General features: G+C 65.3%; 39 protein-coding genes and 3 pseudogenes. 27 read left to right on the top strand and 15 right to left on the bottom strand.

Annotated elements, in window-relative coordinates; all coding sequences use genetic code 11:
- The coding region (locus AOQ71_RS35255; RefSeq protein ID WP_057757136.1) for a flavin-dependent oxidoreductase at window positions 1-1,047 on the top strand (1,047 nt) is incomplete at its 5' end.
- 57 nt (window positions 1,048-1,104) lie between these two features.
- Here the strand turns inward: AOQ71_RS35255 and AOQ71_RS35250 are convergent.
- Together AOQ71_RS35250 and mutY are read right to left on the bottom strand one after the other, a co-directional pair.
- Window positions 1,105-1,524, bottom strand: a complete 420-nt coding sequence (locus tag AOQ71_RS35250; RefSeq protein WP_057757134.1) for a PaaI family thioesterase — start codon at window positions 1,522-1,524, stop codon at window positions 1,105-1,107.
- A 52-nt stretch (window positions 1,525-1,576) separates the two neighbouring features.
- The gene (gene mutY, locus AOQ71_RS35245; RefSeq protein ID WP_057757132.1) at window positions 1,577-2,695 is read right to left on the bottom strand and encodes an A/G-specific adenine glycosylase; all 1,119 of its coding nucleotides are present in this window, start codon (window positions 2,693-2,695) and stop codon (window positions 1,577-1,579) included.
- 122 nt (window positions 2,696-2,817) lie between these two features.
- On the opposite strand from mutY, the gene AOQ71_RS35240 reads away from it, so the two are divergent.
- From AOQ71_RS35240 to AOQ71_RS35200, 9 genes are all read left to right on the top strand, one after another.
- Window positions 2,818-3,309 (top strand): DUF721 domain-containing protein, encoded by a 492-nt coding sequence (locus AOQ71_RS35240; protein WP_057757130.1) that lies wholly within the window; start codon window positions 2,818-2,820, stop codon window positions 3,307-3,309.
- A gap of 135 nt (window positions 3,310-3,444) precedes the next feature.
- On the top strand, window positions 3,445-4,116 hold the full coding sequence (locus tag AOQ71_RS35235; protein ID WP_057757129.1) for a DsbA family protein: 672 nt from the start codon (window positions 3,445-3,447) through the stop codon (window positions 4,114-4,116).
- Between the two features lie 216 nt (window positions 4,117-4,332).
- A complete protein-coding gene (locus AOQ71_RS35230) occupies window positions 4,333-7,797 on the top strand; it encodes a chromosome segregation SMC family protein (protein WP_057757127.1) in 3,465 nt (1,154 codons plus the stop codon).
- Window positions 7,798-7,906: 109 nt separating this feature from the next.
- The gene (locus AOQ71_RS35225) at window positions 7,907-8,884 is read left to right on the top strand and encodes a small ribosomal subunit Rsm22 family protein (RefSeq protein ID WP_057757125.1); all 978 of its coding nucleotides are present in this window, start codon (window positions 7,907-7,909) and stop codon (window positions 8,882-8,884) included.
- A 139-nt stretch (window positions 8,885-9,023) separates the two neighbouring features.
- Window positions 9,024-9,584 (top strand): LemA family protein, encoded by a 561-nt coding sequence (locus tag AOQ71_RS35220; RefSeq protein WP_057757123.1) that lies wholly within the window; start codon window positions 9,024-9,026, stop codon window positions 9,582-9,584.
- A gap of 140 nt (window positions 9,585-9,724) precedes the next feature.
- Window positions 9,725-10,993, top strand: a complete 1,269-nt coding sequence (locus AOQ71_RS35215) for a M48 family metallopeptidase (RefSeq protein WP_057757120.1) — start codon at window positions 9,725-9,727, stop codon at window positions 10,991-10,993.
- Window positions 10,994-11,189: 196 nt separating this feature from the next.
- Window positions 11,190-11,942: a P-loop NTPase family protein gene (locus AOQ71_RS35210; RefSeq protein WP_057757117.1), complete on the top strand. Its 753-nt coding sequence runs from the start codon at window positions 11,190-11,192 to the stop codon at window positions 11,940-11,942.
- Window positions 11,943-12,002: 60 nt separating this feature from the next.
- On the top strand, window positions 12,003-12,671 hold the full coding sequence (locus AOQ71_RS35205) for a hypothetical protein (protein ID WP_057757115.1): 669 nt from the start codon (window positions 12,003-12,005) through the stop codon (window positions 12,669-12,671).
- Window positions 12,672-12,789: 118 nt separating this feature from the next.
- Entirely contained in the window at window positions 12,790-13,122 is a 333-nt protein-coding gene (locus AOQ71_RS35200; RefSeq protein WP_057757113.1) for a GIY-YIG nuclease family protein, read from the top strand.
- A gap of 6 nt (window positions 13,123-13,128) precedes the next feature.
- On the opposite strand, the gene AOQ71_RS35195 is transcribed toward AOQ71_RS35200, so the two are convergent.
- From AOQ71_RS35195 to petA, 5 genes are all read right to left on the bottom strand, one after another.
- On the bottom strand, window positions 13,129-13,668 hold the full coding sequence (locus tag AOQ71_RS35195; protein WP_011085277.1) for an adenine phosphoribosyltransferase: 540 nt from the start codon (window positions 13,666-13,668) through the stop codon (window positions 13,129-13,131).
- Between the two features lie 9 nt (window positions 13,669-13,677).
- Window positions 13,678-15,843: an anthranilate synthase component I gene (locus tag AOQ71_RS35190; protein WP_057757111.1), complete on the bottom strand. Its 2,166-nt coding sequence runs from the start codon at window positions 15,841-15,843 to the stop codon at window positions 13,678-13,680.
- Between the two features lie 385 nt (window positions 15,844-16,228).
- A complete protein-coding gene (locus AOQ71_RS35185) occupies window positions 16,229-16,903 on the bottom strand; it encodes a dienelactone hydrolase family protein (protein WP_057757109.1) in 675 nt (224 codons plus the stop codon).
- 231 nt (window positions 16,904-17,134) lie between these two features.
- Window positions 17,135-19,207 carry a cytochrome b/c1 gene (gene fbcH, locus AOQ71_RS35180; protein WP_057757107.1) on the bottom strand — a complete coding sequence of 691 codons (2,073 nt, stop codon included), beginning with the start codon at window positions 19,205-19,207 and terminating at the stop codon, window positions 17,135-17,137.
- Window positions 19,208-19,269: 62 nt separating this feature from the next.
- A complete protein-coding gene (gene petA / locus AOQ71_RS35175; protein WP_057757105.1) occupies window positions 19,270-19,800 on the bottom strand; it encodes a ubiquinol-cytochrome c reductase iron-sulfur subunit in 531 nt (176 codons plus the stop codon).
- A 279-nt stretch (window positions 19,801-20,079) separates the two neighbouring features.
- Between petA and AOQ71_RS35170 the strand changes: the two genes are divergently transcribed.
- The 7 genes and pseudogenes from AOQ71_RS35170 (at window position 20,080) to AOQ71_RS35145 (ending at window position 23,768) form a co-directional block, all read left to right on the top strand.
- The gene (locus AOQ71_RS35170) at window positions 20,080-20,544 is read left to right on the top strand and encodes a tRNA (cytidine(34)-2'-O)-methyltransferase (protein ID WP_057757103.1); all 465 of its coding nucleotides are present in this window, start codon (window positions 20,080-20,082) and stop codon (window positions 20,542-20,544) included.
- Window positions 20,545-20,557: 13 nt separating this feature from the next.
- Window positions 20,558-20,832: pseudogene (locus AOQ71_RS49120) on the top strand (radical SAM family protein); the annotation flags it as partial.
- A gap of 1 nt (window position 20,833) precedes the next feature.
- Window positions 20,834-21,191: pseudogene (locus AOQ71_RS49115) on the top strand (7-carboxy-7-deazaguanine synthase QueE); the annotation flags it as partial.
- A 14-nt stretch (window positions 21,192-21,205) separates the two neighbouring features.
- Window positions 21,206-21,571, top strand: a complete 366-nt coding sequence (locus AOQ71_RS35160; protein ID WP_057757100.1) for a 6-pyruvoyl trahydropterin synthase family protein — start codon at window positions 21,206-21,208, stop codon at window positions 21,569-21,571.
- Between the two features lie 112 nt (window positions 21,572-21,683).
- Window positions 21,684-22,571: an oxygen-dependent coproporphyrinogen oxidase gene (gene hemF / locus AOQ71_RS35155; protein WP_205668293.1), complete on the top strand. Its 888-nt coding sequence runs from the start codon at window positions 21,684-21,686 to the stop codon at window positions 22,569-22,571.
- Window positions 22,562-23,314, top strand: coding sequence for an HAD family hydrolase (locus AOQ71_RS35150; protein WP_083514727.1), 753 nt, complete (start codon window positions 22,562-22,564; stop codon window positions 23,312-23,314). The genes hemF and AOQ71_RS35150 overlap by 10 nt, the downstream gene beginning before the upstream one ends.
- A gap of 250 nt (window positions 23,315-23,564) precedes the next feature.
- The gene (locus AOQ71_RS35145) at window positions 23,565-23,768 is read left to right on the top strand and encodes a YodC family protein (RefSeq protein WP_057757098.1); all 204 of its coding nucleotides are present in this window, start codon (window positions 23,565-23,567) and stop codon (window positions 23,766-23,768) included.
- Between the two features lie 96 nt (window positions 23,769-23,864).
- Here AOQ71_RS35145 and AOQ71_RS50065 read toward each other — a convergent pair whose 3' ends face one another.
- Window positions 23,865-26,333 (bottom strand): ATP-binding protein, encoded by a 2,469-nt coding sequence (locus AOQ71_RS50065; RefSeq protein WP_157083771.1) that lies wholly within the window; start codon window positions 26,331-26,333, stop codon window positions 23,865-23,867.
- A 326-nt stretch (window positions 26,334-26,659) separates the two neighbouring features.
- Here AOQ71_RS50065 and AOQ71_RS45660 point away from each other — a divergent pair, with 326 nt between their 5' ends.
- On the top strand, window positions 26,660-26,932 hold the full coding sequence (locus AOQ71_RS45660; RefSeq protein WP_157083770.1) for a hypothetical protein: 273 nt from the start codon (window positions 26,660-26,662) through the stop codon (window positions 26,930-26,932).
- Between the two features lie 300 nt (window positions 26,933-27,232).
- Here the strand turns inward: AOQ71_RS45660 and AOQ71_RS35135 are convergent, their stop codons facing one another.
- Both AOQ71_RS35135 and AOQ71_RS35130 read right to left on the bottom strand, forming a co-directional pair.
- Window positions 27,233-27,880, bottom strand: coding sequence for a glutathione S-transferase family protein (locus tag AOQ71_RS35135; RefSeq protein WP_057757252.1), 648 nt, complete (start codon window positions 27,878-27,880; stop codon window positions 27,233-27,235).
- A gap of 13 nt (window positions 27,881-27,893) precedes the next feature.
- Window positions 27,894-28,424 (bottom strand): GNAT family N-acetyltransferase, encoded by a 531-nt coding sequence (locus AOQ71_RS35130; RefSeq protein WP_057757094.1) that lies wholly within the window; start codon window positions 28,422-28,424, stop codon window positions 27,894-27,896.
- Window positions 28,425-28,623: 199 nt separating this feature from the next.
- Here AOQ71_RS35130 and AOQ71_RS42130 point away from each other — a divergent pair, with 199 nt between their 5' ends.
- The 5 genes from AOQ71_RS42130 to AOQ71_RS46470 all read left to right on the top strand — a co-directional run bounded on the left by AOQ71_RS42130 (window position 28,624) and on the right by AOQ71_RS46470 (window position 31,754).
- Window positions 28,624-29,172 (top strand): hypothetical protein, encoded by a 549-nt coding sequence (locus AOQ71_RS42130; protein WP_063958332.1) that lies wholly within the window; start codon window positions 28,624-28,626, stop codon window positions 29,170-29,172.
- 167 nt (window positions 29,173-29,339) lie between these two features.
- On the top strand, window positions 29,340-30,026 hold the full coding sequence (locus tag AOQ71_RS35120) for a helix-turn-helix transcriptional regulator (protein WP_057757089.1): 687 nt from the start codon (window positions 29,340-29,342) through the stop codon (window positions 30,024-30,026).
- 69 nt (window positions 30,027-30,095) lie between these two features.
- Entirely contained in the window at window positions 30,096-30,464 is a 369-nt protein-coding gene (locus tag AOQ71_RS35115) for a VOC family protein (protein ID WP_057757086.1), read from the top strand.
- Window positions 30,465-30,655: 191 nt separating this feature from the next.
- On the top strand, window positions 30,656-31,306 hold the full coding sequence (locus AOQ71_RS35110; protein WP_057757084.1) for a hypothetical protein: 651 nt from the start codon (window positions 30,656-30,658) through the stop codon (window positions 31,304-31,306).
- 286 nt (window positions 31,307-31,592) lie between these two features.
- The gene (locus tag AOQ71_RS46470) at window positions 31,593-31,754 is read left to right on the top strand and encodes a hypothetical protein (RefSeq protein ID WP_167354013.1); all 162 of its coding nucleotides are present in this window, start codon (window positions 31,593-31,595) and stop codon (window positions 31,752-31,754) included.
- A 73-nt stretch (window positions 31,755-31,827) separates the two neighbouring features.
- On the opposite strand, the gene AOQ71_RS35105 is transcribed toward AOQ71_RS46470, so the two are convergent.
- From AOQ71_RS35105 to AOQ71_RS35085, 5 genes are all read right to left on the bottom strand, one after another.
- Complete coding sequence (locus tag AOQ71_RS35105; protein WP_057757082.1) at window positions 31,828-32,598, bottom strand: sulfite exporter TauE/SafE family protein; 771 nt, start codon at window positions 32,596-32,598, stop codon at window positions 31,828-31,830.
- Entirely contained in the window at window positions 32,595-33,848 is a 1,254-nt protein-coding gene (locus tag AOQ71_RS35100; protein WP_057757079.1) for a CCA tRNA nucleotidyltransferase, read from the bottom strand. The genes AOQ71_RS35105 and AOQ71_RS35100 overlap by 4 nt, the downstream gene beginning before the upstream one ends.
- A 10-nt stretch (window positions 33,849-33,858) precedes the next feature.
- Window positions 33,859-34,122, bottom strand: a complete 264-nt coding sequence (locus AOQ71_RS35095) for a DUF6111 family protein (protein ID WP_057757077.1) — start codon at window positions 34,120-34,122, stop codon at window positions 33,859-33,861.
- On the bottom strand, window positions 34,119-34,754 hold the full coding sequence (locus tag AOQ71_RS35090) for a CoA pyrophosphatase (RefSeq protein WP_430648673.1): 636 nt from the start codon (window positions 34,752-34,754) through the stop codon (window positions 34,119-34,121). The genes AOQ71_RS35095 and AOQ71_RS35090 overlap by 4 nt, the downstream gene beginning before the upstream one ends.
- A 70-nt stretch (window positions 34,755-34,824) precedes the next feature.
- The coding region (locus tag AOQ71_RS35085; RefSeq protein WP_430648672.1) for a DUF1285 domain-containing protein at window positions 34,825-35,393 on the bottom strand (569 nt) is incomplete at its 3' end.
- Window positions 35,394-35,682: 289 nt separating this feature from the next.
- Here AOQ71_RS35085 and AOQ71_RS35080 point away from each other — a divergent pair.
- The 4 genes and pseudogenes from AOQ71_RS35080 to AOQ71_RS49100 all read left to right on the top strand — a co-directional run.
- Window positions 35,683-36,681 carry an AAA family ATPase gene (locus AOQ71_RS35080; protein ID WP_057757072.1) on the top strand — a complete coding sequence of 333 codons (999 nt, stop codon included), beginning with the start codon at window positions 35,683-35,685 and terminating at the stop codon, window positions 36,679-36,681.
- Window positions 36,681-37,625 carry a DUF58 domain-containing protein gene (locus AOQ71_RS35075; protein WP_057757070.1) on the top strand — a complete coding sequence of 315 codons (945 nt, stop codon included), beginning with the start codon at window positions 36,681-36,683 and terminating at the stop codon, window positions 37,623-37,625. The genes AOQ71_RS35080 and AOQ71_RS35075 overlap by 1 nt, the downstream gene beginning before the upstream one ends.
- Window positions 37,622-40,435: a DUF4159 domain-containing protein gene (locus AOQ71_RS35070; RefSeq protein WP_057757068.1), complete on the top strand. Its 2,814-nt coding sequence runs from the start codon at window positions 37,622-37,624 to the stop codon at window positions 40,433-40,435. The genes AOQ71_RS35075 and AOQ71_RS35070 overlap by 4 nt, the downstream gene beginning before the upstream one ends.
- A gap of 148 nt (window positions 40,436-40,583) precedes the next feature.
- Window positions 40,584-41,659: pseudogene (locus AOQ71_RS49100) on the top strand (hypothetical protein); the annotation flags it as partial.

Raw genomic sequence — 41,659 nt, 5'->3', positions numbered from 1 at the left:
GGCAAGCCGATCTGGAGCGAGCCGCGCGGGCTGGAAGCCGGCTACAAATGGCCGCAATTCTCGATCCATCGTGGCACGCTGCAGCAGATCCTGCTCGATGCCGCAATCGAGCGGCTCGGCCGCGAGAACCTTTTGACCAGCCATCATCTGACCGGCTGGACCGAGACGGCCAGCGGCGTGCGTGCCGACTTCATCGACAAGGCGACCGGCAAGGCCGCAGGCACATATGAAGGCGCGATCCTGATCGCCGCCGACGGCATCCATTCCGCCGCGCGCGAAAAGCTCTATCCGAACGAAGGCCCACCGATCTGGAACGGCCGCATTCTCTGGCGCGGCGTCACCCCTTCGAAAGCCTTCCTCACCGGCCGCACCATGATCATGGCCGGCCACGAGATCCTGAAATTCGTCTGCTATCCGATCTCGAAGGAGCCGGACGCCGCAGGCAACCACCTGATCAATTGGGTCGCCGAGCGGCACATGCCGCCGACCTATCAATGGCGCCGCGAGGACTATAACCGCACCGCGCGGCTGGACGAGTTCCTGCCCTGGTTCGAGAGCTGGACATTCGACTGGCTCGACGTGCCCGGCCTGATCAGGAATTGTCCGCACGCCTACGAGTATCCGCTGGTCGACCGCGATCCGGTCTCGCAATGGACCTTCGGCAAGGTGACGCTGATGGGCGATGCCGCGCATCCGATGTACCCGATCGGCTCGAACGGCGCCTCGCAGGCGATCCTGGATGCCCGCACCATCACCCGCGAGATCCTGGCGCATGGCCCGACGACCGCAGCTCTGCTCGCCTATGAGGCCGAGCGGCGGCCTGCGACCACCGATCTCGTGCTGCTCAACCGCAAGAACGGCCCCGAGCAGGTGATGCAGCTCGTCGAAGAACGCGCGCCTGACGGCTACAAGGTCGTCACCGACGTGCTGTCACAAAAAGAGCTGGAAGACATCGCCGCGAACTACAAGCGCGTGGCGGGCTTCCAGGTCGAGGCGCTGAACGCCAAGCCGCCGATCGTGAGCAAGGACGTGCGCGCGCGGGTGTGAGCAAGCCCGGGCATGACGACCCGGAAATTTGGCGGAGGCGAATCGCACGCACTCGCCTCACTTCACCACCCTTGCCGCCTCCAGCAATCGCTCGCTCGCGCTGGCCGTCGCCAGCACCGTGCCATCCTCCGCCATCAACTTGGCCTCGACGAACGCGATGGTCCTGCCGAGCTGCGTCACCCTGGCTTCGCCGATGATCGGGCCAGGCTTTGCGGGCGCGAGGAAATTCACGGTCATGCTGATGGTGGTGGTGTAGAGGCGGCCCTCGCTCATCACGAGGACCGCGGGTCCCATCGTGTCGTCGAGCATTGCCGAGAGCATGCCGCCTTGAATGAATCCAGCAGGGTTGCAGAACTCAGGCCTGCCTTCGAAGCCGAGCTTGATCCAACCCTCGTCGGGACGAGCATCGAGCAGGCGCCACCCCAATAGCTCGGCACAAGGCGGCCTCTTGAAGTTGTCGAGCGCGGTCTTGACCATTGGCAGCCTCCATATTGCATGCTGATAGCGCAGCGCTGCTGCCAGCGTGCTGTCAGGAAGCTGGCCCCGATGAAAGGTCCAGCGCGTGCGCGATCACCTTGCGCATGACGTTGGGTAGCGCCTCGTCCGCCAGCGTCGCGATCGGCACCCAACGCATGCCCGCTGGTGCCCGGGTGCGGGCTTCGGCCTTCGCGGTGTAGACCACGAGTTCCAGCGGAAAATGCGTGAAGACGTGGCTGACCACGCCGACCTTGCGCTGCCAGCGCGACAGCCCTTTCAACTCAGGCGCCTGCCGCTTCGCCGCTGCGTCTTCCTGTCCGGCGAGCCAGTTCGAGCCCGGCACCTCGGTCATGCCGCCGAGCAGGCCCTTTTCGGGCCTCGAGCGGACCAGCAGCTCATCGCCACGCGTGATGACGAAGGCAGCGCCGCGCCGCAGCGTCCCGCTCTTCTTCGGCGCCTTGCGCGGAAAGGTGTCCTGCGTGCCCTGCGCGCGCGCCACACAATCCTCGTTCAATGGGCATAGTGAACAGGCCGGTTTCTTCGGCGTGCAGATCGAGGCGCCCAGATCCATCAGGGCCTGGGCACTGTCGCCGGCACGTGCGTTGGCCAGCAGCGTCGCTGCCATCCGCTGGATCAGCGGCTTGGCCTGCGGCAGCTCCTCCTCGACCGCATACAGGCGCGACACCACGCGCTCGATATTGCCGTCGACAGGCATGGTGTGGCGGTCGAACGCGATCGCCGCAATCGCCGCCGCCGTGTAGGGCCCAATCCCCGGCAACGCGCGCAGCCCCTCCTCGGTATCGGGGAACACACCGCCATGCTCGCGCGTCACCGCGACCGCGCAGGCATGGAGATTGCGCGCGCGCGAATAATAGCCGAGCCCGGCCCACATCCGCAGCACGTCATCAAGCGAGGCGGTTCCCAAGGCCGTGACGTCAGGCCAGCGCGCGACGAATTTCTCGAAATAGGGCCCGACCGCCTTCACCGTGGTCTGCTGCAGCATGATCTCCGAGAGCCAAACGCGGTAGGGATCCGAGGTCTCGCCGGGCGCGGCGCGCCAGGGCAGCCTGCGGCGGTGGCGGTCGTACCAGGCGAGCAACGCGACGGGGCGCGACACGGTCTCTGACGGTCTCGGTTCCGATGTCGCCATCCGGGCGGGTTTGGTGCTCATACTCTCACAGTAGCGACAACGCACCGGCCTCTCCACGTCATGCCCGCGCTCGTCGCGGGCATCCACGTCTTTCTTCGCTGCGGGGAGTCTGCCGGCCGCACGCCGGAGTGCTATAAGGCCCCATGGCAAAATTCCCTCCCAAACCCGGCCCCATCAGCGCCAAGCCGCTCGGGATCCTGCTCAACGACGTCTTTGCCGAGGCCTATGCCAAGCAGGGATTTGCGGCGCGCGAGCTGGTGACGCGGTGGGCGCAGATCGCGGGACCCGAGATCGCGGCCCATGCCGAGCCGCTTAAGATGCAGTGGCCGCGGCCCGTGGAGGGCCAACCGCAGGAGCCGGCGACGCTGGTGCTGCGGGTCGAGGGGCCGATGGCGCTGGAAATCCAGCACTCGGCCGACGTGATCCTGGAACGGGTGAACCGCTTCCTGGGCTGGAGCGCGGTCGGCAAGCTCGCCTTCCGCCAGGCCCCCCTGTCGCGACCCCGGGTCCGCAAGCGACCCGGCCCGCCGGACCCCAAGGTCGTCGCCAAGGTGGCGGAGAGCCTGGGCGACATCGAGGACGAGGAATTGAAGACGGCGCTGGCGCGGCTCGGAGCCGCCATCAAGCGAAATTGAGCCTCATTCCCGGGCTATTCTGGACCCGTTGCTGCCGCTCGCCATTGCCTCAAACCACGTTTCAAGCTAGCGACAGGCCGCCCGGGAACCTCGATACGCACCTCGGGCAAGACCACGCCAATTCGGGAGCCGACCTTGATCATCACCCGCCGCGCCTTCACCACGATGCTGTCGCTGACCGGTCTTGCCGCGCTCGCCGGGCTCCCGCCGCTGCGGTTCATCTCCGAAGCCTTGATCCCTGAAGCCATGGCCCAGGACGCCGCTGCTGTGGCCAAGCCCGTATCGCTGCCCGACATGGCGCTCGGCCCGAAGGACGCCGCTGTGACCATCACCGAATTCGCCTCGATGACCTGCCCACACTGCGCGGCCTTCAACGAGCAGGTGTTCCCCAAGATCAAGTCGGAGTACATCGACACCGGCAAGATCCGCTACGTCTTCCGCGAGTTCCCGCTCGACATCAAGGCCGCTGCGGGCTCGATGCTGTCGCGCTGCATCGCCAATGGCGACGCCGCGAAATACTTCGCCGTCACCGACATGCTGTTCCGCCAGCAGAACGACTGGGTGGCGAAGAACACCACGGAGACCCTGACGCGGATCGGCAAGCAGGCCGGCCTCACCCAGCAGCAGGTGGAAGCTTGCCTGAAGGACCAGGCGCTGCTCGACAAGATCGCCGCCGACCAGAAATACGCCAGCGACGTTCTGAAGGTGGATTCGACGCCGACCTTCTTCATCAACGGCGAGAAGATCAAGGGCGAGGCTTCGTTCGAGGAGTTCGCCAAGAAGATCAATCCGCTGCTGAAGAGCTGATTCGCTCGTCAAGATCCTGATTCGCATCTCGAAAGCCGTATCTTTCCCGGCATAAATCCCTTGGGAAAAGCGGCTTTCGCTGGTTGCCCTCGCGGCGCACCGCGGCCATTGTCCGCCGCATGAGGCGCCCCGCGCGACTCGCCCAGACAGCGACATTGCCTTCCATGGTATTGTCCGGGCAGGGGGATTCGCGCCTGCCAACAGAGATGCGTGCTTATGAAAATCACCCGCCTGCGCCTTCACGGCTTCAAGTCTTTCGTTGAGCCCACGGACTTCGTCATCGAGCCTGGCCTCACCGGCGTGGTCGGACCCAACGGTTGCGGCAAGTCGAACCTCGTCGAGGCGCTGCGCTGGGCGATGGGTGAAACCTCCTACAAGAGCTTGCGCGCCGCCGACATGGACGCGGTGATCTTCGCCGGTTCCGGCAACCGTCCGGCGCGCAACCACGCCGAAGTGACGATGACGATCGACAATGCCGATCGCACCGCGCCGGCGGCGATGAACGACAGCCAGATTCTCGAAATCTCCCGCCGCATCGAGCGCGAGGCGGGCTCGGTCTATCGCATCAACGGCCGCGACGTGCGCGCCCGCGACGTGCAGATCCTGTTCGCAGATGCCGCCACCGGCGCTCGCTCGCCGGCCCTCGTCCACCAGGGCAAGATCGGCGAGATCATCCAGGCCAAGCCCGAGCAGCGCCGCCGCGTGCTGGAAGACGCCGCGGGCGTTGCCGGTCTGCACGCCCGCCGCCACGAAGCCGAGCTGCGGCTGAAGGCAGCCGAGACCAACCTTACCCGCGTCGAGGACGTGATCGGCCAGCTCGCAGGGCAAATGGAAGGCCTGAAGAAGCAGGCCCGCCAGGCGGTGCGCTATCGCGAGGTCGCGGCCAAGGTCCGCAAGGCGGAAGCGACGCTATTCCATCTACGCTGGATCGGCGCCCATGCCGACGTCAACGAATCCGGCCAGACGCATGACCTTGCCGTGCGCGAGATGGCCGAGCGCACCCAGCATCAGGCCGAGGCCGCGCGGATCCAGGCGATCCGCGCCGCCGAAATGCCGGCGCTGCGCGATGCCGAGGCGCGCGCCGCCGCAGGCCTGCACCGCCTGACCAATGCCCGCGAGCAGCTCGACCGCGAGGAAGAGCGCGCCAAGGAGCGCGTCGCCGAACTCGAGCGTCGTCTCGCCCAGTTCGAAGGCGATATTTCCCGCGCTCAGCAACAAACCATGGATGCCGACGTCGCGCTGCAGCGGCTCGACACCGAAGACGCCGAGCTGAAGGAAGAAATCAAGTCACGCGTCGAGAAGCGTTCCGGCGTCGACGAGCGTGTCGCCGAAGCCGAGGCGGTGCTGACCGAGACCGAGCAGCAGTTCGCCGAGCTCACCACCGCGCTCGCCGACCTCACCGCCAAGCGCAACCAGCTCGAGGCCAACGTCCGCACCCACCGCGACAAGCTCGCCCGGCTCGACCAGGAAATCGCGAATGTTGCAGCCGAGGAGCAGAAGCTCGCTGCGGAGACCGGCGGCTTCGGCGACCTCGACGAGCTGACCGCCGCGGTCGAGAGCGCCGAGCAGACGCTGGCGGCTTCGGAAGCTGCAGCTCAAGCGAGCGAAGCCGCGCATGTCGCCGCACGCCAGACGCTGGAAGCCTCGCGCTCGCCGCTGGTCGAAGCCGACAAGCGCGTGCAGCGGCTCGACACCGAGGCGCGCACGATCTCGAAAATCGTCAACGGCGAGACCAAGAATCTGTGGCCGCCGATCATCGACGGCATCACCGTCGACAAGGGCTTTGAAAAGGCGATCGGCGCCGCGCTCGGCGACGATCTCGATGCGCCGATCGATCCCTCGGCGCCGATGCGCTGGACCAATGTCGGCGTCACGGACGGCGATCCGGAGCTGCCCGAGGGCGTCACCCCGCTGGCGAGCCATGTGCAGGCGCCGGCCGAGCTGACGCGGCGCCTGGCGCAGATCGGCGTGGTGCCGCGCGAGCGCGGGGCCGAGCTGGTCGCCCAGCTCAAGACCGGCCAGCGACTGGTCTCGCCCGAGGGCGATGTCTGGCGCTGGGATGGTTTTGTCGCCGCCGCGCACGCCCCGACTGGCGCGGCACGGCGCCTCGCCGAGCGCGCCCGCCTCGTCGACATCGAGAATGAGCTGGAGCAGGCCCGCATCGACGCGCAGATCAAGCGCCAGGCGCTGGAGAATGCCGAGTCCGAGCTTCAGATGGCGGCGAGCACCGAAGGCGCCAGCCGCGAAGCCATGCGTGCCGCGCAGCGCGAGCTGAACGTCGCGCGCGAGCGCCATGCCGCCGCCGAGCGCGAGATCAGCCGCCATGCCGCGCGCAAGGCGACGCTGTCGGAAGCGCATAGCCGTCTCGCCGCCGACCGCGCCGAGGCCGAGGCTGCCTACGAATACGCCGAAGCCGGCATCAGCGAGCTGCCGTCGAGCGAGGACACCGAGACGCGTCTCGCCGCCGTGCGGAGCGACATCGAAAACCATCGCCGCATCGCCGCCCAGGTCCGTGCCGAGGCGCAGGCCCTGGCGCGCGAGGCTGAGCTCGCCGACCGCCGCGTCCAGGCGATCCTCGCCGAACGCACCGAGTGGCAGAACCGCAAGGAAAGCGCGGCCTCCCATATCGACACCATCCAGGCCCGTATCGCCGAACTCACGATCGAGCGCAGCGAACTCGAAAACGCGCCGGCCGTGTTCGCCGAGAAGCGCAGCGCTCTGATCACCGAGATCGAATACGCCGAGAACGACCGCCGCATGGCCGCCGACGCGCTCGCCACCGCCGAGACCGCGATGGCCGAGACCGATCGCGTTGCCAAGCTGACGCTTGAAGCTTTGTCGAGCGCCCGCGAGGCCTCCGCCCGCGCCGAGGAGCGCATGGAAGGCGCGCGGCGCCGGCTCGAGGACATCGAGCGAGAGATCCGCGACATGCTGGAGGTCGAGCCGCAGGCCGTCGCCGGCCTTGCCGAGATCGAGCCCGGCGCCGAGCTGCCGCCGCTGCACGACATCGAGGAAGACCTCGAAAAGATGCGCCGCGACCGCGAGCGCCTCGGCGCCGTCAATTTGCGCGCGGAGGAAGAGCTGCGCGAGGTCGAGACCCAGCACACGGGCCTCGTTACCGAACGCGACGATTTGGTCGAAGCCATCAAGCGACTGCGCCAGGGCATCCAGAGCCTCAACAAGGAGGCGCGCGAGCGGCTTCTGACCTCGTTCGAGGTCGTCAACAACCACTTCAAGCGCTTGTTCGTCGAGCTGTTCGGCGGCGGCGAGGCCGCGCTGCATCTGATCGAGAGCGACGATCCGCTGGAGGCCGGTCTCGAAATCATCGCCAAGCCGCCGGGCAAGAAGCCGCAGACGCTGTCGCTGCTGTCGGGCGGCGAGCAGGCGCTGACCGCAATGGCGCTGATCTTCGCGGTATTCCTCACCAACCCGTCCCCGATCTGCGTGCTGGACGAAGTCGACGCGCCGCTCGACGACCACAACGTCGAACGGTACTGCAACCTCCTGCACGAGATGACCGGCTCGACCGACACGCGCTTCATCATCATCACGCACAACCCGATCACGATGGCGCGGATGAACCGCCTGTTCGGCGTCACCATGGCCGAGCGCGGCGTCTCCCAGCTGGTCTCGGTGAGCCTCGCCGAAGCCGTGGACATTCTCGACCAGAACGTGGCGTGACGATTTTGCGTCATTCCGGGGCTCGCGCAGCGAGAACCCGGAATCTCGCGCGACAATCTCGAACTTCCGGGTTCGCGCTTCGCGCGCCCCGGAATGACGGTGGGACAACATGATCTCGCCCAACCTCCCCGCCGAACTGAAGGCCGCGCTCGACGCCAGGCTTCAGGGCTTTTCCCGCACCGACGCCGCGCAGCGATCGCAAAAGATCTCGACCACCTATCGGGCCGGCGGCGGGTCCGGCACGATCAAGTCGGAGGCCGATGCACTTGCCTATGCGCTGGCGCGGATGCCGGCCACCTACGCGGCCGTCGCTGCGAGCCTGAGCGCGCTGGCTGAGATCGCGCCCGACTTCGCACCAGAAACGCTGCTCGATGTTGGCGCAGGTCCTGGCACCGCGAGTTGGGCCGCCGCGGAAGCGTTTCCGTCCCTGCAGGACTTCACCCTGCTCGACGCCAACGCTACGCTCAGCCGGCTCGCGCTCGAGCTCGCTCGCGACAGCGCGCGCCTCGCCGATTGCCGCTATTTGCCCGGCGAGGCCGCCACCAACCTCGCCGAGGTTGCGCAGGCCGATCTCGTGGTCGCGAGCTACATCGTCGGCGAGCTCAGCGAGGGCGACCAGCGCAAGCTCGCGGAGACGATGTGGGCCAAAGCGCGCCACGCGCTGGTCGTGATCGAGCCCGGCACGCCTGCCGGCTACGACCGCATCCTCGCGCTGCGCGCGCAGTTGATCGCGCAAGGCGCTTTCGTCGCCGCGCCCTGCCCGCACGAAAAACCGTGCCCGCTCATCGCACCCGACTGGTGCCATTTCAACCAGCGCCTGCCGCGCTCCCAGGCGCACCGCCAGATCAAGGGCGCCGAGGTGCCGTTCGAGGACGAACGCTTCATCTATGTCGCATTGACCCGCACGCCGCCGGCAATCCGCGCCGCACGCGTGCTGGCGCCGCCTGAGGTCGGCAAGGTCGAGGTCACAGCAAAGCTTTGCACCGGGGACGGTGTCGACCTCGCGAAGGTCCCGCGGCGCGACAAAGCGGCCTACGCGAGTGCCCGCCGCTGGCGCTGGGGCGAGGCCGTTATTGCCGAAAGTTAACCTCGTTCAGGGCTTTCTCCTTGAACTTGGATGGTTCCTGTTCCGACCAAGCCTTACCTTCCCTCTGCGCCGGGGCTCTCGCCCTGCGCCAATTTGGTCTACCCTAGCGCCCGCCTTCTTCCCTCTTCAGGAGTCCTCCATGTCGACCGGCTGGATCGTTCTCGGCGTCATCGTCGTCTTCGTGTTCCTGGCGTTCAGCGCCTACAACCGGCTGGTGGCGCTGGGCCAGCGCGTCGGCCAGGCCTTTGCCGATGTCGACGTGCAGCTCAAGCAGCGTCATGATTTGATCCCGAACCTGGTCGAGACGGTGAAGGGCTATGCCTCGCACGAGCGCGGCACGCTCGACGACGTCATCAAGGCGCGCAATTCGGCGATGTCGGCGCAGGGGCCGGCGCAGGTGTCCGCGGCCGAAAACCAGCTCTCCGGCGCGCTCGGCCGGCTGATCGCGCTGTCGGAGGCCTACCCGGACCTCAAGGCCAACGCCAATTTCCAGCAGCTCGCGAGCGAGCTCTCCGACCTCGAAAACAAGATCGCCGCGAGCCGGCGCTTCTTCAACAACGCGGTCCAGGAGTACAACACCGGCATCCAGCAGATGCCCGCCGCTTTGTTCGCCGGCATGTTCGGTTTCACCAAGAAGGACTTCTTCGATCTCGGCACCAGCCGCACCGAGGTCGAGGCCGCCCCTCAGGTGAAGTTCTGATTGCAGCATGATCCTCACCTTCGTCGTTCCGGGGCGCGTCGAAGACGCGAACCCGGAACCTCGACCGCGACACTAAGCTCTGGTTTCCGGGTTCACGCCGTTGGCGTGCCCCGGAATGACCGAAGCTAACGGAAGCAGTCATGGCCGCGTATGGTCTCTACACGCACATCGCCTCGAACAAATTTCGTTCGATGCTGCTGCTCGCCGGCCTGTTCGCGCTGGTCTATGTGCTGGTCTTTGCCGGCGCGCTGGTCGCCGAGGTCGTCACCAACGGCAACGGCACCGTCGCCTATTATCTGAACCGGGGCTTCCACGACCTCATTGTCGCCTTCCCCTTTGCGACGGCCGCGGCGATTGCCTGGATCGCCATCGCCTATTTCTTCCACCAGTCGATGATCGACGCGGTCACCGGCGGCCGCGACGTCACCAGGCAGGAGGAGCCGCGGCTCTACAATCTCCTGGAAAATCTCTGCATCTCGCGCGGCATCACCATGCCGAAGCTGAAGATCATGGATTCTCCGGCGCTGAACGCGTTCGCGACCGGCCTCAATCCGCGGCAATATGCCGTCACCGTCACCACGGGTCTGCTGAAGGCGCTGAACGACCAGGAGATCGAGGCGGTGCTCGGCCACGAGCTGACCCACATCAAGAACGGCGACGTGCAGCTGATGGTGGTCGCCGTGATCATCGCCGGCGTGGTCGGCTTCTTCGGCGAATTGTTCTTCCGCCTGTTCACCAATTTAAGCTGGAGCTCCGGTGGCGGATCTTGGTCGTCGGGCTCCTCCTCGTCGTCCCGCTCGTCCTCGTCGTCGAGCGACAACAAGAATTCCGGCGGCGGCGCAATCATCGTCATCATCATCGCGGTCGTGCTGATCGTGGTGGCCTGGCTGGTGTCGCAGGTGGTCAAGCTCGCACTGTCGCGCTCGCGCGAATATCTCGCCGATGCCGGCTCGGTCGAGCTGACGAAAAACCCTGATGCCATGATCTCGGCGCTGCGCAAGATCGAAGGCCGTGGCGAATTACCGGGCGCGACCTCCGCGGTGATGGAGCTGTGCCTGGACAATCCGCGCGAAGGCTTTGCCGATCTGTTCGCGACTCACCCCTCGGTGCAGTCCCGCGTCGACGCGCTGGTCAAGTTTGCCGGCGGCCATGATCCGGGTCCGCTGCCGCCGCCCGCTGACGAGACCGAGCAGCCCGAGACCGACGCTCCCGAGGCACAGGCCGATCCGCAGAGTGCCCCTCCTCCGATCCCGCATGGCCCGTGGAACGATGCAGCCAACGCGCCCGGTCCGCCGCCTGTGCCCGCGCCGAGCTCCGCCGGAACCGCTGCAGCCGATCCGCTCGGCCCTCCGGGCAATCCCATGGGTAATTCTATGGGCAATCCCATGGGTCCCTGGGGCCGCCATTGAGTGAGCAATTCGTCACGCCTTGCAGCCGGATTCCCGGCCCTTGGGAAAAACTCCAGGAATTGCAGCTGGCCTGCGCCAGAGATTTGAATTCTCCCTTGTTTCTGCCATGTTCGCGCCCAACAGCAGACTCGGGACATTGATTTGGGGCCCGGCCGATTGCGACCTCGCGATCGGGGGCGCGCGTTAGGGGACAGCAATGGCAAAGCCGGCGGTAGTTGTGGTGGGCGCGGACAAGGGCGGGGTCGGCAAGACCACGGTATCGCGCACCTTGCTCGATTATTTCTCAGCCAACAACGTGCCGACGCGCGCCTTCGATACGGAGTCGCCGCGGGGAACGCTGAAGCGCTTCCACCCCGAGATCACCGAGATCGTCGACATGACGACGACGGCCGACCAGATGAAGATCTTCGACACGCTCAACGCTGTCAGCCCTTCGGTCACCGTCATCGACGTTCGCGCCGGCCTGCTCTCGCCTGCGCTGGCCTCACTGCGCGACATCGGCTTCCTCGACGCCGCCAAGGCCGGGCAGATCACCTTTGCCGTGTTCCACATTCTCGGACCTTCGATCGCCTCGCTGGAGGAGATCGCTGAGACCGCCGGCTTCATGGGTGGTGCAAAATACTTCCTGGTGAAGAACTTCATCAACGACACCCAGTTCTTCCAGTGGGACCAGGCGACCTATAATTCCTACTTCCACCGCATCAAGGACGCGACCGAGCTGACCATCCCGAAGCTCAACGAAATGGCCTATGAGCAGGTCGAGGTGTCCTCGGTCCCGTTCCTGAAATTCGTCGCCAACAAAGGCATCCACGACGAGGCCGCGAACTATTCATTCGTGCTGCGCGGCTATGTCCGGCACTGGCTGGCGAATGTCTGGAGCGAGTTCGACCGGATCCGCCTGACCGACATCGTCGGTTCGAAACCCGTCACCCGCAACAGCGAAAAATAGTTGCGCTAGCAGAGCTGATACGGCTGGATTGGGCGGTGAGTTCGCTCAGATAATAGCGTGATGCCCGCGACGCCGCTCTACATCATCTGCTCGCCCCGCCCGCAGGTCGGCAAGACGCTGCTGGCGCGGCTGTTGAGCGAATTTTTGCTGCTCAAGAACGGTAGTGTCGCGGCCTTCGACGTCAATCTGAAGGAGCCGTCGCTGCTCGACTACCTGCCGAAGGTGACCGAGACCGCCGACGTGATCGACACCTTCGGCAAGATGCAGCTGATGGACCGCGTCATCATCGACGACGGTCTTGCCAAGGTCATCGATCTCGGCTTCCACGCCTTCGACGAATTCTTCAAGATGACCGACGAGATCGGCCTGCTCAAGGAAGCGGCGCGCCGGCATGTCGCACCACAAATCCTGTTCGTCGCCGACACCGACCGCGTCTCGGCCCGTGCCCATGAGATGCTGCGCCAGCAGATCCCGCGGATGAACCTGATCACCGTCGACAACGAGTTCGTCATCCGCGGCGAGCTGCCGCCGGCGATGGAAGGCGGCCGGCTGTTCCGTCTTCCCGCGCTGCCCGGCTTCCTCAAGACCTATATCGACCGGCTGAGCTTCTCCTTCACCGGCTATCTGCGCCAGGAGAAGGATTCCTCGACCGAGCTGCACCAGTGGATCCGGCGCAACTACCTCGCCTTCCGCGAGCTCGAGCTCAGCCTGATCCTGCAGCGGTCGTGACGTCATTCCGGGGCGAGAAAAGGACGAGGCTCGTCCCTCAGATTATTTTATCCGGGTAATATTGACGTAGGAGGCATCGACCGCTACTGAGGCTGAGCATCCCTCAGCGAGGATCCCCGTGACCATCGACCGGAAAGCAGCCATCGCCGCCTACAAGGAGCGGAAGACCGTTGCGGGCATTTTCGTCGTCCGCTGTGCGGCCTCCAGCGAGGTCTGGGTCGGTCAGGCCCCGAACCTCGAGACCATCCAGAACCGCATCTGGTTCACGCTGCGCCAGGGCGGCCACCCCTGCCACAGCCTCCAGGCCGCCTGGAACGCGCATGGCGAGGCCGGCCTGGCGTTCAGCGAATGCGAGCGGCTGGAGGATGAACAGAGCGCTTACGTCAGGAACGCGCGGCTGAAGGAGCGCGCGCTGCACTGGCAGGCGGAGCTGAAGGCCGAGGCGATCTAAACCGCCTCAATGCCCCTCGAACGTCATCAGCGTGCGCACCGGCACGTCCATGGCGCGCAGCTTGGCGGCGCCGCCGAGCTCTGGCAGGTCGATGATGAAGCAGGCGGCGACGACATTGGCGCCGATCTGGCGGAGCAGCTTCACCGCGCCTTCTGCGGTGCCGCCGGTGGCAATGAGATCGTCGACCAGGATGACGCGCTCCCCGGGCTGGATGGCGTCGACATGCATCTCCATCTCGTCGATGCCGTATTCGAGCGAATAGGCGATGCGCACGGTGGTGTGCGGCAGCTTGCCCTTCTTGCGGATCGGCACAAAACCGGCCGAAAGCTGATGCGCCACGGCGCCGCCGATGATGAAACCGCGCGCCTCCATGCCGGCGACCTTGTCGATCTTGTTGCCGGCCCAGGGATTGACGAGCTCGTCGACCGCGCGGCGGAAGGCACGCGCATCCGCGAGCAAGGTCGTGATGTCGCGGAACATGATCCCCGGCTTGGGATAGTCGGGGATGGTGCGGACGCTCGCCTTCAAATCGTGGTCAAAGGTCATTGGTGCCTCTCAATTGACCGGCGCATCCAGCCGGAACGCATTCTCAACAATACGCAAGCCCACCTCGCCACCGAGCGACATCAGCGATTCCGGGTGGAATTGCACGCCGGCGACCGGCAGGGTCTTGTGCTCCAGCGCCATGGCGACGCCGTCCTCGGTGCTGGCGGTGACGGATAGGACATCCGGCATGCTGTCGCGCTCGACAAAGAGCGAATGATAGCGGCCGATGACGATCTCGTTCGGCAGATTGCGCATCAAGCGCCCGCCGCGCACCTGCACCCGCGAGGGCCTTCCGTGCGCCGGATGGGTGAGCTGGCCGAGCTCGCCGCCGAAATATTCGCCGATCGCCTGCACGCCGAGGCAGACGCCGAACACCGGCAGCTTGTTCTCCAGCGCCGCATCGATGGTCTTCTTGATCCCAAAGTCCTCCGGGCGACCGGGACCGGGCGACAATACCAGCAAATCCCACCTCTTCTGCTTGAGCATGTCGAGCGCATGCACATAGCGGACCACGGTGACCTCGGCGCCGACCTGGCGGAAGTAATCGGCGAGCATGTGTACAAAGCTGTCGTCGTGATCGATCAGCAGCACGCGCTTGCCCGAGCCGGTCGCGTCAGGCGCAAAGCTCGACAACGGCTTCGGCGGATCGCCGCGCAGCGCCTGGAACAAGGCTGCGGCTTTCACTTGGCATTCGCGGTCTTCCGCGGCCGGATCGGAATCGAACAGACAGGTGGCGCCAACGCGCACCTCGGCAAGACCATCCTTCATCCTGATGGTGCGGATGGTCAGACCGGTGTTGATGCTGCCGTCGAAGTTCACTGCACCGATCGCCCCCGCATACCAGCGCCGCGGCGAGCGCTCATGGTCCTCGACGAACTGCATCGCCCATAGTTTTGGCGCGCCTGTCACGGTGACAGCCCAGGCGTGGGTGAGGAAGGCATCAAGCGCGTCGAAGCCGGGACGCAACATGCCCTCGACATGATCGACGGTGTGGAACAGCTTGGAATAAGTCTCGATCTGACGGCGCGCCAAGACCTTGATCGTGCCGGGCACGCAGACGCGCGCCTTGTCGTTGCGGTCGACGTCGGTGCACATGTTGAGCTCGAACTCGTCCTTCTCCGAGTTCAGGAGCTGGCGGATCTGCTCGGCGTCACCGATGGCATCGGTACCGCGCGCGATCGTCCCTGATATCGGGCAGGTTTCGACCCGGCGTCCGTCGGAGCGCACGAACATTTCCGGCGAGGCCGAGACGAGGAATTCGCCCTCGCCGAGATTCATCAGCGCGCCATAGGGCGACGGGTTGATGACGCAGAGCCGCTGGAACACTTCGGCCGGCGAGCGTTCGCAGGGCTCGGCGAAGAGCTGGCCCGGCACGGCCTCGAACAGATCGCCGCGGGCGAAGGCCGCGCGCGCGGTCTCGACCGTCGCCTGATATTCGCCGGGCGCGTGATCGGCAAAGCCTTGACGATCGGTTTTCACATACGGGCTCTCGGCGGTCTCGCGCGGCAGGCCTTCGGTCGATTTGCCCTTCCAGGCGAAATCGTAGGAAAGCACGACGCCGCGCCCGGTGGCGCGGTCATAGGCGAGCAGGCGATCCGGGACATAGAGCACGATGTCGCGCTGGTCCTGCTCGCGCGGACGCTTCTGCACGAGGTCCTCGATCTGGAACACGAGGTCATAGGCGAAGGCGCCGAACAGGCCGAGCAGCCCGTCGTCATTGGCGAAGAAGGCCGCAATGATGTCGCGCACCAGCGACATCACGCTGGCGCGACGGGTGCGCTGGTCTTCCTCGACTGGCGCATCGCCCCGGATGATGTGACCGGCAAGGCGGGTCGATGATTTCTCGGAGATCACGACGCAAGGCTCGCGCAGGACATCTGCGAGGAACGCGACCAGCACCTCGCCACGCGCATTGAGCGCTTCGAGCTTGAAATTGACGCCAACGGTCTCGAGCTTGAGCGGCGGATCGGAGAAGCCGAGGTCAAAGCTCTCGTAGCGGCCCGGCACGGTCGTGCCCGAGGACAGCACCACGCCGCGGCGGCGGTCGAGCAGGCTGACGAGATCGTCAAGCCTGTTGGCGCCGCCGGTAAATTGTTCGGCCACACGCGTGATCGCAAGACCGCCGCGGGTGACGTAATCGCTTCTGGGCGGGAGGGCAAAGACTGTCCTGTTCATGTCGTCCTCTTACGAAACTTGCCGAGGGAACGCCACACAGGACAAACGATCAGGCCGCCGCGCTGTGCTGGCGACCTCAGACGATTTTGGGAGAATAATCGCACCGGCCACCTCTTAGGAGGTGCGCCACCAACGACGGGATGGGTGGGCTGCGGTGCTCATGGGGCGGATACTCACCATGGCGAGGGGGCGGCGTCAAGGGTGGGCGGGGTAGGAGCCATCAACGTCAATCTCCGCCCTCGTCCCGGCGAAGGCCGGGACCCATGGCCACCGAACTGACTTTGGCGAAGACTCGGAGTGACAGCTCACAGCAATCACAAAATCCCGGGGGTTATGGGTCCCGGCCTTCGCCGGGACGACACCGAAAATGTGGGGCGACCGACGCCTACCCCAGATGCTTCCGGAAAAACTCCGTCGCCCGTCCCCAGGCGAGCTCGGCGGCTTCGCGGTCGTGCACGGCCTGGCGCTGCTCGTTGACGAAGGCGTGCTCGGCGTCATAGCGGAACAGCTCGAGCGACTTGCCGGCGGCCTTCATCGCCTTCTCGAAGCCACTGACCAGCTCCGGCGTGCACCAATCGTCCTTGTTGGCGAAATGGGCCTGGAGCGGGATCTTGACGTCGGCGGGCTTGGCCGCCTGCTCCGGCGGGATGCCATAGAACACGACGCCGGCCGCAAGCTCGGGCACATGCACCGCACCGATGATGGTGACGGCGCCGCCGAGGCAGAAGCCGGTCAGCCCGACCTTGGCGCCGTTGCGCGACAGATATTGCGCGGCGCCGCGCACGGTCTGCGTGGTCGCGTCCATGAAGTCGAGCGAGTTCATCTCCTTGTTGGCCGAATCCGTGTCGTGATACGGCACCACCTTGCCCTTGTAGAGATCGGGGGCCAGCGCATCGAAGCCGGCGAGTGCAAAGCGATCGCACAGGCCCTTGATCTGGTCCGACAGGCCCCACCATTCCTGGATCACGACCACGCCCGGCGCATTGCCGCGCGCGGCGTTGGCGAGATAGCCCGAGGCGTCCTTGCCGTCCGGGCGCTTGAAGGTGATGGCGGTTCCCATGGTGTCCTCCGAGGCGTTTCTAGGGGAGAGGTTGGCGGCATTTTGGCGGGTAAGCGGGCGCGAGGCAATCCACACTCTCGTCATTCCGTGGCGCGCGATAGCGCGCGCCCGGAATCCATCGGGCCTCAGAGTGGGTGGATGAATGGATTCCAGGCTCGATGCTCGCCCGGAATGACGACAACAAAAAAGCCCCCTTGCGGGGGCTTTCTCGTTCCGTCTCGCGCGCGCCGCTCAATGCGAGTCGGCCCAGACCTTCTTCTTGGTGAAGTACATCAGGAACGCGAAGATGATCAGGAAGATGAAGACCTGGAAGCCGAGGCGCTTGCGTGCCTCCATGTGCGGCTCTGCGGTCCACATCAGGAATGTGGTGACGTCCTTGGCGTATTGCGCGACCGTCGTCGGCGAGCCGTCGTCGAAGGTCACCTGGCCGTCGCTGAGCGGCTTCGGCATCTTGATGGCGTGGCCCGGGAAGTATTTGTTGTAGTACGAGCCTTCCGGGATGGTCACGCCTTCAGGGACCTTGTCCTCGAAGCCTTGCAGCACGGCGGCGACATAATCCGGGCCCTGCTCCTGGTACTGGCTGAAGAAGTCGATCAGGAACATCGGGAAGCCGCGACCGTAGGAACGCGCCTTGGTGATCAGCGACAAGTCGGGAGGCGCCGCCCCGCCGTTCGCCGCGCGAGCCGCCTGCTCGTTCGGGAATGGCGAGGGGAAGTAGTCGGCCGCCCGGCCTGGGCGCTCGAACATCTCGCCCTGGTCGTTCGGGCCGTCCTTGATCTTGTACTCGGACGCGAACGCCGCCACCTGCGCCGCCGAATAGCCGGGGCCGCCGGGATCGCCGAGATTACGGAACGCGATCAGGGACAGGCCGTGGCAGTTGGAGCAGACTTCCTTATAGACCTTCAAACCGCGCTGGAGCGCACCGCGGTCATACTTGCCGAAAGGGCCGGCGAACGACCAGCTGTTGCCCGGCGGCTTGGTGCCGCCTTCCTCGGCGCGGGCCTTGTCGACCGACGCGGCGAACAGCGCGCCTGACAGGGCGAGCACGATCGCGGTCGAGACCATTGGCGTCGACTTGCCGCCGGTCTTGGCGAGGATCGCTTCCGAGATCGAGTTCGGCACCGGCCGCGGCTTCTCGATTTTTGACAACAGCGGCAGCACGATCAGGAAGTAGGCGAAGTAGCAGACCGTCAGAACCCGGCCGGCGATCACGTAGATGCCTTCCGGCGGCTGCGCGCCGAGATAGCCGAGCAGGATGCAGACCGCGACGAAGATCCAGAAGAACTGCTTGGCCAGCGGGCGGTACTTCGACGAACGCGTCCTGGCGCTGTCAAGCCAGGGCAGGAAGCACAGGATGATGATCGCCGAGAACATCGCGATGACGCCCGCGAGCTTGTTCGGGATCGAGCGCAGGATCGCGTAGAACGGCAGGTAATACCATTCCGGCACGATGTGCGGCGGCGTCACGCCCGGGTTCGCCGGAATGTAGTTGTCGGCATCGCCGAGATAGTTCGGCATGTAGAAGATGAACCAGGCGTAGAGCAGCAGGAAGCAGGCGACGCCGAAGCCATCCTTGATGGTCGCATGCGGCGTGAACGGCACCGTGTCCTTTTCGGTCTTCGGCTCGACGCCATCAGGATTGTTCTGGCCGGCGACATGCAGCGCCCAGACGTGGAGCACGACGACGCCCGCGATCAGGAACGGCAGCAGATAGTGCAACGAGAAGAAGCGGTTCAGCGTCGGGTTGCCGACCGAATAGCCGCCCCACAGCAGCGTCACGATGCTCTCGCCGAAATAGGGGATGGCGGAGAACAAATTGGTGATGACCGTGGCGCCCCAGAAGCTCATCTGGCCCCAGGGAAGCACGTAGCCCATGAAGCCTGTTGCCATCATCAAGAGGTAAATGATGACGCCGAGAATCCAGAGCACCTCGCGCGGCTCCTTGTAGGAACCGTAATAGAGGCCGCGCAGCATGTGGACGTAGACCGCGAAGAAGAACATCGAGGCGCCGCAGGCATGCATGTTGCGCAGCAGCCAGCCGTAGTTGACGTCACGAACGATCAACTCGACCGACTTGAAGGCGAGATCGGCATGCGGCGTATAGTGCATCGCCAGGATCACACCGGTCAGGATCTGCATCCCCAGCATGAAGGAGAGGATGGCGCCGAAGGTCCACCAGTAGTTCAGGTTGCGCGGGGTGGGATAGACGACGAAGGAGGAATGGACGAGACCCAATATCGGCAGGCGCCGCTCGATCCATTGCAGGGCCGGATTGCTCGGCTGGTAGTCGGATGGTCCGCTCATGATGCGATCCTGAGGAAATATTACGACGTGACGGTTCGAGGCTTCGGACGCAGGTCCGAAGCTCAGCCGATCTGGATTTTGGTGTCGGAAACGAAAGTGTACGGCGGCACGGCCAGGTTCGCGGGCGCGGGCCCCTGGCGGATGCGGCCGGACGAATCGTACTGCGAACCATGGCAGGGGCAGAAGAACCCGTCGTAATTGCCTTCATGGGCGATCGGGATGCAGCCGAGATGGGTGCAGATGCCGATCACGACCAGCCACTGGTCATGGCCGGATTTGACCCGGGCCTCGTCGGATTGCGGATCGGGCAGGCTCGCCACGTTGACGGCGCGCGCCTCGTCAATCTGCTTCTTGGTGCGATGGCTGATGTAGATCGGCTTGCCGCGCCAGAACACCTTGATGTCCTGCCCCTCGGCAACCGGGCTCAGATCGACCTCGATCGGCGCACCCGCGGCGATGGTCGAGGCGTCCGGATTCATCTGGGAAATAAAGGGCCAGAGCGCGGCCGCGCCCCCTACTGCGGCAGCTGCCCCCGTTGCAACGAATAAGAAATCACGGCGTGTCGGATGGTCCGCCGAAGACGCTGTCGTCACGATTCCAACCCTTTCTTCTTATGCTGCCGGTGGAACCGCTCCAGGAGCCCCCAAGGTCCCCGGAACAGCGCTGCCGGCGCCCGCGGCCCCCCGCGGCGGCAGAACTTGGCTTGTCCTCGCCAAAACAAGGCGAAAACAGCAGTCCAGAATCGTTCTATTGGCACCCTTGCAAGGCGAGCGCAAGCCCGCTAACGGCGCGGGAGCGTGCAATGCACGAATTCCCGCGCTAGCGATGTTTTATTGAGACAATTCCGCCCCGCCCGAAGCCCTGTAACGCCCATGCAGATCGCACTTTTCCAGCCCGACATTCCCCAGAACACTGGCACGATTCTCCGCCTGTGCGCCTGCCTCGGCATCTCCGCCCATATCATCGAACCGGCCGGCTTCCCGGTCTCCGACCGGCATTTCCGCCGAGCGGGAATGGATTACCTCGACCATGTCAGTATCACCAAGCATGACTCCTGGACCAAGTTCGAGGAATGGCGGATGGCACAAAGCTACCGCCTGCTGCTGTTCACCACCAAAGGCGCCACCGACTACCGCGATTTCCGTTACCACACGTCGGACATCCTGCTATTCGGGCGCGAGAGCGCCGGCGTGACCGACGCGGTGGTCGAGGCCGCGGATGCGCGACTGGTGATCCCGATCACCGAAGGGTTGCGGTCGCTCAATGTCGCCATGAGCGCGGCGATGGCCGCAGGCGAAGCGCTCCGGCAGGTCCGGAACCCGCACGAATTGATATGACGAGGAGAGGCCAGTGAGCTACGCGGTCAAGGAAATCTTCCTGACCCTGCAAGGCGAAGGCGCCCATGCCGGGCGCGCGTCGGTGTTCTGCCGTTTTGCCGGCTGCAACCTCTGGAGCGGCCGCGAGGCGGACCGCAGCCAGGCCATATGCCAGTTCTGCGACACGGATTTCGTCGGCACCGACGGCACGCTCGGCGGCCGCTACGCCACGGCCGCGGAACTCGCCGATATCATCGCCGGGCAATGGACCGGGCCGGCCACCAACCGCTATGTGGTGCTGACCGGCGGNCGAGCCGCTGCTCCAGGTCGACGACGCCCTGGTCGCGGCGCTCCATGCCAAAGGCTTCGAGATCGGCGTCGAGACCAACGGCACGGTCGAAGCCCCTGCAGGCCTCGACTGGATTTGCGTCAGCCCCAAGGGTGGTAGCGAACTCGTGCTCAAGCGCGGCCATGAGTTGAAGCTGGTCTATCCGCAGGCCCTCGCGGCGCCCGAAGCATTCGAGGGCCTCGCCTTCGATCGCTTCTCGCTGCAACCAATGGACGGGCCCGAGGTCGCCGAGAACACCGCGCGCGCGATCGATTATTGCCTGCGCCATCCGCAATGGCGGCTGAGCGTGCAGACGCATAAATCGCTCGGCATCAGATAGGACTGAACGGACAGATGTGGGAATTGACGAAACAGTTCCGCTTCGAGGCGGCACATACGCTGAAGGGGACGACCTTTGGTGAAGCGAGCGAAGAGATCCACGGCCACTCCTTCCGCGCCGAGGTGACGGTGCGCGGCACGCCGGATCCTGCGACCGGCATGGTGGTCGATCTCGGCCTGCTCCAGCGCGCGATCGAAGAGGTGCGCTTGATGCTCGACCACAAGTTCCTCAACAAGATCGAGGCGCTCGGCACACCGACGCTGGAAAACCTCTCGCGCTTCGTCTGGGAGCGGCTCGCCCACATCGGCAAGCTGACCCGCGTCAGCATCCACCGCGACAGTTGCAACGAAAGCTGCACCTATTACGGTCCGCAGACATGATATCTCGTAGGGCGGGCAAAGCGGAGCATGCCCACCAATCGAGACGAGGGTGAGAGATGGTGGGCACGGCGCAAGGGCGCCTTTGCCCACCTACGAGAGCGGTGGAATGGAGATGGACGTTTCGATAATCGAAGACCGCAAGGCCCGCGCCCGCGCCTGGTTCGAGCGCTTGCGCGACGACATCTGCGACAGTTTCGAGCGGCTCGAGGACGACGCGCCGCACAGCCTCTATCCCGGCGCGGCCGGCCGCTTCAATCGTACGCCCTGGCAGCGCACTGACCACAGCGGGGCCAAGGGTGGCGGCGGCGTGATGTCGATGATGCATGGCCGGCTGTTCGAGAAGGTCGGCGTGCACTGCTCGACCGTGCATGGCGAGTTCGCACCCGAGTTTCGTGCGCAGATTCCGGGCGCGGCGGAAGATCCGCGGTTCTGGGCATCCGGCATCTCGCTGATCGCGCATATGCGCAATCCGCACGTGCCGGCCGTGCACATGAACACGCGCTTCGTCGTCACCACCAAGGCGTGGTTCGGCGGCGGCGCCGATCTCACACCGGTGCTGAATCGCAGGCGCACGCAGGAGGATGCGGACACCCTCGCCTTCCACGCCGCGATGAAGCAGGCCTGCGACCAGCCGGGCGGCGTTGCCGATTACGACAAGTACAAGAAGTGGTGCGACGAGTATTTCTATCTGCCGCACCGGAAAGAGGCGCGCGGGGTCGGCGGCATCTTCTACGACTGGCACGACAGCGGCGACTGGGACGCCGACCTCGCGTTCACGCAGGATGTCGGCCGCGCCTTCCTCAAGATCTACCCTGACATCGTCAGGCGCAATTTCGCGACCAGCTGGACCGCTGAAGACCGCGAGGAGCAGTTGATCCGTCGTGGGCGGTATGTCGAATTCAACCTGCTCTACGACCGCGGCACCATCTTCGGGCTCAAGACCGGCGGCAATGTGGAGTCGATCTTGTCGTCGCTGCCGCCGGAGGTGAAATGGCCATGACCACGACAAACAGCGTGATCAAACCGCTGCCCCGCGCCATGCTGATCGACATGGATGACACCATCCTGTCGGCCTATGGCCGGCCCGAGATCGCCTGGAACACGATCGCGGAGGAATTCGCCGACGAGCTCGCGCCGCTGCCGCCGCCGCAGGTCGCCACCGCCGTGCTGGCCTATGCACGGCAGTTCTGGTCGACCGCGGGAGCAGAGTGGCGCATGAAGCTCGGCGAGGCCCGCCGGCTGACGGTGCGCGGCGGTTTTGCCGCGCTCGCCGCGAGCGGCCATCGGGCGCTCTCGGACGATCTCGCCGATCGCCTCGCCGACCGCTTCACAACCTATCGCGAGGAAGCGATCTTCGTCTTCCCCGGTGCGCATGATGCGATCGACGCCTTCAAGGCCCACGGCGTCAAGCTCGCGCTGGTCACCAATGGCGCTGCCGACATGCAGCGCGCCAAGGTCGAGCGCTTCGAGCTGACCCATCGCTTCGATCACATCCAGATCGAGGGCGAGCATGGTTTCGGCAAGCCCGAGGAGCGCGCCTATCTGCATGCGATGGAGGCGCTCGGCGTCACCGCCGAGGACACATGGATGATCGGCGACAATCTGGAATGGGAAGTCGTCACCCCGCAGCGCCTCGGCATCTATGCGATCTGGCTCGACGCGCATGGCGAGGGCCTGCCGGAGGGCTCGACCGTCAAGCCCGACCGCATCATCCGCTCGCTGACCGAGCTGGTGCCGGGCTAGGTTTTCGAAAACAACCCCATGCACAGTAGGCGGCTGCTGCAGAATCAATGCTTGCCGCACAACGCAACGCGACTGCGGATTTTACGAAAATTTGTTGCTCCGTCGGGCAAAACAGGCGTATGATGCCATCGTGGGATATTGCGATCGACGCGCCTCTCGGTTCGCGAGCGCACTGCGCACCCCCGCCTGTGGTCGGGCTGTCATGACAAATTGCTAGCCTCGCATCAGTGTCAAGCGAAAGGACCAGGCCATGGAATTGAAACCCGGCGATGTCGTGATGCTGAGATCGGGCGGCCAGCCGCTGACGGTGGCAGAGGTCAAGGGTGAGGACGTGCTGTGCCTCTGGATGGGCATGGAAGGCGATCTCTTCCGCGAGACGCTGCCGCTCGCCACCCTCGTCCAGGTGGAAGAAGACGACGAGGACGAGGAAGAAGACGACGAGGACGACGAGTAGGCGCATCTCACCGGGATTGATGAGCTGCTCGCTCGGACAGGAGCGCCTGCCGGCGATCATCACCCCCGATTATGAGAGCGATCCAGGCGGCCCCCGTCACGTGGCGGTGTCACCATGGGGCGTGCGCCTGGCGAGTGCCGTGCGTACCATTCGGCCAAGATCTGACCTGCGATACGGCTTCGCCAGCAGGAGGACGCCCGGATCGAGGCGCCCGTGATGCACGATGGCGTTGTCGGTATATCCGGAGGTGAAGAGCACCTTGAGGCCGGGCCGCCGCCTCACGGCCTCGTCGGCCAGATCACGCCCGTTCATGATTCCCGGCATAATGACGTCGGTGAACAGCAGGTCGACGGCATCGCCCCGATCGATACAGGCCAGCGCTTCCTCAGCGTTGCTCGCAAGGATCGCGGTATAGCCCAGGCTCCGCAGCTGCGCGCCAACGTAATCGCGTACCAATGCTTCGTCCTCGACCACCAGAATGGTTTCAGTTCCGCCCTCGATCGGCGTCGCCGGTTGGGTGCGCAACTGCGCTTCATCGTGCTCCCCTGCCGGCGGCAGATAGATCCTGACCGTCGTTCCAGATCCTTCCTCGCTGTAGATCTTGATGTGGCCGTTCGACTGTTTGACGAAGCCGTAGACCATGCTGAGGCCGAGGCCGGATCCCTTGCCGGAATGCTTGGTCGTGAAGAACGGATCGAACACCTTGTCGCGGATCGCTGCTGGGATGCCTTGCCCGGTGTCGCTGACGGCGATCATCACGTAAGGTCCCGGACGAACGTCGCCGTTTGCCCTCGCATAGTCCTCGTCAAGGTGGACGTTCTCGGTCTCCAGCATGAGCTTGCCGCCGGCCGGCATCGCATCGCGCGCATTGACGGCAAGGTTGACGAGAGAGTTGCTCAGTTGGCTCGGATCGACCAGGGCAGGCCACACATCGTCCGCCAACATCGAATCGATCTCGACGTTGTCGCCGAGCATCGGCTGCAACAGCCGGGCCGCATCGATGACCAGCGCATTGACGTCCGTTCGTCGCGGCTGCAACGGCTGCAGACGGGAGAAGGCGAGCAGCCGATGGGTCAGGTCCGCGCCGTGCGTCGCGGCCTCGTCGATCATTTTCGCGACCGCGGAAAGCTCTGGATTGCCGGCAACGCCGTCCTTCAGAATCTCGATGGTGCCAAGAATGACGGTGAGCATGTTGTTGAAGTCGTGCGCCACCCCACCTGTGAGCTGGCCGACGGCTTCCATTTTCTGGGCCTGCACCAGTTTCCGTTCCAGCTCGGCCTTGCTCTCCAGCTCGTACTGGGCCTGCATGAAGCTCGATCGCATCCTTTCGAGCGAGCGGGCCAGCGCATCGATCTCGTCGACCGACGATGCCACGTTGATCGGTCGAGAAAATTCCATGAGCCCGATGCGCGCACTTTCGGCCGACAAGAGCTCGATCGGCCGCGCGATGCGCGTACTGAACCATATCGCGGCAAACGAGGCGATCAGCATGCAGCCGACGACAAGCGCTGCGCCAATCGCCAGCCTATCCGTGCCCACCCATCCGAAATCCGCCGAGGGCGCGAGCGTTGCAATCCAGAAGGTTTGACCTGCGGGGCGCACCGGATGGAACGATGCGAACCAGATGTTTCCGCTTTCTTCGACCTGGAAGATCTCGTTGGGAGGACGTCCGCGATCCCGCCAGGCCCGGTATGACGCCGTCAGCGGCAGCACTCCGAGCGCGTCGACAGGCTTCAGCAATGCCTTCCTGACGGTCTCGCTGGTCCATCGCGGGTCGCGCGGCAGACCCAGCGCCTCGCCGGCGTCGGTCAAAATCGCCACCAGTCCGGAATTGGTGAAGCGGACCTGCTGCGTAAAGTTCGTGATTTCGCGAAGCCACACATCGCTGGCGATGGCGGTGCGGTGGCCGTCCGGAGCGGTCCACCGCACCACCGCCGACAGGCCCGGCTCACCCGAAGAGACGAACTGATAGGGCGCCGTCCAATGGATATCGTCGTCCCTTGGCATCGCTGCCGCGGCCAGAAACCACGGACGCTGTCTGGCATCGTAGTCGGTCTTTCGCAGCTCGTCGCCGACCACCCGGTCGCTCTCGTCGTAGGTGATGAAGCGCCCGACGCCGCCACGCACGTCCGGATCGGTGAGGCGGTTGAACCAGCGCCCGTTGCCTTCCGACGAGATCAGGACCTCGCGACCGTCGTCGCGCGCGATTGCGAACGAGGTGATCCCGCTGGTCCCTTTCAGGATCGGGCGAAGCAGAGCGTTCGAGGCGTCGAGACGATCGACATCGATCAGTCCCTTGATTCCCCATTCGCGTTCGAGGCGAGCGATCGCCTCGACCCTGACGAATATGCTCTCGAAATCGGCGGTCACCTGTACGGCGGCACGGCCGCTCTCCGAGGCGGCGAGCTGCTTCACCAGCGGCCGATAGAGCAAGAAGTAGATGCCGATGGCGCAGATCAGCAACGCCACAGAGACGAGCGCAACGCCTCCGAACACCAAGCCGCGCCGAATCGACCACTTGCGATCCATACGGCCCAGGTCGGCAACTTGTTCGGGCTGCAGCAAGCGATGTCCCCGATCAGAATCTTGATCACCTGCACTCTAGGGATTGATGGCTTCTTGTGGAACCAAGGAATGCAATCAAACTGCCGGCTTTTCCGCCAAGATGGCTCGCACCCGCGTCAAGGGGCCGACTTTGCGGGCGGTAGCCGGGTCTGCTCCAAGCAGGCAACCGGCACATAGGCGAACATCTGATGGTGTCGCCAGGCATCTTTGCCAAATCGCACGACGGCCCCGTGGTCCCGGGAAAGTGACCCATCGTGAAGCCGTGATCTGTTGGCCCTTTGCCGTCGCGCGCCAGCTAAGGAGGCAGCGACATCTGGAGAAAAACGATGCGTTCGATTTTGGCTTTGAGCCTTTTGATCGCCCTGTGCGGCGCTGCCAATGCAGCGACGGTACATCACCCCCATCGGAATGCTGCTGTGCGCTCCCAGCAGGGCGCACCGGCTTCCGCTTCGAGCTTTGCCTACGCGCCAGCTGAGCCGCCGGCTCAATTCCGATCCGGCCACTCTTCCTGTGACCAGCCCGAACCGTATTTCGGCGCCTGTCAGGGCTATGCGCCCGGCGAAAAAGAGCGGTTTCTGCACAGCCTGTACGGGCCGTGACCATTTCGACAGCGCATGGCGTGGATTGAGCTCGTGGCTTGTAGGATGAGTTGGAGCATCAGTCGCCATTCTGTTGGCCCTCGTGCTGTACATCGCCCATATTTACGATCGATCGCCCGTTCCGGCCTTCCTCGAGCTCGCCGCCGTCGCAATCATGGCCGCTTTGCTTGTCCTGCGCCGCGCGTTGCTACCCTGTTTAGCGCGTGGCGAATGGGTTGAGCCAAGCCGGAGCGCGACCAAACATGCGTTCGCATGTCGCCTTCGGATCAGACCCGGCGCAACTTCGCGCGGCCGCCGTCACTATTGTGGTGCTTGGGGCAATCGCGGCATCGTGGCCAGGAGCGCGGCTCTCCGGGAGAGCGCCGACCACCAACGACCGAGCCTGGTGTGCTTCTGCAGGAGTGCCAGCCCTTCCGGGGCCAACACAAAGTAGCCGATCATCGGCGCGAGGTGGATGTCGGCCAACGACAAATCCTCACCGGTGAGGTATTGCCCCTGGCCAGCCATTGTCTCCAGCGCCGCAAGGACCTTTGGCGCTGCTTCCAGGCCGCGTTCAACCTCGCTCTCGTCGACCGGTCGCCTCATGGCGGGCCGGAAAACCCTGTGCGAAAAGACCTGTCTCACCAGGGGCCAATAAGCGTAGCTATCCACGATCGACATGATCTGACTGCAGCGCGCGCGTGCTCTCGGCTCGGTCGGCTGGAGCTTCGGACCATCAAAGGCCTCGTCGACGTATCGCGTGATGGCGCCCGTCTCGTAAACGGCGAAGCCGTCGTGAATCAGCGCGGGCACGCGCTTGAACGGATGGATGGCAAGATAGCTTGCTGGCACATTTTCGGAGAACGGATCGACTTCGAGCCAATTGTACACCACGCCCTTTTCATGGAGAGCCAGCCGAGCGATCCAGGAATATACGCTGTACTGGTAGCCGTAGAGTTCGACGGTCATTTGCCCTGTCATCTTACCCCTTCTTCCACGTTCCAAAGTGAACATTCCCCTGCCGCTTAGTAGAGGCGGGCTCGCGGTCGCGAGGAATGATGTACAGGAGCTGCGGCAGAATGGTTTCCGGCGAGAAGTAGAACGGCCCTTCGCCGATCCTGATGGCCCCCATGCGCGTGTAAAACCCTTCCGCGGAAGGTTCGGCGTTGATCATCAGGGCGCCGGCCTTCATCCCGAGCGTGCTCGTTACGGCTGCCTCGAACAGAGCCCGACCGATTCCGCGTTTCCAACACGGTGGATCGACATACAGGCCGTGAAGCAGAGCGATGCCTTGAAGTCCCGGCAATGCCCAGACCACGCCAATGGCTTTGCCGGCATCTTCCGCGACCTGGACATGTCCCGAATTGATCAAGGGCACCGTGATCGTCAGCGCCGGCATCACACGATCGATGAACGCTTCGTCGTGCCCTGCATGCATCGTCGCGCGGACGCAGAGGCGCGTGAGCTCACGCTGCTCGTCCAGCCTGGCCGCTCGAATTCCGTAGACGTTCATTGCACCTCCGCCGCTCTCCAGCCGACCCTCTATTAGACTCTGCAATCTCTGCCGCGGTTGCCGCCGGCCTCATCCTGCCGCCAGATCTTGCGACACATCCTCATGCGGTTCTGCACAGCGCGAATAGCTGGTACCGGAATATTGTGATACAACCCCTGGCTGTCGGGAAAGCATTTCCGACTATTTTCTGGAGGTACCCATGCGATCGTCGTTTGGCTTCGCCGTGCCGTCCGTCGTGCTTACTTTGTCAACTGTCTTGCTGTGCAGCACATCAGGCACGGCACTGTCGCAACCCACACCAAACTCCTTGCTGCCCGCCGTTTCGGTCGAAGCACCGAAGCCCAGACCGACCGTTGCGCCACGGCAGGGGCCAGCGACCGTGACCTCTCACCACCGCGCCAGCGGCTCATCATCCGCTCAAGATCCGGCGTTCGCGCCGGGCACACCATTGGCGAGGCTTGCCAAGCTGGAGCGATCCGCCGGCAGCTGCAACGGTGGCTGCGAAACCAGCTATCGAGTCGGCAACGCGCCCTGGGTCGGATGCAGCTTGAGTGGCGGCTCTGAGCCTTACACCAGTCATTTCTCGGCAACGTGCCGAGACACGCTGACCTACAATACCTACGCCCAGTGCGTCGAAACCAAGGCCTTCCTCGGCGCATCGCCTCGAGAGACCAGGTGGCTTTGCACCAGCCTGCTGGCCGGAGGCAAGCTGGCCGGCGAAAGGCAGGTCGCCGAAAGCCGCCGCTAGTCCACGCCGCCGTCAGGAGCGCCGTCCGGAATGCCGGGCGGTCGCTTCCTGTTTACCCCCGCCGCATCCCGCCGGCTGATATTTGCCGCAGCCCTCGGCGATCTCGGATGACGCCCCGGATGTTCGATGCTGACAGGATCTGACAGCAGCGCGTGATATCAGCCGACATGTCGCGCGCTCAACGCCTTCTTGACGTGATCCAGCTCCTGCGCAGGCACCGTCGGCCGGTCGCGGCAGGCCGGCTGGCCGAGGAGCTGGGTGTCTCGCTGCGGACGATCTATCGGGACATCGAGACGCTGAAGGGCCAGGGAGCCCACATCGATGGCGAGGCCGGCCTCGGCTATGTGCTGCGGCCGGGGTTCATGTTGCCACCGCTGATGTTCTCGGAAGAGGAGATCGAAGCCTTGGTGCTGGGCGGCCGGTGGGTTGCGGCACAGCCGGACGAGCCGCTCGGCAAGGCGGCCAAGAACGTGCTTGCGAAGATCGCCGCCGTGCTGCCGGACGACCTGCAGCGGAGCCTGGAAACCTCGGGCCTGATGGTCGCGCGCCGCGATCCGGCGGCAGGCGACGCCGAATTGCCAGTCATCCGGGCCGCCATCCGCAACGAGCGCAAATTGCGCATCGTCTACAGCGACGAAGGGGACAACCGCAGCAATCGCACGATCTGGCCGATCGCGCTCGGGTTCTTCGACCGGGTCCGCATGGTGGCGGCCTGGTGCGAGAGCCGCAGCGACTACCGCCATTTCCGCACCGACCGGATCGTGTCGATCACGCTGACGGAGCGCCGCTATCCACGCCGCCGCCCCGATTTGCTGCGGGAATGGCGGCAGCGGGAATGCATCAGCGAGCACTGACCATGCTGACAGAAACTGGCAGTACCTTCAGTTAAGCGTCGGCCATCGCCAGCTGAACAGGAGATGCAAATGGCCGACTTCAACCTCGTGGTGCTCTATGTCAACGATGCGCAAGCGAGCTCCACTTTCTATCAGACCCTGCTGGGCTGCCCCGTCGCGCAATCATCCCCCAAATTCGTGGTTCTTCCGCTCGGGAGCGGCGTCATGCTGGGCCTGTGGCAGCGGGATGCGGTCGTGCCGCCATCTATTGCGGAGGCCGGCAGCAGCGAGATCTCATGGGCGGTCGCAGACGCGGAAGCCGTGCGCGCGACCTTTGAGACGTGGACGACCCGCGGTGTCAGGATTGCGCAGCCTCCGACCGCCATGCCCTTCGGGGACACCTTCGTCGGACTCGATCCCGACGGTCATCGCCTGCGCGTGCTGGCGACCGCCGCTTAAGGATTGGACTGCTTCGCGTGCGAGGCTGGGCGTTTGGCACTGCCGCGACCAGCCTTTCCGTCGCAGCGCCTCGACGGGGACGCCCTAGCGATGCCGATCGCCGAAGCGCCGATTGCGTGGAGCGAAAAGTCTGACTAAGGCGCAATGAGATTTCATTAGATCGTCATCGCGCTTTAGCTCTTTGTTCGAGCATGATCGCCGCGCAAACGCGTTCCGCGTTTGGCGCGAGGGAAAACCGCTTCACACTTTTCCGGATCATGCTCTATGAAATTCGGATGAATTCCGAATCGCCCCCCAGTTGGCCAGTCGTGGAGCCACCACCCTTCCTGCCCGCGCCGCGTCGCCGGTGGCCGCTTGCGCTCCTCGTGGCCGTTGTCCTAGCGCTCGCAGGCGCCGCGGGCGGTTATGTCTGGCTGAATCCGGGGTTTTTCATTCCCTCCGCGGGGCGCGAGGCTGCGGAGGCCGATACCGGCGCCAATGACAAGGCTGTCATGACGGACCTGCTCGCCACGCAGCAAAAGACGGCTGACGATTTGGCCGCGCTCGAAAGGGCCGTCGCCGATCAGCAGGAGCAACTGAAGGCGATCGTCAGTCAGCTTGCCAATCTCAGTTCGAAGATCGAGGCTCTGAAGAGCCCGGCCCCGCAGCCACCGGCCGCACCGTTCCCGTCGCCTGGGCCTGTCACGTCGATGCCGCCAACTTCAGGGCCTCCTGTCGCGCCAGCTCAAGCGGCGCGCGTCCTCCCAAGGCAGAAGAAGCCGCCGCGCGTAGCGACCCCGACGGGTCCGATCTCGGTCGGGGGAGCGCCGCTGAACGCTGCGCCCGCGATGACCGCGCGCTGAGCAAGTCCGTCTAAGCGATCAGCTCCGCTCGACGGATCCTGCAAATTGATCCCGGTTCACTAGCCCAATCCTACCTAGGTATGGTCGCTTCATACCTGTGCGCGATGGCGCCGACGAGGTGCTCGGTGTTACCAATACATGCAGAGTGACAAGCAGCGGAACCGGTCTTCCGAGCCGGCAGTTGCGGGACGCGGCCGGCGGCGTACTGCCCGTCGGCCCTGCTCCAGATCTTGCCGCGCTTCGCTCAGCTGATGCTTACAGCCATGGTTGGTGCGGAGAGTACGCCATGAGAAACATCGCAGATCTCTTGATGTGGTTCTGGCCGGGACGCCAGACCGCGGCCAATACCGAGGTCGCGGATATGGCTGACAACCGGGATCGATCCAGCATGGCTGATTTTGTCCGGATCCTGCAGACCTACGATCAGGCTCAGTGGGGCACGAGCTAGGGGCGTCGGCGCCAGTCCGGCATACGGACGTCCGAGCCAACCAAAGCCGAGATCCGCGTCGCGCGAATACCCTTTAAGCGATCAGCTGCTTTGCCGCCGCCGAGATCATCACCAGACCGCCGGTGATCACGGCGACGTCGAGGATGGCGGTGTGGATGTGCACCGGCATCCGTTCGACGAAGGCTTTGGCCAGGAACGCGCCGGGGATGGCGATGCCGCCGATCAAAAGCGCGAAGGCGAGCACTTGCGCGGTGACGGCGCCGGCGAGGCCGAACACCGAGATCTTGATGAGGCCGGTGCCGAGCGAGATCATCGCGTCGGTTGCGATCACGGCGGCGCCTTCGAGGCCGGCGGCCATCAGCAGCGAGAGCAGGATCACGCCGGAGCCTGACGTGCCGCCGACGAGGACGCCGTAACCGACCGAGCCCGCGGCCAATCCCGTGTCGCCGATCCTGACCTCGCGGCGACGGAGCGCGCGGCGCAGCGGCACGCTCAGGATCAGCATGGTGCCGATCACGATCGCGGCGCCGGCGTTGGTGAGGCGGGTGTAGCCGTAAGCGCCGAGTGCCGTCGTGAGCGCGGCGCAGGCGAGCACGATCGCTGCGCGGCGCCGGTCAGCGTAGCGGAGATAAGCGACAGCGCGGCTGGAATTGGTGAAGAGCGCCGAGATCGCGATGATCGGCACCACCGGCTCGGCGCCGACCAGAGGCACCAGCACCAGCGGCATCAAGGCGCCGGTGCCGTAGCCGGCGAGACCACCGATGATGGAAGCGAACAACGCCATCATTGCGACCAGCAGCAGCTGGAAAATCGAGATGTCGGCGAAGCCTGCGACGATGGTCAATGTTTCTCGCGAGTGGCGCGTGCTGCGGCTTGATCGGCGATGGCAGCGAGTGCGGCTTGCTCTAGTGGAAAATCGGCTGCAAGCCAAGCGTCCTCAGCGAGTGTCAACACATGTCCGAGCGCAGGTCCTTCCGCCATGCCGCGCGCGATGAAGTCGGCGGCCTTCAGCGGGAATTTCGGCGCGGTCCAGCGCTGCGGCAGCTCGGCGAGCTCGCGCCAGCGCGACGAATTGGCATCGCTGCCGCTGCGCGCCCAGGCCAGCAACACGCGATCGTGATAGCGCTCGGGTCCGAGCCGGTAGAGCAGCCGCCGTGCACGCGCCTCGTCCATGGCGGCGAAGCGCCACCAGCGATGGCCCATCGAATCCAGCGCCTTGGCTTCGGCGTTGGAGAGCCGAAGGCGCGTCGCAACACGCTTGGCGTCCTCGGTGACGGCAACGGTGAGCGCGGCGAGACGGCGCGTGGGGCTGGCCGTCAGGCCCAGCGTGCGCTCGATCGCGATCATCGCCGTCAGCGGCCCGGCATAGGCGACGCCGCCGATCATCGCCTGCAGCAGGCCGGCATCGACCATGGCCAGCGCGGCGGCGGATGCGCCTTGCGCCACCAGCAATTTCAGCATTTCCATGCGCAGCCGCTCGGCCGAGAGCGTGGCAAGGCCGGCGCGGCCGCGGATGCAGGCGAGAGTGGCCTCGCGGTCGGGCTCGCCGGCGCCAAAGGCGGCGTGGATGCGGAAGAAGCGCAGGATGCGCAGGTAATCTTCCGCGATGCGCTGATCGGGATCGCCGATGAAGCGCACGCGGCGCGCCTTGGCATCGGCGATGCCGCCGACATAGTCGTAGACGACGCCGCTAGCGTCGACCGACAGGCCGTTCATGGTGAAGTCGCGCCGCTCGGCGTCCTTCACCCAGTCGCGGCCGAAGGCAACCTTGGCCTTGCGGCCGAAGGTCTCGGTGTCCTCGCGCAGCGTCGTGACCTCGTAGGGCGCGCCGTCGATGACCAGCGTGACGGTGCCGTGGTCGATGCCGGTCGGCACGCACTTGATGCCGGCGGCCTTCGCGCGCCGCACCACCTCCTCCGGCAGCGCCGTGGTGGCGATATCCATATCGCCCGGCGGCAGGCCGAGCAGCGCGTTGCGGACGGTGCCGCCGACCACGCGCGCCTGCTCGCCGCCAGCGCCCAGCAGTTGCAGGACGCGCGCGGTCCCGCCTGCAGTCAGCCAGGGCGCACCCGCAAGGATCGGCTCCGCGCTCATCGTCCGGCCCTTATCTTTCGGTGCCCGGCACGAGCTTGCCGTTCTCGATATGGGCGGGAACGTAGGTCGAGTTCGGCGCAGCGCCGGAGAAATGCGCAAGGCCGACCAGGCCGGCAATGACGAGCACGAGCGCCACCAGGATGAGGCGCGCGACGATGGTAACAGGCCAGGACGATTGCACGAACAGGCCGGACCGCGTGGCGGCCAGGAACAGCGCATAGACGGCAAAGGGGATGAGGAAGATTCCGATCTCGGTCAGAACCGGCCGGATCATGATGAATAGATCCGCTCATACAGCACACGCAGCATTCCGGCCGTGGCGCCCCAGATGTAGCGCTCTGCAAACGGCATCGCATAGTAAAACCGCTCCATGCCGCGGAATTCCTTGCTGTGGACCTGGTGATTGGCCGGATTCATCAGGAAGGATAGCGGCACTTCGAATGCGTCATCAACCTCGGAATGGTTGATGTTGAGCTGAAAACCGGGCCTGACACGGGCGACCGTGGGCAGGATGCGGAAGCCGAACGCGGTGCCGTAGAGATCGAGATAGCCGATCGGCTCGACGAAATCCCGGGATAATCCGACCTCCTCCTCGGCCTCGCGCAGCGCGGCGTCGAGCGGCGAGGAATCGATCGCGTCGATCTTGCCGCCGGGAAAGGCGATCTGGCCGGCGTGGTCGTTGAGATGCGCCGAGCGCTGCGTCAGGAGGATGGTCGGCTCGGGATGGTCGACCACCGCGATCAGCACCGCCGCAGGGCGCACCGGCTGCTCGCGCGCGACGATCTCGAGCATCTTGTCGGTGCCGGGATCGCCGGAGGCGGGGATAATATTCGGATCAAAAAGTCCGGCCGGCACGTCGAAGCTGAGCCTCGCCTTGGAGCGGGCGAAGAAATCCGCGGCTCCCATCGCGTACTTGGAATCGCTCTTGGAGATAGGCTTGTTCAAAGCGCGGCCCTCACCTGCTCCGCGTCGGCCNAACTCGCCGGCCGACTCGACGCCAAACATCGGCTGGCCATCGACCATCCGCTCCTCGCCCATGTCAACCAGATCGTAATAGAGCGCGCGCGTGACCTTGGCCCAGAGATCGGCGCGGACATGCAGGTAGGGCGTCAGGCCGCCATCGGCCGCCTGCTCGAAGCGCAGCCGGTGCGCGGCATCGCAGGTGACCCAGTCGTCGACATTGGTGCGGAAGCTCAGCACGGGATGGTTGTCCTCGTCGCGCTTCAGCATCTCCACCGCCATGAACGGCGCGTCATCGACAACGATGCCGACCTTCTCCACCGGCGTGACGAGGAAGTGCTTGTCGCCCTCGCGCTTGAGGATGGTGGAGAACAGGCGGACCAGCGCGTGACGGCCGATTGGCGTGCCCATATAGAACCAAGTACCATCGGAAGCGATTCGGATATCGAGATCGCCGCAAAACGGCGGATTCCACAGATGCACCGGAGGCAGGCCCTTTTTGGCACCTTCGGCATTGGCAGCACTTTTGGCGGCGGCAGTCAGCCCCTCAAGACCGCGATCGGCGCTCTGCCCTTGGTTCGCCATGGTTTGCCCTGACTTTGTCCGTTGGCACGATTGGTGCACGTCTGACTTAGAAGTCTACGTGGTACGTAAGTCTACGGTTCCACCCCGGTTTCCCCCGGTGTGGAGGTCTCCACTTCGTGATGCCGTACATACCCCGAAGCCGATAAGGTGGGGATAGGTTAATTCAACGAATACATGGCGTTCCTGCAAGTCTAGCATAGGGGCCATGACGCAGATCGATGCGATAAATTCGACGACGATAAATTCGACGACGCAGCAGAGCCGCGTGGCAGGCTCGAGGAGCTAACGGATGGCAGAGAGTGTCGAGAAGCTCGAAGACGGCATCGTTCGTTCGGCCGAGCAGGTGTCCGCACAGATTCGCGCAGCGAAGGATGCGATCGGATCGGTGATCTTCGGCCAGGATCGCGTGGTCGAGAACACGCTGGTCACCATCCTCTCCGGCGGCCACGCGCTTCTGATCGGCGTTCCCGGCCTTGCCAAGACAAAGCTGGTCGAGACGCTCGGCGTCACGCTCGGTCTCGATGCCAAGCGCATCCAGTTCACGCCCGACCTGATGCCCTCGGACATTCTCGGCGCCGAAGTGCTGGACGAGAGCACCGCGGGCAAGCGCTCGTTCCGCTTCATCTCCGGGCCTGTGTTCGCGCAGCTGTTGATGGCCGACGAGATCAACCGCGCCTCACCGCGCACGCAATCGGCGCTGCTGCAGGCGATGCAGGAGCAGCACATCACCGTTGCCGGCGCGCGCCATGATCTGCCGAAGCCGTTCCACGTGCTGGCCACGCAAAACCCGCTGGAGCAGGAAGGCACCTATCCACTGCCCGAGGCGCAGCTCGACCGCTTCCTGATGGAGATCGACGTCGACTATCCCGATCGCGACGCCGAGCGCCGCATCCTGTTCGAGACCACAGGCGCCGAGGAGACGCTGGCGAAGGGATCGATGAGCGCGGATGCGCTGATCACGGCGCAGCGGCTGGTGCGCCGCCTGCCGGTCGGCGATTCCGTGGTGGAGGCCATCCTCTCGCTGGTGCGCTCGGCGCGTCCGGGTCCTGACAGCGGCGAGGCCGGCAAGTTCATCGCCTGGGGCCCCGGTCCGCGCGCCAGTCAATCCTTGATGCTCGCGGTGCGTGCGCGCGCGCTGATCGACGGGCGCCTTTCGCCCTCGATCGACGACGTGCTCGACCTCGCCGAGCCGGTGCTGAAGCACCGCATGGCGCTGACGTTCCAGGCGCGCGCTGAAGGACGCACGATTCCGGACGTGATCCGGCAATTGAAGACACGGATCGGTTGATGGCTGCAGAGACCGGGCACACGGCCAAGGAGATCATCGCAATCCGACGTGCCGATGGCGAAAGCCGCACGCTTGCAGCTTCCTTGCCACGCCTGGTGCTCGAGGCCCGCCGCATCGCCGCCAACGTCATCCACGGCTTGCACGGCAGGCGCCGCGCCGGCTCCGGCGAAAATTTCTGGCAATATCGCCGCTTCGTCTCCGGCGAGCCGTCGCAGAATGTCGACTGGCGCAGATCGGCGCGTGACGACCATCTCTATGTCCGCGAGCTCGAATGGGAGGCCTCGCACACGGTGTGGATCTGGCCTGATCGCTCGCCCTCGATGGCGTTCGCCTCGAGGACCGCGCGCGAATCCAAGCTGGAGCGCACCCTGATCGTCGCCTTCGCGCTGGCCGAGCTGCTGGTCGCGGGCGGCGAGCGCGTCGGCATTCCCGGATTGATGGCGCCGACCGCAAGCCGCAGCGTCATCGACAAGATGGCGCAGGCGATGCTGCATGACGATGCCATCAGGCTGAGCCTGCCGCCCTCCTTCGTGCCCGCGGCGCTGGCCGAAACCATCGTGCTGTCGGATTTCTGGTCGCCGATATCGGAGATCAGGACGACGCTCGCAGGACTGTCCGGCTCCGGTGCGCATGGCACGCTGGTGCAGATCGTCGATCCCGCCGAAGAGAGCTTCCCCTATTCCGGCCGCGTCGAGTTCGTCGAGCCCGAGGGCTTTGGCGTCATCACCGCCGGCCGCGCCGAGAGCTGGGCGGAGGATTACACCACGCGGCTGGCGCTGCACCGCGACCAGATCCGCGCCGAGACGGCCAAGCTCGACTGGCTGTTCACGACGCACGCGACTGACCGCTCGGCCGCCGAATTGCTGCTGTTCCTGCATGCCGGCATGCAGGTGAGCAAGTCGGGCGCCCGCGTCACCTCGATCAAGGCGGGGCCGGCCGCATGATGGGATTGCCGCTCGCCTTCACCGAACCGCTGCTCCTGATCGGCCTCGTCAGCCTCCCGGTGTTGTGGTGGCTGCTCCGCGTGATGCCGCCGCGGCCGCGCCGCATCGAATTTCCGCCGACCCGCCTCTTGTTCGACATCGCACCGCGCGAGGAGACGCCTTCGCGGACGCCATGGTGGCTGACGGCGCTGCGGCTGCTGGCCGCCGCGCTGGTGATCTTCGCCGCCGCCGGCCCGGTCTGGAATCCGCAAACCGGCCTTGCCGGCAGCAAGGCGCCGCTGATGATCATGCTCGACGACGGCTGGAGCGCCGCCTCGAACTGGGACACCAGGATCCGGGCCGCCGACGAGCTGATCGCGAACGCCGAGAACGACCGCCGCGGCATTGCGCTGGTGCCGCTGTCGGAGCCGAACCGCGACATCACGCTGATGCCGGCGGGCGCGGCGCGCGTTGCGCTGCGGCAGTTCGTGCCAAAACCCTATTCGATCGAGCGCGTTGAAACTCTCACCGCAATCGATCGTTTCCTGAAAGCAACCGGCGATTGCGAGATCGCCTGGCTGTCCGACGGCGTCGACACCGGCCGCGGCGAAGAGTTCGTGGCCGGGCTCGGCAGGACCATAGGGGATCGCAGCTTGACGCTGTTCGAAGGCGGCACCTCTTCCCCGCTGGCGCTGGTCGCGGCGGAAAACGCGGCGGCGAAGATGACGGTGAAGGTGCTGCGCACCGACAGCGGCATTCTCGCCGGCACCGTGCGGGCGCTGGACCAGAAAGCCTCGCCGATCGGCGAGGCGCGCTTCACCTTCGGACCGCAGGACAAGGAGGTCGACGCCGCGTTCGACCTGCCGGTCGAGCTGCGCAATGACATCTCCAGGCTCGAGATCTCCGGCGAGCGTTCGGCGGGCGCGGTGCAGCTGCTCGACAAGCGCTGGCGCCGCCGCGCCATCGGCATCGTCTCGGGCTCGACCAGCGAGACCTCGCAGCCGCTGCTCGCACCGACCTTCTACCTGACACGGGCGCTGGCGCCGTTCGCCGACGTGCGGCTCGCCGACAAGGGCGCCCCGCAGCAGGGCATCACCCAGTTTTTGGACCAGAAGCTGCCGATGATCATCCTCGCCGATGTCGGCACCGTCGCGCCTGACTTGCGCGAGCGCCTCAACGCCTGGATCGCCCAGGGCGGCGTGCTGGTGCGGTTTGCCGGGCCCCGCCTGGCGCAGGCCGAAGACGATCTCGTGCCGGTCAAGCTGCGCAAGGGTGGCCGCACGCTCGGCGGCAGCCTGACCTGGGAGAAGCCGCAGCATCTCGCCAGCTTCACCCCTGACGGCCCGTTTGCCGGCGTCGCCGTCCCCAAGGACGTCACCGTGAGCCGGCAGGTGCTGGCCGAGCCAGATGCCGTGCTCGCCACCAAGAGCTGGGCCTCGCTCGAGGACGGCACGCCGCTCGTCACAGGCGAGCATCGCGGCAAGGGCATCGTCAGCCTGTTCCACGTCAGCGCCGACATGCGCTGGTCGGATCTGCCGATGTCCGGCACCTTCGTCGAAATGCTCCGGCGTGTCGTCGACATGTCCGGCTACACCGCCAAGCCCGGCCCCGGCGTTGCCGCTGAAGCGACCGCCGAGACGCTGGCGCCGCTGCATATGCTCGACGGCTTCGGCGCCTTCGGCCCGCCGCCCGCCACCGCCAAGCCGCTGACGGCTGATTATCGCGACCGCGCCACGCCGGACCATCCGCCCGGCTACTACGGTCCGGCAGAAGGACCGCTCGCCGTGAACACGCTCGCCGCCGCCGATCGCATCGCAGCCCTCAACACCGCGCCGCTGCACGCAAGGCGCGCCACCTACACCAATGCCGAGCCGCGCGACCTGCGCGGCTGGCTGCTGTCGACTTCGCTGGCGCTGTTCCTGATCGACGCCCTCATCGTCGCGCTGCTCGGTGGCGGCCTTGCCGCGCTGCTGCGCCGCCGCGCCGCGCCCGCCATGATCCTGCTTGGCGTCTTGCTCGCAGGTGTCGCGGCGCTGTCGCCGACGCCCTCGCGCGCCGACGGCGTCTCGGACGAGTTCGCGATGAAGTCGACGTCGCAGACCCGCCTTGCTTATGTGGTCACCGGCAATGCCGACGTCGATTCCATCGTCAAGGCCGGCATGTCCGGCCTGACGCTGTTCCTGGCCCAGCGCACCGCGCTCGAGGCCGGCGATCCCGTCGGCGTCGATCCCGCGCGCGACGAGCTCGCCTTCTTCCCGCTGATCTACTGGCCGATCGTGCCGGGCCAGCCGAAGCCGCCGCAGGACGCCATCAACAAGATCGAGGCCTATATGAAGCAGGGCGGCACCGTGATCTTCGACACCCGCGATGCGGTCGAAGCACCGCCCGGCGATAACGGCGCCGCGCAGACGCCTGGCATGCAGGCCCTGCGCGAGATCCTGTCCTCGCTCGACGTGCCCGAGCTCGAGCCGGTGCCGCGCGAGCACGTGCTGACCAAGACGTTTTATCTGTTGCGCGACTTCCCCGGCCGCTTCAATTCAGGCCAGACCTGGGTCGAGACGCTGCCGCGCGAGGATGACGACGAGAGCGCGCAGCGGCCCGCTCGCGGCGGCGACGGCGTCTCGCCGATCATCATCACCTCCAACGACCTCGCCGGCGCCTGGGCGCTCCGGCCCGACGGCCAGCCGATGCTGCCGCTGACGCCGGGCGAGCCGCGCCAGCGCGAATTCGCCTACCGCGCCGGCGTCAACATCGTGATGTACACGCTGACCGGCAACTACAAGGCCGACCAGGTGCACGCGCCGGCCCTGATCGAACGGCTGGGGCAATGATGCGGGTGACGAGCTTGAACCACACGCCCAGTCATTCCGGGATGGTCCGAAGGACCGGACCACAGGTGCGCATTGCGCACCGGGGAATCTCCAGATTCCGGGTTCGATGCTTCGCATCGCCCCGGAATGACGTTGATAGGTCTGCCTGATGAACTACGGCATCGCCTTTACGCCGCTTGTCCCCGCGATCGTCCTGTGGATCGCGCTCGCTGCGATCGTCCTCATCGCCATCGTGCTGCTGCTGGCGCGGGCGCGCGGCGCGGCGGTGCGCGTGGCGGCGCTGGCGCTGTTCCTGCTGGCACTCTCCAATCCCTCCTTCACGCGCGAGGACCGAGATCCCCTCACCTCGGTCGCCGCGGTCGTCGTCGACAAGAGCCCGAGCCAGAATTTCGGCAAGCGCAACCAGGAAGCCGCCAAGGCACAGGAGGCGCTGGTCGACAGCCTGAAGAAGATCAAGGGGCTGGAGGTGCGCGTCGTCGAGGCCGGACAGGCCGACGGCGAGACCGACGGCACCAAGCTGTTCGGCGCGCTGGCCTCCGCCCTGTCGGACGTTCCGGTGGACCGCGTCGCCGGCGCCTTCCTGATCACCGACGGCCGCGTCCACGACATCCCGGCCAATGCCGCCGCGCTCGGCTTCCAGGCGCCGGTGCAGGCCCTGATCACCGGACAAAAGGATGAGCGTGATCGCCGCATCGCGATCACCGCGGCGCCGCGCTTCGGCATCGTCGGCCAGAACCAGACGATCTCCTATAAACTCGACGACCAGGGCGTATCAGGCGAGCGCGCCAAGGTCACCGTGCGCCGCGACGGCGAGGTCGTCAACGAGCGCACGCTTTCGAGCGGCCAGAGCGCGAGCGTCGATGTCGAGATCAAGCATGCCGGCCCGAATATCGTCGAGATCGAGGCCTCGCCGCTTGAAAGAGAATTGACCCCGGTCAACAACCGCGCCGTCGTCGCCATCGACGGCGTGCGCGACAAGCTGCGCGTGCTGCTGGTCTCGGGCGAGCCGCATTCCGGCGAGCGCACCTGGCGCAACCTCTTGAAGTCCGACGCCAGCGTCGACCTCGTGCATTTCACCATTCTGCGTCCGCCGGAGAAGCAGGACGGCACGCCGATCAACGAATTGTCGCTGATCGCGTTTCCGACGCGCGAGCTGTTCCAGCAGCACATCAACGAATTCCAGCTGATCATCTTCGACCGCTACGCCCGCCAGGGCGTGCTGCC

Source organism: Bradyrhizobium manausense (assembly GCF_001440035.1).
Lineage (GTDB): Bacteria > Pseudomonadota > Alphaproteobacteria > Rhizobiales > Xanthobacteraceae > Bradyrhizobium > Bradyrhizobium manausense.
This window is presented reverse-complemented; position numbering and strand designations above follow the sequence as displayed.

Coding starts and splice junctions, on each gene's coding strand:
- AOQ71_RS35250 (WP_057757134.1), bottom strand. CDS start 1,524: ATGGTCAAGACCGCGCTCGACAACTTCAAGAGGCCGCCTTGTGCCGAG.
- mutY (WP_057757132.1), bottom strand. CDS start 2,695: ATGAGCACCAAACCCGCCCGGATGGCGACATCGGAACCGAGACCGTCA.
- AOQ71_RS35240 (WP_057757130.1), top strand. CDS start 2,818: ATGGCAAAATTCCCTCCCAAACCCGGCCCCATCAGCGCCAAGCCGCTC.
- AOQ71_RS35230 (WP_057757127.1), top strand. CDS start 4,333: ATGAAAATCACCCGCCTGCGCCTTCACGGCTTCAAGTCTTTCGTTGAG.
- AOQ71_RS35225 (WP_057757125.1), top strand. CDS start 7,907: ATGATCTCGCCCAACCTCCCCGCCGAACTGAAGGCCGCGCTCGACGCC.
- AOQ71_RS35220 (WP_057757123.1), top strand. CDS start 9,024: ATGTCGACCGGCTGGATCGTTCTCGGCGTCATCGTCGTCTTCGTGTTC.
- AOQ71_RS35215 (WP_057757120.1), top strand. CDS start 9,725: ATGGCCGCGTATGGTCTCTACACGCACATCGCCTCGAACAAATTTCGT.
- AOQ71_RS35210 (WP_057757117.1), top strand. CDS start 11,190: ATGGCAAAGCCGGCGGTAGTTGTGGTGGGCGCGGACAAGGGCGGGGTC.
- AOQ71_RS35205 (WP_057757115.1), top strand. CDS start 12,003: ATGCCCGCGACGCCGCTCTACATCATCTGCTCGCCCCGCCCGCAGGTC.
- AOQ71_RS35195 (WP_011085277.1), bottom strand. CDS start 13,668: ATGACCTTTGACCACGATTTGAAGGCGAGCGTCCGCACCATCCCCGAC.
- AOQ71_RS35190 (WP_057757111.1), bottom strand. CDS start 15,843: ATGAACAGGACAGTCTTTGCCCTCCCGCCCAGAAGCGATTACGTCACC.
- AOQ71_RS35185 (WP_057757109.1), bottom strand. CDS start 16,903: ATGGGAACCGCCATCACCTTCAAGCGCCCGGACGGCAAGGACGCCTCG.
- fbcH (WP_057757107.1), bottom strand. CDS start 19,207: ATGAGCGGACCATCCGACTACCAGCCGAGCAATCCGGCCCTGCAATGG.
- AOQ71_RS35170 (WP_057757103.1), top strand. CDS start 20,080: ATGCAGATCGCACTTTTCCAGCCCGACATTCCCCAGAACACTGGCACG.
- AOQ71_RS35160 (WP_057757100.1), top strand. CDS start 21,206: ATGTGGGAATTGACGAAACAGTTCCGCTTCGAGGCGGCACATACGCTG.
- hemF (WP_205668293.1), top strand. CDS start 21,684: ATGGACGTTTCGATAATCGAAGACCGCAAGGCCCGCGCCCGCGCCTGG.
- AOQ71_RS35150 (WP_083514727.1), top strand. CDS start 22,562: ATGGCCATGACCACGACAAACAGCGTGATCAAACCGCTGCCCCGCGCC.
- AOQ71_RS35145 (WP_057757098.1), top strand. CDS start 23,565: ATGGAATTGAAACCCGGCGATGTCGTGATGCTGAGATCGGGCGGCCAG.
- AOQ71_RS45660 (WP_157083770.1), top strand. CDS start 26,660: ATGCGTTCGATTTTGGCTTTGAGCCTTTTGATCGCCCTGTGCGGCGCT.
- AOQ71_RS35135 (WP_057757252.1), bottom strand. CDS start 27,880: ATGACCGTCGAACTCTACGGCTACCAGTACAGCGTATATTCCTGGATC.
- AOQ71_RS35130 (WP_057757094.1), bottom strand. CDS start 28,424: ATGAACGTCTACGGAATTCGAGCGGCCAGGCTGGACGAGCAGCGTGAG.
- AOQ71_RS42130 (WP_063958332.1), top strand. CDS start 28,624: ATGCGATCGTCGTTTGGCTTCGCCGTGCCGTCCGTCGTGCTTACTTTG.
- AOQ71_RS35120 (WP_057757089.1), top strand. CDS start 29,340: ATGTCGCGCGCTCAACGCCTTCTTGACGTGATCCAGCTCCTGCGCAGG.
- AOQ71_RS35115 (WP_057757086.1), top strand. CDS start 30,096: ATGGCCGACTTCAACCTCGTGGTGCTCTATGTCAACGATGCGCAAGCG.
- AOQ71_RS35110 (WP_057757084.1), top strand. CDS start 30,656: ATGATCGCCGCGCAAACGCGTTCCGCGTTTGGCGCGAGGGAAAACCGC.
- AOQ71_RS46470 (WP_167354013.1), top strand. CDS start 31,593: ATGAGAAACATCGCAGATCTCTTGATGTGGTTCTGGCCGGGACGCCAG.
- AOQ71_RS35100 (WP_057757079.1), bottom strand. CDS start 33,848: ATGAGCGCGGAGCCGATCCTTGCGGGTGCGCCCTGGCTGACTGCAGGC.
- AOQ71_RS35095 (WP_057757077.1), bottom strand. CDS start 34,122: ATGATCCGGCCGGTTCTGACCGAGATCGGAATCTTCCTCATCCCCTTT.
- AOQ71_RS35090 (WP_430648673.1), bottom strand. CDS start 34,754: ATGGGAGCCGCGGATTTCTTCGCCCGCTCCAAGGCGAGGCTCAGCTTC.
- AOQ71_RS35080 (WP_057757072.1), top strand. CDS start 35,683: ATGGCAGAGAGTGTCGAGAAGCTCGAAGACGGCATCGTTCGTTCGGCC.
- AOQ71_RS35075 (WP_057757070.1), top strand. CDS start 36,681: ATGGCTGCAGAGACCGGGCACACGGCCAAGGAGATCATCGCAATCCGA.
- AOQ71_RS35070 (WP_057757068.1), top strand. CDS start 37,622: ATGATGGGATTGCCGCTCGCCTTCACCGAACCGCTGCTCCTGATCGGC.